This is a genomic window from Mucilaginibacter sp. (genome assembly GCF_035492695.1).
Taxonomy (GTDB): domain Bacteria; phylum Bacteroidota; class Bacteroidia; order Sphingobacteriales; family Sphingobacteriaceae; genus Mucilaginibacter.
In genome coordinates, this window is sequence record NZ_DATJJC010000022.1 from 115,344 (window position 1) to 173,014 (window position 57,671).

Annotated in this window: 56 protein-coding genes and 1 tRNA gene (2 of these 57 cut by a window edge); 34 read left to right on the plus strand and 23 right to left on the minus strand. The window is 45.3% G+C overall.

The window, feature by feature from the left end; translation table 11 throughout:
* Window positions 1-336: the 3' portion of a hypothetical protein gene (locus VL525_RS14480; protein ID WP_325387746.1), read on the plus strand. Its footprint begins 915 nt before the window's first position; the window shows 336 of its 1,251 coding nt (coding positions 916-1,251); its start codon lies off the left edge, out of view; it ends in the stop codon at window positions 334-336.
* A gap of 7 nt (window positions 337-343) precedes the next feature.
* On the opposite strand, the gene VL525_RS14485 is transcribed toward VL525_RS14480, so the two are convergent.
* Window positions 344-1,108 (minus strand): hypothetical protein, encoded by a 765-nt coding sequence (locus tag VL525_RS14485; protein WP_325387747.1) that lies wholly within the window; start codon window positions 1,106-1,108, stop codon window positions 344-346.
* 158 nt (window positions 1,109-1,266) lie between these two features.
* On the opposite strand from VL525_RS14485, the gene VL525_RS14490 reads away from it, so the two are divergent.
* The 9 genes from VL525_RS14490 to VL525_RS14530 all read left to right on the plus strand — a co-directional run bounded on the left by VL525_RS14490 (window position 1,267) and on the right by VL525_RS14530 (window position 12,228).
* Window positions 1,267-2,487, plus strand: coding sequence for a hypothetical protein (locus tag VL525_RS14490; RefSeq protein ID WP_325387748.1), 1,221 nt, complete (start codon window positions 1,267-1,269; stop codon window positions 2,485-2,487).
* A gap of 130 nt (window positions 2,488-2,617) precedes the next feature.
* Complete coding sequence (locus tag VL525_RS14495) at window positions 2,618-3,424, plus strand: hypothetical protein (protein WP_325387749.1); 807 nt, start codon at window positions 2,618-2,620, stop codon at window positions 3,422-3,424.
* 1,367 nt (window positions 3,425-4,791) lie between these two features.
* The gene (locus VL525_RS14500; RefSeq protein ID WP_325387750.1) at window positions 4,792-5,748 is read left to right on the plus strand and encodes an HAD family hydrolase; all 957 of its coding nucleotides are present in this window, start codon (window positions 4,792-4,794) and stop codon (window positions 5,746-5,748) included.
* Window positions 5,742-6,422 carry a hypothetical protein gene (locus VL525_RS14505; protein WP_325387751.1) on the plus strand — a complete coding sequence of 227 codons (681 nt, stop codon included), beginning with the start codon at window positions 5,742-5,744 and terminating at the stop codon, window positions 6,420-6,422. The genes VL525_RS14500 and VL525_RS14505 overlap by 7 nt, the downstream gene beginning before the upstream one ends.
* A 509-nt stretch (window positions 6,423-6,931) precedes the next feature.
* Complete coding sequence (locus tag VL525_RS14510; protein WP_325387752.1) at window positions 6,932-7,600, plus strand: BON domain-containing protein; 669 nt, start codon at window positions 6,932-6,934, stop codon at window positions 7,598-7,600.
* A gap of 215 nt (window positions 7,601-7,815) precedes the next feature.
* Window positions 7,816-8,898, plus strand: a complete 1,083-nt coding sequence (locus tag VL525_RS14515; protein ID WP_325387753.1) for a hypothetical protein — start codon at window positions 7,816-7,818, stop codon at window positions 8,896-8,898.
* A 331-nt stretch (window positions 8,899-9,229) separates the two neighbouring features.
* Window positions 9,230-11,191 carry an ATP-dependent zinc metalloprotease FtsH gene (gene ftsH / locus VL525_RS14520; protein ID WP_325387754.1) on the plus strand — a complete coding sequence of 654 codons (1,962 nt, stop codon included), beginning with the start codon at window positions 9,230-9,232 and terminating at the stop codon, window positions 11,189-11,191.
* 123 nt (window positions 11,192-11,314) lie between these two features.
* Window positions 11,315-11,749, plus strand: a complete 435-nt coding sequence (locus tag VL525_RS14525) for an Hsp20/alpha crystallin family protein (RefSeq protein ID WP_325387755.1) — start codon at window positions 11,315-11,317, stop codon at window positions 11,747-11,749.
* 59 nt (window positions 11,750-11,808) lie between these two features.
* Window positions 11,809-12,228, plus strand: a complete 420-nt coding sequence (locus VL525_RS14530) for a hypothetical protein (RefSeq protein WP_325387756.1) — start codon at window positions 11,809-11,811, stop codon at window positions 12,226-12,228.
* A 20-nt stretch (window positions 12,229-12,248) separates the two neighbouring features.
* Here the strand turns inward: VL525_RS14530 and VL525_RS14535 are convergent, their stop codons facing one another.
* The 5 genes from VL525_RS14535 to VL525_RS14555 form a co-directional block, all read right to left on the minus strand.
* Window positions 12,249-12,875 (minus strand): nitroreductase, encoded by a 627-nt coding sequence (locus tag VL525_RS14535; RefSeq protein ID WP_325387757.1) that lies wholly within the window; start codon window positions 12,873-12,875, stop codon window positions 12,249-12,251.
* 60 nt (window positions 12,876-12,935) lie between these two features.
* On the minus strand, window positions 12,936-13,781 hold the full coding sequence (locus VL525_RS14540) for a universal stress protein (RefSeq protein WP_325387758.1): 846 nt from the start codon (window positions 13,779-13,781) through the stop codon (window positions 12,936-12,938).
* Between the two features lie 121 nt (window positions 13,782-13,902).
* Window positions 13,903-14,901: an MlaD family protein gene (locus VL525_RS14545; RefSeq protein WP_325387759.1), complete on the minus strand. Its 999-nt coding sequence runs from the start codon at window positions 14,899-14,901 to the stop codon at window positions 13,903-13,905.
* Between the two features lie 5 nt (window positions 14,902-14,906).
* On the minus strand, window positions 14,907-15,671 hold the full coding sequence (locus VL525_RS14550) for an ABC transporter ATP-binding protein (RefSeq protein ID WP_325387760.1): 765 nt from the start codon (window positions 15,669-15,671) through the stop codon (window positions 14,907-14,909).
* A gap of 5 nt (window positions 15,672-15,676) precedes the next feature.
* Window positions 15,677-16,399, minus strand: coding sequence for an ABC transporter permease (locus tag VL525_RS14555; RefSeq protein WP_325387761.1), 723 nt, complete (start codon window positions 16,397-16,399; stop codon window positions 15,677-15,679).
* 274 nt (window positions 16,400-16,673) lie between these two features.
* Here VL525_RS14555 and VL525_RS14560 point away from each other — a divergent pair, with 274 nt between their 5' ends.
* Together VL525_RS14560 and VL525_RS14565 are read left to right on the plus strand one after the other, a co-directional pair.
* The gene (locus tag VL525_RS14560) at window positions 16,674-17,687 is read left to right on the plus strand and encodes a metal-dependent hydrolase (RefSeq protein WP_325387762.1); all 1,014 of its coding nucleotides are present in this window, start codon (window positions 16,674-16,676) and stop codon (window positions 17,685-17,687) included.
* Between the two features lie 8 nt (window positions 17,688-17,695).
* Window positions 17,696-18,277, plus strand: a complete 582-nt coding sequence (locus tag VL525_RS14565; protein WP_325387763.1) for a CDP-alcohol phosphatidyltransferase family protein — start codon at window positions 17,696-17,698, stop codon at window positions 18,275-18,277.
* A 75-nt stretch (window positions 18,278-18,352) separates the two neighbouring features.
* On the opposite strand, the gene VL525_RS14570 is transcribed toward VL525_RS14565, so the two are convergent.
* A complete protein-coding gene (locus VL525_RS14570; protein ID WP_325387764.1) occupies window positions 18,353-18,592 on the minus strand; it encodes a sensor histidine kinase in 240 nt (79 codons plus the stop codon).
* Window positions 18,593-18,715: 123 nt separating this feature from the next.
* Here VL525_RS14570 and VL525_RS14575 point away from each other — a divergent pair, with 123 nt between their 5' ends.
* Complete coding sequence (locus tag VL525_RS14575) at window positions 18,716-19,483, plus strand: porin family protein (RefSeq protein ID WP_325387765.1); 768 nt, start codon at window positions 18,716-18,718, stop codon at window positions 19,481-19,483.
* Window positions 19,484-19,510: 27 nt separating this feature from the next.
* Window positions 19,511-20,032 (plus strand): DUF3943 domain-containing protein, encoded by a 522-nt coding sequence (locus tag VL525_RS14580; RefSeq protein ID WP_325387766.1) that lies wholly within the window; start codon window positions 19,511-19,513, stop codon window positions 20,030-20,032.
* Between the two features lie 269 nt (window positions 20,033-20,301).
* Here VL525_RS14580 and VL525_RS14585 read toward each other — a convergent pair whose 3' ends face one another.
* From VL525_RS14585 to VL525_RS14615, 8 genes are all read right to left on the minus strand, one after another.
* Window positions 20,302-21,444, minus strand: coding sequence for a VWA domain-containing protein (locus tag VL525_RS14585; RefSeq protein WP_325387767.1), 1,143 nt, complete (start codon window positions 21,442-21,444; stop codon window positions 20,302-20,304).
* Window positions 21,434-23,701 carry a DUF5682 family protein gene (locus tag VL525_RS14590; protein ID WP_325387768.1) on the minus strand — a complete coding sequence of 756 codons (2,268 nt, stop codon included), beginning with the start codon at window positions 23,699-23,701 and terminating at the stop codon, window positions 21,434-21,436. Before VL525_RS14590 ends, VL525_RS14585 begins: the two co-directional genes overlap by 11 nt.
* Before the next feature lie 17 nt (window positions 23,702-23,718).
* Window positions 23,719-24,795: an AAA family ATPase gene (locus VL525_RS14595; RefSeq protein ID WP_325387769.1), complete on the minus strand. Its 1,077-nt coding sequence runs from the start codon at window positions 24,793-24,795 to the stop codon at window positions 23,719-23,721.
* A 9-nt stretch (window positions 24,796-24,804) separates the two neighbouring features.
* Complete coding sequence (locus tag VL525_RS14600) at window positions 24,805-26,286, minus strand: DUF5691 domain-containing protein (RefSeq protein WP_325387770.1); 1,482 nt, start codon at window positions 26,284-26,286, stop codon at window positions 24,805-24,807.
* Window positions 26,286-27,593: an SWIM zinc finger family protein gene (locus VL525_RS14605; RefSeq protein WP_325387771.1), complete on the minus strand. Its 1,308-nt coding sequence runs from the start codon at window positions 27,591-27,593 to the stop codon at window positions 26,286-26,288. The genes VL525_RS14600 and VL525_RS14605 overlap by 1 nt, the downstream gene beginning before the upstream one ends.
* 101 nt (window positions 27,594-27,694) lie before the next feature.
* Window positions 27,695-28,063 carry an ORF6N domain-containing protein gene (locus tag VL525_RS14610; RefSeq protein WP_325387772.1) on the minus strand — a complete coding sequence of 123 codons (369 nt, stop codon included), beginning with the start codon at window positions 28,061-28,063 and terminating at the stop codon, window positions 27,695-27,697.
* A 7-nt stretch (window positions 28,064-28,070) separates the two neighbouring features.
* On the minus strand, window positions 28,071-28,232 hold the full coding sequence (locus tag VL525_RS22780; protein ID WP_349255464.1) for an ORF6N domain-containing protein: 162 nt from the start codon (window positions 28,230-28,232) through the stop codon (window positions 28,071-28,073).
* 461 nt (window positions 28,233-28,693) lie between these two features.
* Window positions 28,694-28,765: transfer RNA gene (locus VL525_RS14615), tRNA-Glu, on the minus strand.
* A 227-nt stretch (window positions 28,766-28,992) separates the two neighbouring features.
* Between VL525_RS14615 and VL525_RS14620 the strand changes: the two genes are divergently transcribed.
* From VL525_RS14620 to egtD, 5 genes are read left to right on the plus strand one after another with little or no spacing between them, the layout of a single operon-like run.
* Window positions 28,993-30,378 carry a mercuric reductase gene (locus tag VL525_RS14620; protein WP_325387773.1) on the plus strand — a complete coding sequence of 462 codons (1,386 nt, stop codon included), beginning with the start codon at window positions 28,993-28,995 and terminating at the stop codon, window positions 30,376-30,378.
* An 8-nt stretch (window positions 30,379-30,386) separates the two neighbouring features.
* Window positions 30,387-31,346 (plus strand): ABC transporter ATP-binding protein, encoded by a 960-nt coding sequence (locus VL525_RS14625; RefSeq protein WP_325387774.1) that lies wholly within the window; start codon window positions 30,387-30,389, stop codon window positions 31,344-31,346.
* The gene (locus VL525_RS14630) at window positions 31,339-32,910 is read left to right on the plus strand and encodes an ABC transporter permease/substrate-binding protein (protein ID WP_325387775.1); all 1,572 of its coding nucleotides are present in this window, start codon (window positions 31,339-31,341) and stop codon (window positions 32,908-32,910) included. Before VL525_RS14625 ends, VL525_RS14630 begins: the two co-directional genes overlap by 8 nt.
* A 3-nt stretch (window positions 32,911-32,913) precedes the next feature.
* Entirely contained in the window at window positions 32,914-34,065 is a 1,152-nt protein-coding gene (egtB, locus tag VL525_RS14635) for an ergothioneine biosynthesis protein EgtB (protein ID WP_325387776.1), read from the plus strand.
* Between the two features lie 17 nt (window positions 34,066-34,082).
* Window positions 34,083-35,072 (plus strand): L-histidine N(alpha)-methyltransferase, encoded by a 990-nt coding sequence (gene egtD / locus VL525_RS14640; protein ID WP_325387777.1) that lies wholly within the window; start codon window positions 34,083-34,085, stop codon window positions 35,070-35,072.
* 39 nt (window positions 35,073-35,111) lie between these two features.
* Here the strand turns inward: egtD and VL525_RS14645 are convergent, their stop codons facing one another.
* Together VL525_RS14645 and VL525_RS14650 are read right to left on the minus strand one after the other, a co-directional pair.
* Window positions 35,112-35,789 (minus strand): response regulator transcription factor, encoded by a 678-nt coding sequence (locus tag VL525_RS14645; protein WP_325387778.1) that lies wholly within the window; start codon window positions 35,787-35,789, stop codon window positions 35,112-35,114.
* A gap of 55 nt (window positions 35,790-35,844) precedes the next feature.
* Window positions 35,845-37,818 carry a sensor histidine kinase gene (locus tag VL525_RS14650; RefSeq protein WP_325387779.1) on the minus strand — a complete coding sequence of 658 codons (1,974 nt, stop codon included), beginning with the start codon at window positions 37,816-37,818 and terminating at the stop codon, window positions 35,845-35,847.
* Window positions 37,819-37,986: 168 nt separating this feature from the next.
* Here VL525_RS14650 and VL525_RS14655 point away from each other — a divergent pair, with 168 nt between their 5' ends.
* Window positions 37,987-38,724 (plus strand): hypothetical protein, encoded by a 738-nt coding sequence (locus tag VL525_RS14655; RefSeq protein ID WP_325387780.1) that lies wholly within the window; start codon window positions 37,987-37,989, stop codon window positions 38,722-38,724.
* A 51-nt stretch (window positions 38,725-38,775) separates the two neighbouring features.
* Here the strand turns inward: VL525_RS14655 and VL525_RS14660 are convergent, their stop codons facing one another.
* Window positions 38,776-39,597 (minus strand): phytanoyl-CoA dioxygenase family protein, encoded by an 822-nt coding sequence (locus VL525_RS14660; protein ID WP_325387781.1) that lies wholly within the window; start codon window positions 39,595-39,597, stop codon window positions 38,776-38,778.
* Window positions 39,598-39,722: 125 nt separating this feature from the next.
* On the opposite strand from VL525_RS14660, the gene VL525_RS14665 reads away from it, so the two are divergent.
* Window positions 39,723-40,619 (plus strand): AraC family transcriptional regulator, encoded by an 897-nt coding sequence (locus VL525_RS14665; RefSeq protein WP_325387782.1) that lies wholly within the window; start codon window positions 39,723-39,725, stop codon window positions 40,617-40,619.
* Window positions 40,620-41,315: 696 nt separating this feature from the next.
* On the opposite strand, the gene VL525_RS14670 is transcribed toward VL525_RS14665, so the two are convergent.
* Window positions 41,316-42,914 (minus strand): alpha-amylase family glycosyl hydrolase, encoded by a 1,599-nt coding sequence (locus VL525_RS14670; RefSeq protein WP_325387783.1) that lies wholly within the window; start codon window positions 42,912-42,914, stop codon window positions 41,316-41,318.
* Window positions 42,915-43,160: 246 nt separating this feature from the next.
* On the opposite strand from VL525_RS14670, the gene VL525_RS14675 reads away from it, so the two are divergent.
* From VL525_RS14675 to VL525_RS14690, 4 genes are all read left to right on the plus strand, one after another.
* Window positions 43,161-44,279 carry a zinc-binding dehydrogenase gene (locus VL525_RS14675; protein WP_325387784.1) on the plus strand — a complete coding sequence of 373 codons (1,119 nt, stop codon included), beginning with the start codon at window positions 43,161-43,163 and terminating at the stop codon, window positions 44,277-44,279.
* Window positions 44,230-45,087 (plus strand): alpha/beta hydrolase, encoded by an 858-nt coding sequence (locus VL525_RS14680; protein ID WP_325387785.1) that lies wholly within the window; start codon window positions 44,230-44,232, stop codon window positions 45,085-45,087. The genes VL525_RS14675 and VL525_RS14680 overlap by 50 nt, the downstream gene beginning before the upstream one ends.
* A gap of 183 nt (window positions 45,088-45,270) precedes the next feature.
* Window positions 45,271-45,459 (plus strand): hypothetical protein, encoded by a 189-nt coding sequence (locus VL525_RS14685; protein WP_325387786.1) that lies wholly within the window; start codon window positions 45,271-45,273, stop codon window positions 45,457-45,459.
* A 99-nt stretch (window positions 45,460-45,558) separates the two neighbouring features.
* Complete coding sequence (locus tag VL525_RS14690; RefSeq protein WP_325387787.1) at window positions 45,559-45,696, plus strand: hypothetical protein; 138 nt, start codon at window positions 45,559-45,561, stop codon at window positions 45,694-45,696.
* Here VL525_RS14690 and VL525_RS14695 read toward each other — a convergent pair.
* The 3 genes from VL525_RS14695 to VL525_RS14705 all read right to left on the minus strand — a co-directional run bounded on the left by VL525_RS14695 (window position 45,693) and on the right by VL525_RS14705 (window position 48,020).
* Window positions 45,693-46,835: a GAF domain-containing protein gene (locus tag VL525_RS14695; RefSeq protein WP_325387788.1), complete on the minus strand. Its 1,143-nt coding sequence runs from the start codon at window positions 46,833-46,835 to the stop codon at window positions 45,693-45,695. The genes VL525_RS14690 and VL525_RS14695 overlap by 4 nt on opposite strands.
* A gap of 153 nt (window positions 46,836-46,988) precedes the next feature.
* On the minus strand, window positions 46,989-47,360 hold the full coding sequence (locus VL525_RS14700; protein WP_325387789.1) for a DUF2809 domain-containing protein: 372 nt from the start codon (window positions 47,358-47,360) through the stop codon (window positions 46,989-46,991).
* A gap of 3 nt (window positions 47,361-47,363) precedes the next feature.
* Window positions 47,364-48,020, minus strand: a complete 657-nt coding sequence (locus VL525_RS14705) for a hypothetical protein (RefSeq protein WP_325387790.1) — start codon at window positions 48,018-48,020, stop codon at window positions 47,364-47,366.
* Window positions 48,021-48,271: 251 nt separating this feature from the next.
* Here VL525_RS14705 and VL525_RS14710 point away from each other — a divergent pair, with 251 nt between their 5' ends.
* The 8 genes from VL525_RS14710 to VL525_RS14745 all read left to right on the plus strand — a co-directional run bounded on the left by VL525_RS14710 (window position 48,272) and on the right by VL525_RS14745 (window position 56,080).
* A complete protein-coding gene (locus tag VL525_RS14710) occupies window positions 48,272-48,766 on the plus strand; it encodes a hypothetical protein (protein WP_325387791.1) in 495 nt (164 codons plus the stop codon).
* Between the two features lie 106 nt (window positions 48,767-48,872).
* Window positions 48,873-49,196, plus strand: a complete 324-nt coding sequence (locus VL525_RS14715; protein ID WP_325387792.1) for a hypothetical protein — start codon at window positions 48,873-48,875, stop codon at window positions 49,194-49,196.
* 21 nt (window positions 49,197-49,217) lie between these two features.
* Window positions 49,218-50,357 carry a fused response regulator/phosphatase gene (locus tag VL525_RS14720; protein ID WP_325387793.1) on the plus strand — a complete coding sequence of 380 codons (1,140 nt, stop codon included), beginning with the start codon at window positions 49,218-49,220 and terminating at the stop codon, window positions 50,355-50,357.
* 6 nt (window positions 50,358-50,363) lie between these two features.
* Window positions 50,364-50,708: an STAS domain-containing protein gene (locus VL525_RS14725; RefSeq protein WP_325387794.1), complete on the plus strand. Its 345-nt coding sequence runs from the start codon at window positions 50,364-50,366 to the stop codon at window positions 50,706-50,708.
* Entirely contained in the window at window positions 50,708-51,235 is a 528-nt protein-coding gene (locus VL525_RS14730) for a hypothetical protein (protein WP_325387795.1), read from the plus strand. Before VL525_RS14725 ends, VL525_RS14730 begins: the two co-directional genes overlap by 1 nt.
* A gap of 157 nt (window positions 51,236-51,392) precedes the next feature.
* Window positions 51,393-53,561, plus strand: coding sequence for a glycoside hydrolase family 3 C-terminal domain-containing protein (locus VL525_RS14735; protein ID WP_325387796.1), 2,169 nt, complete (start codon window positions 51,393-51,395; stop codon window positions 53,559-53,561).
* Window positions 53,562-53,570: 9 nt separating this feature from the next.
* The gene (locus VL525_RS14740; RefSeq protein WP_325387797.1) at window positions 53,571-55,529 is read left to right on the plus strand and encodes a hypothetical protein; all 1,959 of its coding nucleotides are present in this window, start codon (window positions 53,571-53,573) and stop codon (window positions 55,527-55,529) included.
* A 116-nt stretch (window positions 55,530-55,645) separates the two neighbouring features.
* Complete coding sequence (locus VL525_RS14745) at window positions 55,646-56,080, plus strand: hypothetical protein (RefSeq protein WP_325387798.1); 435 nt, start codon at window positions 55,646-55,648, stop codon at window positions 56,078-56,080.
* Window positions 56,081-56,083: 3 nt separating this feature from the next.
* Here the strand turns inward: VL525_RS14745 and VL525_RS14750 are convergent, their stop codons facing one another.
* Window positions 56,084-56,998: a hypothetical protein gene (locus tag VL525_RS14750; protein WP_325387799.1), complete on the minus strand. Its 915-nt coding sequence runs from the start codon at window positions 56,996-56,998 to the stop codon at window positions 56,084-56,086.
* A 64-nt stretch (window positions 56,999-57,062) separates the two neighbouring features.
* On the opposite strand from VL525_RS14750, the gene VL525_RS14755 reads away from it, so the two are divergent.
* A protein-coding gene (locus tag VL525_RS14755) for a hypothetical protein (protein ID WP_325387800.1) crosses the window boundary here: on the plus strand, window positions 57,063-57,671 show its 5' portion. The gene runs 180 nt beyond the window's last position; only the first 609 of its 789 coding nucleotides appear in the window; it begins with the start codon at window positions 57,063-57,065; the stop codon falls past the right edge of the window.

Below are 57,671 nucleotides of genomic sequence, written 5' to 3' on the forward strand. Positions count from 1 at the left end.
GTCGACCGATTAAAGCACTATAATGCATTGCGGCTCGCCATGTTTTATAATCAGCATAATAATTTTTTTTACCGGCTGGTTAACGGCGATAAGGAAACCTTTCATATGGCCTGGAGGCGGCTGGGTATTGATTATACCATCGTTCCGAAGCCGATTTTACACCTGCATTGTACCATGGTACAGCATGATATGTCGGGCAAACCGCTTTTTCAGCACCGGTATGGCGATAAGTGGCTGAAAGACGATCAAAATTTGACCATCGACGGCTTTATTCACGAGCGCGAATGCAAACAATTTATAAAACTCGCCGAAGAAAAGCTTTATAACAACCGTTGAACGATGGTCATTCTCTTAAATGCCTGATCTCCAAATTGGGCAGGCCCCAGCAGGTTAGTCCCATATCATTGGCAAGAATCCCGAATCCTTCTGTTTCCAATTCACCAAGCCAGTGATTGTCGCGCCTGATGAGCGGATTTCCAAGGCCATAAGGGAATGACGGAAAAATGAGTCCGTCGCGATGTACATCGGCCTTTACCCAAAGCATAGTACCTCCGACGCTATCGAGCCTAACCAGGTTGCCCTCGCCTCTCAGATCGTGCATGTGCCGGCGCCCATGATCGCGCCAGGCGTTCAGATCGAAAGTGGGGCCGCCGTACTCATACACGCAATGAGGGTGCAGGATATCTTTTTCAAAACTCAACAGGGTTTCAATAATATCAGCAGGGTAGTCAAGCAAATCCGAGTCAAGCCACATCACCCATTCCTCTTCCTTCAATGCCCGGAAAAGTAACTGGTTGCGGCTGCGCGCCAAAATGCTTCGGCGTGTTTGCTGAATAGGGGTCCAATAGCGGGGTTGCCCATGTGGAATTTGAAAGCCAAAATCCTTTTTCCAAAGATTAACATCGTTAAAAATTTCTCTCAAATGAGTAAGACGCTCCTTTACATCATTGTACGTCGTATCCTGGCTATCACTTTCAAGAAAGCCCAGCGATATCAATTTTTTTGGATAAGTAAGGTTATTCAACAATCCAAAATATCTTTCCAGATTTTTTGAGGCGTCTTTAAAAGGCGTAAGTATAAGTACCGTTGGGTTGTTCATTATTTCCATAAGAGCCGGATAATTCGACCGGTTCAAAAATTAGCAATTTTTTTTAATAGATTACCCCTGATATGAAATTGGCACTATACAATTGAACGAAGCCAAAACCAGGTCATCGTAAAAATATTGTTGTTGAATACCAGCAATCAAATAACAAAGAAAAACGGATGAACGAAGCAGAAGATCGGGCTTACTACCGGAGTATGCTGGACTCGATAGCGGAACAGGAGGTGAACTTTCCTGCAGATACCTTTAGCGGTAAAGGCATAGTGCTATGCGGGGGTGGCAACTACTTTACGTGTACATGGGTATGTATTAACTTGTTAAGATACCTGGGGTGTACCCTTTCTATAGAAGTTTGGTATAGAGGACCGTCTGAGATGAATGTGAATATGATCAATTGGCTGGAACCCTTAAACGTTAAATGTATAGACGCATACGGGCATGTTGGAATATATGGGGGACACAGGTTAAACGGATGGGAGTTAAAAGCCTATGCAATAGTACATAGCACGTTTGAAGAGGTTTTGTATTTAGATGTCGACAACATACCTGTTAAAGATCCATCGTTTTTGTTTGACAGTATTCAATACTTGTTATCCGGAGCGGTTTTCTGGCCCGATCGCTACTTTGGCAGTGGAACAGGGATACAATGGCTAAAACCCGCCGCATGGTCTGTTTGCGGCGTGGAATACCGTGATGAACCCGAATTTGAGGCAGGCCAACTATTAGTTAATAAAAGAGTCTGCTGGAAACCGCTGCTGTTATCCCTTCATCTAAATGAGCATTCCGGCTTTTACTATCGATGGTTTTACGGCGATAAAGATACCTTCCATATTTCCTGGCATAAGGCCAAACAGCAATATGCCCTTGTGCCCTTCCGCCCGGCCGAAATGGAAAATGGCTGCGGCATTTTTCAACACTATTTCGACGGAAGAATTCTCTTTCAGCACCGCAACAGGGCCAAGTGGAACATTTTTGAAAAGCCTGTTCATGTCAACGGATTTGAGCACGAGGCCGTGTGCGTGTCATTCGTAGAAAAATTGCAAAGTTTATGGAGCGGGGTGGTCAGACACCTGCCTTTTGAATTTACAACATCAGAAAAAGCTGTATATGAAGACATTGTTAAAATAAGAAACTTCAGTTACTTCCTGGAAGGACATGGCACACGCCTGCTTGAGTTAAAACCCGATTTCAGTATAGGACAGGGGCGCGGAGAGATGGAAACGGGATGGATGGTTGAGCAAGACAAAACCGGTAACATAGTACTTATCATTACTAATAACGGCGGCCCTACTTGTTACCTTTATTTAAGCACTAACAATTGTTGGAAAGGAAGGTGGCTTTCATACGACCGTATGGCGGTAAAATTATCTTCTTTTAAATAAAGCACAATATTCTCAAAGTATTTTTCGTGCTTGAATACCAGAGGTTAATTCAACTTTACGCTATTTTTCGCTGATGCCGGCGTACAAATTATTTTTATATATTTAGATTCAAAATCCTGAATCTTAATTTATGCGCTACTTTAAACAGTACGGCTGCAAAAGAACTGGTACAAATTATTTGAGAGCACTATTGCAGCAAAACTTTGAGGACGTTATTGTCTTAATGCATACCCTTGGCGGAAAACATGAATATCCCGTCGATCTGCAAAAATATTTAGAAGAATACCATAACGATCCTGAAGGTTTTGTGATAGCGGCCACTTCAGCTCACCCGGCTGAAACATCGCTTCCGTTTAGCGCAGAACAAACAGCATTTATGAAAGTTCACGCGGCCGGATTGTCAAACGCTGTATCGAACCACCAGATCCATTACCTGGTATCCATAAAAAATCCCTATGCATGGATCAATAGTAACAAAGACCCTGAATCGTGGGTGAATAATAACTACCGCGATATTTTGCTTGCCAATGGAGCATATTCGCATAAGGCAAGGATTAACTTATTGATCAAGCTAAAGTCGCGGGAGTTCAACTCATTATATAGTTCATATTTTGATCTTTCAAAACAATTTCCCGCGCAAACTACGATTGTGCGGTACGAAGATATACTTGCCGATACAGCTGGTTTTCTCAGCGGTCTTAGTCAACGGCTTCGATTAAAAAGCAGCCGGCCCTTTTTTGTCGACATAAAAGGTAGTACGGTGCCCACTGTTTGGGACCAGGAATTTACTGCAGACAAAAACAACGATGAATTTACACGGGATTATTACCTGAAGGAGAATTACCTTAACGACCTGTCTTCCGACATAATAACGATCCTTGAAGCAGAAATAGATTGGGATCTAATGAAAAACTATGGTTATTATAAGCTTAATTAACAGGCGTTTCACAATAAACCCTGCTATTTAGTATGTACACACCCAGTCCATATAAAGAGTGGTCATAGTAATTATATAAGCGTACAAAATATAAATGAAAGAGCGATGGTCAGTGAGTGGCTTTCAGGATTCGAACCTGCCCGCTTACGCGGTTTCACCAGCGAAGTATCACACACTTACGGCATCTTTCATTATGTTTTTAAAAAAGGGCAAAAAGCAACCGGTGAGGTTTTTTAGATTTAGACCACTGCAATTGCTTGCAGGCAGAACTCGAATCTGCAGCTTCCGCCAGTTGGCGGACGTCATACCGAAGTATCACCAGTTTACGGCACCTTTTCAGGTTTAGGTATATATTTTTATAAAATAAGAAGAGCTACAGGCGGCAAACGACTATGTATTCAAACGTGACAGGTTTCGAAGTAACGCTTGCCTAACGGCATCTTCTTTTTCTTAAGGGCAATCATCAACATGCGCTTTTTACTGCTCTACCAACTGAGCTACAATGGATCGCTCCAAAAACCGGGATCGAACCGGCGACACGAAGTAGCGCACATTTACGGCACCTTAATATTCTAAATTAAAAAGGGTAAAAAGCAACAAGTGACTATCCTGCTCTAACCAACTGAGCTACATTAGTTTTCACTAAAGGCCGGGCTCGAACCGGCGACCTGGGAGTTAAAAGCTCGAAGTAACACTTGTTTACGACACCTTTTTATTTTCAATTTCTTTTAAAAGAAGGGCAAAAAGCAATAAGTCAATCGTACCGCACGTAGCATATCGCCCGACAACGGTTCTGGTCGAAGTAAGACTTATTTACGGCACCTTCCTTTTTATTTAATAAGGAGCGACAGGCGAACGCGGGCCGGGGGAACGCTTAGGGACTCTAACCCTCAGCATAGCTTCGCCACACTGCCCACCCCCTTAATGGAGCGAAGTATCCCGTTTCAACGGCATCCTTATATTTTAATATCTTTTTAAAAGTATGGGGTGTTAGCTTCCCCATACTTGTTTTATAATTCAACCTGATTGATAGCATCTAAAGCCGTTGGGTTTTATAACATCCGATTTGGGCAATAGCATGTTACCTGAAATATATAGAGCCGGGCAGCTCAACGCGCGATTAAAAAAGTGGTCTGCTCTATTTATCGCATTTACGACTGCTGTCCATGCAAATGCCCGCTCAAGAGCCTGACCGCTGATTTTAAAACTTGATTAACGTCATGGTTTGTAATGATTACCGTCATTGCCACTTTGATGTTCCTTATGCATTTTTGTCGCTATTACTGATAGATCATGCCGTGAGATACCACGCCTTTATAACAGATTATGACGGGACACTGGCCGAAAATAACCAGGTTCCGGCCGCTGTGCTACAGGCATTAAAAGATCTTAAAGCAACGGGCAGGAGGCTAATACTTGTAACAGGCAGGCAGTTGAATGATTTGAAAAACGCTTTTCCGGAGTTCGGAGTTTTTGACGCGATCGTAGCGGAAAATGGCGCCCTCGTTTTTAACCCTGCTACCTTGGAACAAGAAATTATCGGCAGCCCTCCTCCGGCTGGTTTTTTCGATTTGCTTGCAAAAAGTAAAATACCTTACGAAAAAGGGCAAGTCATCGTTTCGACATGGATGCCGTATGAGCGTATTCTTCTTGATGCAATTCAACGAAGTGGATTGGAGCACCAGGTTATATTTAACAAAAACGCGGTAATGGTATTGCCTCCGGCAGTTAACAAAGCTACCGGACTGCACAAGGCACTATTCGCTTTAAATATTTCAGAACACAATGCGGTCGCCGTCGGTGATGCCGAAAATGATAATGCCATGCTTTCAGCGGTTGAGTGTTCAATTGCCGTTCAAAATGCTTTGCCGCATGTTAAGCAGGCGGCCGATTGGACGACAACCCACCCGGCAAGTGATGGCGTGCTTGAACTCATCGGCGATTTGTTACATGACGACCTTGTTCAAATCGACAGACAGTTATTCCGGCATTTTTTGCAACTGGGTACGGAAATAGATGGGCTGCCTTTTAAGGTTAGTCCCTTCGGCACAAATATCCTTATTGCCGGCAGCTCCGGTTCAGGTAAAACAACAATGACTGCAGCTTTTCTGGAAAAACTGTGCGGAAATAATTATCAATTTTGCTTAATCGATCCGGAGGGTGACTATCTCGATCTGGACGGCGCACTTACAATAGGCGATAGTAAACAAGCCCCGTCTATTGATGAGATTATTCAGGTTTTGACCTTGCCTAATGAAAACGTTGTCGTTTGTGCGCTCGCTATTCCATTTAAGGACCGGCCGGTTTTCTTTAAAACTTGTTAGCTGAATTGATAAGCCTGCGCGAAAGAACCGGTCATCCGCATTTTATCTTAATAGATGAAGCTAATCATCTTCTGCCGGCAGAAAATACAGGTGTCTTTTATGGTATGCCTGAAGACTTTAATAACTTCGTTTTAATAACCACCCGCCCCGAACTTTTATGTCGTGATTTTTTGCGGAAAATAAATCTTGTTATGATGACCGGCGAAGCACCGGTTGAGCTTGCCAGTTCGTTTTCTGCGCTTACAGGCAAGCCTATACGCTTAACCGACCACCTGGTTTTTCAAAAGGGAAATGTCATGGTTTGGCACGAAGAAAGAAAAAGCCCGTTTTTTATCGATGGCTGCATGCCCCAGCAAATTTTGCTGCGGCATAAACGCAAATATGCGTGCGGCGATATGACGGTCAACAGTTTCTTTTTCAGGGGTCCTTTTCTCAAGCTAAACCTCAAAGCGAGCAACCTGATGAATTTTATTCAAATAGGGCAGGGCGTTGATGACGAGACCTGGCTCTTTCATCTGCGTAATCACGATTATTCAAACTGGTTTAAAAATTCCGTTAAGGATGAAGAACTGGCTGCCGCCACAGAAAAAATTGAGAGGAACGGAAAGACTGCCGGCATGACACGCAAAGATATTTTCGACGCTATTCTTGAGCGGTATACTGTTCCGGGGTGAATTTAAGAACGGCTGCTGCATTTGCCATCCACCGGATTAATAAACGTCTAACATCTTAGCCAGGTACGCTTGAACAAAAATGGAAGCGGGCGGAATTTTATGGAGTTGGAGCCTTACGAAAACTTCAATGAGGCTGTTGATGAAGAGGTGATATTTTACCTAGATAAACTTAGAAAACCGGGAATAGCGAGCTGACGCCGGGCGTGGACTTTTTAAAACGTCCGCTTCTAATAGCTATGGGAATTTTTGCCGGGCACCCAGGGAAAAGAACTGATGTCTATCATAATTAACAGTGACAGCCGTCATTGCGCTCATCAGTTTGAAAGATCAACTTTAAGTTTTTCAAACAGCCTATTTAAAAATCAAGAAGCAAATGAAAAAGGTGAATTAAACTAATCCGGTATCAATCATAGAAAAACGGAACAGCAACACCGTGACCGGGTTCTGCCTCCGCCTGTTCTAATCATATAAAATATTAATGGATCTATTTAACTGTAAAAACTAAAATCATGAAAACCGACATTCAAATTCAAGAAGACGTCATGAATGAATTAAAATGGCAGCCATTTTTAACTTCATCCGAAATCGGGGTTGCCGTAAAAAACGGTATAGTTACCCTTACCGGCATTGTAGATACCTATTCAAAAAAGTTATATGCTGAAAAGGCTGTAAAACGGGTAGCCGGCGTCAAAGCCGTCGCTGAAGATATCCAGGTGGGGTTCTCACCATCCTACCGTAAGACGGATACCGAAATAGCGGATGCGGTGTTCAACGCTTTAAAATGGCATGCCGCGGTACAGGAAGATAAGATCAGGATCAAAGTTGACGACGGCATGGTGACACTGGAGGGCGAAGTAGAGTGGGATTATCAGCGTGTAGCAGCAAAAATCGCCATCCAAAATTTGACTGGGGTTCGTTCAGTACTTAACCTGATCACCTTAAGGCCGAGAATTTCACCTGTTGAAATTGAAAAAAAGATCAAGTCGGCGTTTCAGCGGCATGCATCCATTGATTCCTCAAAAATATGGGCCGATGTGCTCGGCAACAAGGTCACCCTTCGTGGGAAAGTCCGTTCATTTACTGAAAAGGAAGATGCAGAAAATGCCGCCTGGGCAGCACCAGGGGTGGCACATATCGAGAGCAAACTTGAAGTGGAAGAACCTGAATACGTTTATTAAAACGGCTGTTCAAAGTTTAAGTGAAAGCCGTCTTAACAAGGCGGCTTTCTTTAGCGCCTGCACATCTGAAGCCAATCAGTTCGATTGATGACGGGAATCGTTCCCGTGCGGCAATAAAAGTCGAGCCTTGTAAAAGCGGTTAATGTTTTACCGTGTAAATCAAGCGCTTTCTTTCTACTAATTGGCAGTATCCCAGCTTATTAAAAAGAATGATAATGAACCCAGAAATTGATAACCAAATACATGACTTGCTGAACGTCAAATTTTCAGGACCCGTCCTCTCGATCATTTTGCCTCTTCAGCCTGAGATTAGCCTGAAAACCAAAACAGCCCACGCCTTGAAGATTGCTGCCGATAAAGCTGAAAACCAATTGTCTGAAATTTGCGCTGGCGAATCGGGCCGGTTGATCATACAAAAGCTTCATAGTGTTATCGGCAACCTGGTTATTCCGCCAAGGAAAAAGGGATTGGCAATCTTTATTTCGCCGGAATGTGAAAAGAGATTTTTCCTGGATGTGCCGGTTGAAGAAAAGGTGATCGTTAATGATTTCTTTGAGATCAGGGATGTTGTTTACGATTCAAAGCAATCCATACCATTGTTATTGATAGTCATGAGCAGCAAAGCATGCCGCGTATTCAAAGGCGATCAATATCACCTAAACCCCGTGCACCTGGATGTGCCCGAATCATACTATGCGTATGTCGATGATGTACCGGAGAGAGTCGGCAATTTTTCTGATATGACGGAACGTAAACACGCGATAACAGAAAAGTTCCTTCGTCATATCGACGATGGTGTGGATAAGCTGCAGCACGAGAACCCTCTGCCGATCATCATATGCGGAGCCGAAAAGGTATTGGGTCATTTTAAAAAATTAAGCAAACATAGTGAGGCTGTTATAGCGTGCGTGCCGGGCAACTATGACGATGCGGATGTCAATCACTTGTTAAAACTTATCGCCGGAGACCTTGCCCAGGTGAAACAGTCCCGGCAAAAGGAATTGATAGACAAATTGCAGGATGCTGCCGGCAAAAAAAGATTGTCTTACGGTATTAGCGATGTTTGGAAAAATGCATCCGCGGGAAAAGGCAGTTTATTAATAGCAGAAATGAACTATCATTATGCGTTCGCGCTTGCGCCGGAATCGTATGCAGTACCGGACGGGCATCATACCCGGACGCACGACCTGGTCAGCGGTGCAGTCGAATATACTTTGAAATACGGCGGGGATGTGGAGTTTGTAGAGGATGGCAGCCTTGAAAATTACGGGCGTATTGCGCTTATCCATTATTATTGATGGTCCGGAACATCGATACGGGGCATGTAATGAAATGAACACGCTTGAACTATATAATACTAAAATATATATTCCTTAACTGCAATAGTTTGTTTAACGGGGTGCTATTTTTTAAATAAAAAACGGGAGCCGGATTACCGCTCCCGTATGAGTAGCTTCATTTCTTATCCAGAAATTCTATCTACCTCCTTTTACCGATGTTGGAATTGTATTCCATCGACCGGATGATATAAATGTATCCTGATTTTATGATCTAATAAATGAGGCAGGTCATTTTATGAAATGAGCATTATCATTTGGTTAACGCACTGCGCTTGCAAACTTTATAACCGTGAAATACTTCAGGCATAAAACAAAAAGCGCCTTGCCGCAGGGATCCCGGAAAATTAAATGGGGCGGAATCTGGATATACCTGCTGGTACTTGCAGTTCTTCTGGCTCCTCAATTTGCGGGCAGATCTGTCACTGAGATAACATGGCAGCAGTTTCAAAAGGATATATTGAACCGCAAGGCTGTTGCACGGCTTGCCGTTATCAACGGCGAAACCGTAGAGGTTTACCTAAAACCTTCCTTTGCCAATGACAAGCAATTCAAAGACGTTTTTAAATCGATATGGGGCGTTAACAATGGGCCGCATTATTCTTTCAGCATTGGCTCGTCAGATTCATTTGACAAAGAAATGGACGATGCGGAGAAAAATATTCCGCTGAACGATAAGATACCTGTAGCATATGTGAAAAAGACGAATTGGGTGATCAATGTGCTCAGTTGGATCATACCGTTTGCCCTGTTGTTCCTTGTCTGGACTTACCTAATCAGGCGGACAGGAACAGGGGGACTTGCTGGCAGCGGCGGTACTTCGATCTTTAATTTCGGAAAGTCAACTGCTACGCTCGTCGAAAAGCGCAAAAGTGATGTCACTTTTAAAGATGTGGCCGGCCTGACGGAAGCGCAGATCGAAGTTCGCGAAATTGTAGATTTCCTAAAGAACCCTAATGCTTTCACCAGGCTAGGTGCCAAAATACCGAAAGGCGTTATCCTGGTTGGGCCGCCCGGAACCGGCAAAACACTTTTAGCGAAAGCGGTAGCCGGTGAAGCAAAAGTGCCTTTTTTTTCTATCTCTGGCTCAGAGTTCGTTGAAATGTTTGTTGGCGTCGGTGCTTCGCGCGTTCGGGACCTTTTTCGGCAGGCCAAAGAAAAGGCGCCGTGCATCATTTTTATTGATGAAATAGATGCTATCGGCCGGTCAAGGGGCAAGGGAGCCTTTCTCTCGGGCGGGAACGATGAACGTGAAAGCACACTTAATCAGCTACTAACGGAAATGGATGGTTTTGGTACCAACAACGGCGTTATCGTTTTGGCGGCATCTAACCGAGCAGATATGCTGGATACGGCCCTGTTGCGTCCCGGTCGTTTTGACAGGCATATCTATCTTGAACTGCCCAATATGAATGAACGGGAAGCCATATTTAAAGTGCACATGCGGCCACTGATTACCGACACTTCGATTGATACCCGTTTCCTTGCGGCACAGACACCCGGTTTTTCCGGCGCTGATATAGCCAATATATGCAATGAAGCGGCTTTGTTTGCTGCCCGGAAGAAAGAAAATAAGGTCAACAACGTCGATTTTATGGATGCGATCGATCGTGTTGTCGCCGGTCTTGAAAAGAAGAGTAAGATCATTACACCTGAGGAAAAAAAGAGAATAGCTTTTCATGAGGCTGGGCATGCCGTGGTCAGCTGGCTGTTGAAAAATGTCGACCCGCTGGTAAAGGTATCGATCATTCCGAGGGGAAAATCGTTGGGTGCGGCCTGGTACTTGCCGGAAGAGAAGCAATTGCGCACGGAGTCAGCATTTAGTGAGCATTTATGCGCCACTCTGGGTGGCCGCGCCGCGGAAGAGGTTGTTTTTGGTGAGATTTCGTCCGGAGCGCTTGATGATCTGGAAAAGGTGACAAATGAGGCCTACATGATGGTAGCGTATTTCGGCTTTAATAAAAGGCTTGGCAATACCAGCTATTATGATTCGACAGGGCAGCGTGACATGGCCATACAAAAACCTTATAGCGAAGAAACGGGCCGGCTGATCGACGAGGAGGTGCGTAAATTGGTTAATGCTGCGTATGCACAGGCAAAGGAAATATTGGTGCAAAACAGGTCATTACTTGAACGATTGGCCGGGGCACTCGAAGCTAAAGAAATAATTTACAAAGAGGATTTAGAGGAGATACTGGGAAAAAGGGGACAAAGAGGGACTATCCGGCCCTTTCCGGAGGTACATGTTTCCTGAAAGGCTGTTGCTTTAATTATCGGCCCTGCAAGATGACAAAGGCCATGAATTGTAGTGAGTAGCGTCATGGCTTGCTAGCTATTATCTGGAGAAATTTAGGGTATAAAATTAATCATTAACACCATGTCAGCTTTAGTAAAAAAATCAAATGGATTTCCAGCATTGAGGTCAATGATGGAAGATTTCTGGAACGGCGACAAATTTTTTAATACGCCATTCTTTGCCAGCGAAGTTATGCCTTCGGTAAACGTTCACGACAGGAAAAATCATTACGAACTGGAGGTAGCTGCTCCCGGTTACAAGAAAGATGATTTCAAGATCAACACCGAAAACGGCCTGATCACGATCAGCGCCAAAACCAGCAACTCAAAAAAGGAAGAAAAGGAAAATTATGTGCGCCAGGAATTTTCATGTTCATCATTCACCCGCACCTTTAGTCTGCCTGAAGATGTAGAAGATGATAAGATCAATGCGCACTATGATAATGGTGTACTTACCGTCGAACTGAAAAAAACAGCAAAGGCGATCGCCGCCAAAAAAGAGATCAAAGTTGATTAACAGATCACCAGGCAATTCCATCGTTTATGTCGGTGGGGTTATTACTAAAAGAAAACATTATGGAAACTACATTAAGTTTATCCGCCCGTTCGCAGCAATCGTATGTGCTGTGCAGGCATTGGCAAAAGGACCTGGAGTTTTTCAGGATCGAAACAGCTTTTTTGCACCGGCTACTCGACGATTATTTTGTTCAATTACTGAGCCCGGAGTTTTTTGAAAAGCTTAAACAAGCCAGTTCAAAATTATTTGAACTGGAAAGAGACGAAACCGGCGTTAGCGAGCAATTGGCGGCACAAATGAAGCAACTGGAACTTGCAGCAGAGAATGTTATTCCGGAAGATGCCGAAATGCTCGCCGATACACAGGCCACGATCGAATCGCAGCTTTTAAAGCTCATCAATGAATATCGTGAAGTGAAAAAGGAGATGTTTGCATTGGTTGAAAATGCAAGGCATCACAAAAAAATCATCACGACATAAAGACACCAACTGCACGAATCTTATTCGATAAAGAAGGCATTGTTCCGGATCCTTTTATGTATCTCCGGCGCTTCGTCGCCGTAACCTAATATCACCGCCATATGCACCTGTTCGGAAAGCGGAACCTGCAGGCGCGAGAATATCTTGGTTTGCTCGACATATTTGGCCAAACCAACAGGACAACTGTCAAGGCCAAGCGCCCTGGCAGCCAGCATCATATTTTGCGCACACATGCCGATGTCTATTGGCGCCCACTCATTCTCTCTTGGCGCCGCTATAAAGATCACAACCGGTGCCTTGTGAAAAATAGGATCTGTTCGTTTGAAAAGGTCGCCGTCTTTTAGCATGTGTAAAAAATTGAACGCCGTCCTGATTACGTCGCCGGGATGATCCTTGACGTAGGTACGGGCTGTTACTTTGGCTATTTCCCCTGAAAAAGCTTTTATCGTTTCTTTATTGGTAAGAATATAAAATTTCCAGGGCTGCTTATTGATAGCAGAAGGTGCCATACGCCCGGCGTCCAATACTTTAGTAACCATTTCATGGTCGACTGGAATATCCTTAAATTTTCTGACCGCCCGGCGGGTATATATCGTTTTTAGCGTTTCGGAGCATGCTACATCTTCGCTCATGATATCTGTTTCCATTTTTTTGGGGATTAATTTTTTGGACTTTCATTATCTTTAAATCACCGTATGCCAGTATAATTATTCGTTGGCCGGGAAGATTAAAACAGGTATTTTTTTGTATTTGAGCAAATCTTTGCTATCACTGTGACTGAATAGTCCGCCAAGGAATGAATGCTGGTGGTGTAGCATGGCAAGCAGGGAAGCATGTTCTGTTTTTGTTAGCCTCAGTAAACGGTTTGCCAAGTCCTTGCCATTGATCACATCATAGGTAACGTGGGCACTGTGAAATTTCTCAAGATAGGCTTCGAATGCGGCCTTGTCTGTTTCTCTGTTGTTCGATTTGCTTCCGGTCACATGCACCACTTTGATCGCGAGGTCGAAGGCTTTGGCGATTTTTACCAGGAAGCTGATAGCATCAATATCCTCCAAATCGTAGTCCGTGGCGTAAATCACTTCTGTTGCCTGTTTAAGATTTGTTCCGGCAGGAACGACGAGCACGGGAGTTTTTACGGTGCCGATGACGCTATTCGCATGATTGGCTTTGAAAGCACCCTCGTCGTGGCTTCCCATCACGATGAGTTCAATATGATTTTTTTCTAAAATATCGATAACGCCGGATTTCAGTCCGAATGCCTCAACATCGGTATGGATAATTGGCTGCCTGTCACCCGGGCCAAGCGTTTTAGGGCTAAGTTCTTCAAGCTTCCCTTTTAGAGCGTAAAGCCGCTCCTGACTTGCTTCTTCAGTTTCCCTGAACATTTCCGGGTACCATTGGCTGCCGACATAATTCTCCGCGGTCGGATAAAAAGTAAAAGCGTTTAACAGCAAAAGATTGGTATGCAGTTTCTGACTGAGGGCGAGAGCCGTCTCGGATGCCGCTTTGGAATTCTCCGAAAAGTCGGTCAGCAATAAAATATTTTTCATATCCTAAATGTTGGGGTTTATAAAAAAGATTAACTATCTGTCATCCGTTTATTTAGATCAAATTTGCTGTTACACTGCTTCAAAACAAATGATGCTGGTCATTAAATAACATGACACTTACCTATTTCCTGCGGGTTGTGTCCGTCTTCCTTTGTTGCTGTTTTTCCAGATTCTTAAAATAACCGCGTAATAGGAAATTGTGCTTCAGTGCTTCCATATTTTGATTAAAACCATCTGTTCCCTTCCTGATATTTTCCATGCTCACACTCAGATTTTTCGCTGTTACCGAGTCGTTCAATAATAGCTTCACGACGCCTTTACCTTTATGCAGGTCGCTATTGAGATCGGTGATCATCTTATTCAATTGGATCGTAACCTGGTTGACGTTGTCACTGGCAAGCCTAATCTTATTTACCGCTTCATTCAGGTTGCCGGCGAGCGTACTGTCTTTGAGCAGCACGCCGGCATTGCCTTTGCCTTGTTTTACCCTTGCGACAAGGTCATCTAGACCCTGCGTCATTTCGCGGGCATTAATACTCGTTTGCTCGATGTTTTTTAATGTCGATCTGATGCTTTGCTTCAGCGCCTTATCGTTGATCATGGTCCATGCTGCGCTTTTATCAAGCTGCGAAACGGTATTCCTCAGTGATTCGGATATATCAGCAATATTATTGTTGGTTTTCGATAGCGTTTCCAGCATATCATCGGTACTGGCCATCTTTCTCGTCCCGATAAGGTCGTGATCTTCAATAACCGCGCTGGCGCCTTTGCCTGGTGTTATATTGATAACCTTGTCGCCCATCAGGCCCTGGGTTCCAATAGAGCCACGCGCATTTTTCAGAATGAATGGCTTTATTTTACTGTCAACACGCATCAACACCTCAATGCACGTATCATTCAGGATACTAATAGTTTTTACAGTGCCTGCCTGTATTCCCGAAAAAAGTACGTTGTCACCCTCGATCAGGCCGTTGACGTTCGAAAAACGTGCCCTGAGCTCAAAATTTGAACCAAAGAGACTCCGGTTTTGACCGACCATGTAAAGTGTGAAGATCAGCGCCAGTAATCCTGTTAATACAAATGCGCCTAATTTGATGTTGTTTGCTCCCTGGTTTGCCATGTTGCTTATTCAAAGAATTGTTTTATGTTTTTGTCCGCTGAATTTTTCAGCTCGTCAAATTTCCCTTCTGTATAGCTTTTTCCGTCCAACAGCAACACCACCCGGTCAGCCGTGCGACTTACGCACTTCATATCATGCGAAATAATGATCGACGACGTTTTGTACTTATTATGCAGCTTTAGGATCAGGTCTTCTATTTCCCCTGCCGTTATCGGGTCGAGCCCGGTTGTTGGTTCGTCATAAAGTATGATCTTTGGCCGCAGGATCATGGTACGGGCAAGAGCGATCCGTTTGGCCATTCCTCCCGATAGCTCCGCAGGCATCATTTCGGCGGTATGTCCCAGATTTACATTATTCAGGGCTTCCATAACCATATCGTCCACTTCGTGCTGCGAGAGTTCAAACCAGTGCCTGCGCAAAGGAAATTCGAGGTTTTCGCGGACCGTCATCGAATCATACAAGGCGTTACTCTGGAAAAGAAAACCGATCTGTGTGCGCAGCATATCCAGCTCGTGATGGCTGAGTTGTGCGATGTCGCTGCCCAGGACAACGATCTTACCATCATCAGGCTGCAGTAAACCAATGATACATTTGATAAGCACCGATTTTCCTGATCCTGAACGTCCCAGCACAACGAGGTTTTCCTGAGCATTCAGCTCGATGTTAAAATCCTTCAAAACATGGTTATTGCCAAAAGACTTGCACAGGCCACTGATAGCGATTATTGCGCCACTTTTGCTTTCTTTGGTCTTGATCGGTCCCTGCTTCATGGCCTTTAGTTTAAGCCTAAAATTGATGTAACCTGGACCGCAAGCAGGTCGATGATGAAGATGAATACAGATGAAAGCACTACCGCGGTATTAGCTGAATTTCCGACACCGCGCGTACCACGGCTGGAATTGTAGCCTTTGTAACAACCGATGATACTTACTGCAAAGCCAAAAAAGAATGTTTTGATAAATGCGGGCAGCACATCGCCGAATTCCAACGTATGGAATATTTGTATGAAGAATAGCTTAAAACTTGTAACGGCGCTGATATTGATACCTATATATGCGCCAAAAAGCGATATGGCATCGGCCAGTAAAGTGAGTACAGGCAGCATCAACGTGCCGGCAACTACCCTGGTAGCTACCAAATATTTGTAGGGGTTGGTGCCACTTACCTCCATCGCGTCTATCTGCTCAGTAACCTTCATCGAGCCCAGTTCAGCGCCGATGCTGCTGCCAATTTTGCCTGCAAATATCAGCGCCGTTATTACCGGACCAATCTCCCGGACGATGGCAATTCCAACCATCACAGGCAATTGTGATTGAACACCGTAATAAACCAGAGAAGGCCGCAACTGCATCGTCAGCACCAAACCCATAATGAAGCCTGTGAGGCCCACTAACGGAAGCGACCGATAGCCAATAAAATAGCATTGCCCCAGGAACTCTTTGAGCTCATAGGGCGGCTTGGTCCCAAGCGAGAACAAATGGCCGGTGAAACGCGCCATATCGCCTGCTTGATCCAGAAAGTTCCTTGTTCTATAGATAACACCCATCTGTATAAAAACTGTAAATATTTAATAATCAAGTTTTTGACTAAGTTAGAGGACCTTGTTGCTCAAAAAAATGATACGAATTGCGCGCAATAGTGATTTTGGTCAGTAATTGATCGGAGGGGGACATGCATATTGCATTCAAATTCAGGCGCCGGCACTATGCGATTAAGGAATGAAAAATCGGCTTGATGTAACTCGGCTTCTGCATTAACTCGGCAGGAAAGTTATGGATATCGTTACGCATTTCGCATTGGGGGCCTGTATTGCTGAATTTGCCCGGAAGAAGAATGAAAATAAAAAAATTCTTTTCCTGGGTGGGTTTGTTCAGTGCCTGCCCGATATAGATACGATCGAAGGATTATTTTTGCCTGCCGATCGTTCGCTGATGATCCACCGCGGAATTACACATTCGTTCTTTTTTGCGGTAGTTGCAGGGGTGATTCTGTCGCTATTCGCTTACCGGATTTTTAAAGCCGCAGGCAGACCTTTTCTTTCGATATCTCTGTTTGTCGTATTCCAATTGATTTTGCATGACCTGCTGGATGTTTGTAACGCGTATGGTACGGCTTTGCTTGAGCCCTTCAATCACAGGCGTTTTTCCCTGAACCTGCTTTTCGTAGCTGATCCCCTGTTTAGCCTTGGGCTTATCATTGCAGCAATGGTGCTGCTGTTCAGCAATGGCAATTATAACCGCAGGCTCAAATGGGTCAGGGCAGCTTTGCTGTTTTCCTGCTGTTACCTGGCATATGCAGGCATCAACAAGACGATTATTGACAGTCGTGTATCGGCCGCCCTTCACAACAGGAAAATTGGGTTTAAAGATTATTTTGCTACTCCGGCACCGTTCAACAGCGTGCTGTGGTATATCATTGTCGATACAGATAGCTATTATTACACAGCGTATAGTTCGGTATACGACAGCAAGTCACGAAATATTGAATTTGAAACACATCCTAAAAATTACGGTTTGCTGAATTTGACGCGGGGCCGGCATTCGGTTCAAAACTTTCGCGAATTTGCAGCCGGCTACTATACTATTTCAGGCTCAGCTAATAAGCCATACATCAATATTCTCAGGTTTGGACAGATCCAGGGATGGAGAATAAGAAATGCTCCTTTTGTTTTAAGCTGCCCGCTGATCAGTAATGGGCCCCACATCGTCCCCCTGCAACAGGCAAGGCTTACAGGCTGGGATATGAATAGCATCACAGTTTATTTTAGACGGATAACCGGTAATTAACATTTACTATGAGAAACAATGCTTTTTACGTTATCAATGGAATTACGCTTTATCGGCTCGTTGCGGCTCCGTTCCTTATTTTTTTGGTGGTTACGGGTTGGTTTGAACTGTTCAAATGGCTATTGCTCCTTAGCTTTTTCAGCGATGCAGTCGATGGATATCTTGCCAGGAAATATAAGGTTTCGAGTTCTTTTGGCGCACGCCTCGATTCGATCGCTGACGATTGTACAATCCTAGCAGCAATCGTAGCTATGTGTGTACAGCATGCGCTTTTTTTATTGTATGAGATTATCCCGGTTGCCATGCTTTTCGTTTTGTATCTGGCAGAGATCATTTGTGCTGTTTACAGGTACAAACGTCCAACAAGTTTTCACACCTATGCCGCCAAGTTGGCGGCCGTAAGTCAGGCCATTTTTCTGCTGGCATTTTTCTTTCTGCCGCAACCGGTTTACTGGTTATTTTACGTGATGGTATTTTTGACAATTCTCGACCTGGCGGAAGAGATCGTCCTGATCTTTTTGCTACGCGAATACCTAACCGATGTAAAAGGCATATACTGGATATTGAAGGCCAGAAAAAAGGGTAGCTAATGGGCTGTGCGTGAAAAGTCAAAATGAAGCTGGGTTCGGCATTATCCTTACTTTGGAACTCAATTTTGCCATGCTTTACTTGATATAACGGGCGACGATGTTCAAACCCAATGCTGTGCCCGGTATGGTTCCCTTATTATGTGCCCTGCAGGACGGTTCGAACAAATGTTTTTGTTCAGTTTCAGGAATGCCTATACCACTGTCTTTGGCGATTACCTCATATTCATTGCCGACAGTTTCTGTTTCAAATGCAATTATCGTTGCTTCGCCCGAATATTTTATAGTATTCGATATGAGGTTGATGACGCGATGCAAAGTATATTTCAGATATCTTTAATCAGATTGTACAAATAATCTGTTCGATATCAATTGTTTAGATGACATGCATCAAGTTTTCTATGACTTAAAACCAGAACCTTCGATTAGATGTTCAATGTTATGAAAAAGACAATATACTCATTACTCGTTTTGGGTTTTTACTGCGTTAGTTGCCAAGCTCAAAATATAACCCTCGGCGTACGCGGTGGTATCAGTATACCCGATCTTTCTGCAGGGAGGGGTAATCAGAACCCGCTCAATACCGGTTACAACTCAAGACTCGGACCGGACGCAGCGGTATATGCAGAATTTAAATTCTCAGACTTGTTTTCCCTGCAGCCTATGATCGAATATTCTTCGCAAGGTGGTAAAAAGGATGGATTGCAGGCCTTTACCACGCCCGATCAGCTTGCGGACATGTTTCCTCCTGGCCAGGCGCCGCAGTATTTGTATGCCAACTACAATAGCGAAGCTAAATTGAATTACCTGCTTATACCGGTTTTAGCTAAAGTGGGGTGGAATGTTAAACACTCACCATTCAGGATATATATCGATGCGGGACCATTCCTCGGCCTGCTGATTTCGGCGCACCAGGTAACCAGCGGTCAAAGCCAATTATATACCGATCCCGGCGGGCGGCAGCCTTTGCCAGGCGGCGCCCAATCATTTGATGATAACATCAACGTTCGCAATTCACTCCACCGGGTTAACGCCGGGATCGAGGGCAACCTTGGAGTAAGTTATAAAATCGGAAGAGGCAGTGTATTCCTCGAAGGAGGCGCCAACTATGGGTTTTTCAACATCCAGAGAAATTCGGTGGATGGAAAAAACGAGACTGGTGCTGCAGTGGCGACCATTGGATATAGCTACTGGTTGGGGAAGTATTGAAGCATCTTACGGGCCATTTTCAGAATCATGCCTGCATATATACCGCTTCTAAAGCCTGGTATCATTTTTTTATGTTCTGTACTGAGCTTCTCGGTTTTGGTTGAGGGGCAGGCTACAAATCCCAGAAAAAAAACGGACAGTTTATTTAAGGCGCCGCAAAAAAGATTTGGCCGGGCGGTCATAGAGTTAGGTCTCGGAGAAGTTGTTCCCTTATTTATCGACGACTATTTTTCACAACAAGATTGGGCGAATATATCTTTTAAATCAATAGGTCATAACCTACGCCCTTCAACCTGGACATGGGATTATGATGAGTTTCAAACAAACGAGATAGGGCATCCTTTTCACGGCAGTATTTTTTTCAATGTTTTTCGGTCAAACGGCTACAGTTTCTGGCCATCGGCGCCCACCACTTTTGCTGGAAGTTACCTTTGGGAGACGCAAGCGCCCTCAATAAATGACTTTATAACAACCGGTTTGGTTTATCCGGATGTGAATGGCCAGAAATTGGTCAAAGAGGTAAACAGCTTGCCCTACACGCAACAATGACGTTTTTCCCTTAACGATTTTAGCAGAGTTTGCGGCAATCATGTTTCAAAAGGAAAACAAACATCAATTTTCAGAATATAAAATTGCATGAATACGTATCTTTGACGTCAGTCAATTAGTTGCAAAAAATTGGTGAGCATCTGGAGAGCACCAAGACAAAACCATTAAAATTAGCCTGGAAAGGGCATAGTTCATATCCCGTCCATGAATTTCATAAGGCCTGATTTTTAACCTTTGCTTTATTTGATCAAGCATAGATTTATCTAACCTCATTTTTTTACAATCAGATCTTCTTTAGCCGCCCATAAGCTGATATCCTGCTTAGTGAGTGCAGCGGCCATCAGGTCTGGAAATTTATCGGGCGTACATGCAAAAACAGGCACGCCTAAATCAGCAAGGAATTGGGCGTTATGGTGATCATAAGATGGTGCGCCATCATCGTTTAATGCTAAAAGAACAACAAGCTGTACACCTGCGGCAACAAGTTCGACAGCACGTTTGCGCATATCGTTAACATTGCCACCTTCGTACAAGTCGGTGATCAGTACCAAAACAGTATCAGCAGGCTTGGTCACTATTTGCTGGCAGTAAGTTAGGGCCGCATTAATATCCGTCCCGCCTCCGAGCTGTACACCGAACAACAATTCAACCGGGTCGGTCAGTTCTTCCGTCAAATCGGCAATAGCAGTGTCAAATACCACCATCTTTGTTTCAATAGCTGGAATGGAAGCCATCACGCTGCCAAATATGCCTGAGTAAACTACAGATGAACCCATTGAACCGCTTTGATCCAGACAGAGTATTACATCTTTTAGTGACGACCGCTTTCGTCCATAACCGACTCTGTTCTCGGGAATGATAGTTTGATATTCGGGCTGGTAGTGCTTTAGATTCTTTAGAATGGTAGCGCCCCAGTTAATTTCCTGGTGACGAGGCCGTGTGTTTCTTATGCTTCTGTTCAGACTGCCGGTTATAGCCTGCCGGGTAGGTTCCGCCAGTTTTTTGATGAGTTCATTAACAACTTTACGCACAACCTGGCGGGCGGTATCTTTGGTTTTATCAGGGATTACTCTGCTCAAGGTCATTAGCGTGGCTACCAAATGTACATCAGGCTCCATGTTTTCCAGCATCTCTTTTTCAAACAACATTTGCGTTAAATTCAGGCGCTTCAGAGCATCCTGCTGCATTACCTGTACAACGCTGGAAGGAAAAAACGTACGGATATCGCCAAGCCAACGACTTACATTTGGCGAGGAAGCACCCAGGCCACCGCTTTTATCACTATCATATAATGCTTCAAGTGTATGGTCAACTTTCAGGTCGGATTCGTTTAAATCAAACTGGGTTCCTTCCTGTTGATGCCCGCCCAGGATCAACCGCCATTTACGCAGGTGCTGCGGCTCAATTTCCATTTTGTTCAGTTTGATTAATGTTTAAACCCAATAACTCTATGATTACCGGCAGGCCCTGTTCGGCCCTTACCGCATCAAAGTTTGTAATTGAAATTGTATGCTGGTGCCCGGCACTCCCACCTGTACGTACTTTTTCGCCCAATTTCCTTCGCTCCGGAATCGAAAAGTTGGCAAATGTGCGGCGCAGCAGCGGCAACACCTGCATAAAAGTTTCATCTGTTAAACCGGATACCCAATTATCAATTACTTGCCACAGATCCTGATCAAGTAACAATAATGTACCGCTTCCTTTCAAAAAACCTTCAAGCCAAGCTGCCGAAACAAGAGGCGCGGTGGCTGCGGACATGGCATAGCCAAAGTACTGTATTAATTGGTCTATGGCTAATAATTTGCTATCATTTAACAACCGGGTACTATAGCCGCCAAGTACCGGAGATGTATTTTTATTACCCGCAATCAGCTGCAAGGTTTGTTGCCAGCCGGAAGATGTTTCGGATTCCTGTAGTAAGTTGATACCATCATTCAACTCATAAAACAAGCCCAACAATTGCTGTGCAGCGTCATCATCAATAGCTACACAGGCATTGGGCAGGCTGATACAAATACGGGTAATGATACTGCTAATAATACTTAACACCACCGAGGCGTCCGTTTTACGCACGTTGCCATAACGGGCAACGGTAATTAATCCGGGCACAACCTCCATTAATTCAATTACATCAGCGGATGCCGCAGCTAAGTTATTCAACCGATAGATCAATACCTCTATAGCCTGAGGTAGTTCCGCCGGAATACTTTTTTCAAGCAGGTCACTGATTACTTTCAGGTCCTTTGCTTCTTTTGCCCGGTTCAACACGCTATTGGCAGCGGCTTCCACAACTGTATTGCCTAAATTACCGCGCTCAATAATCTCAACAGAGTACCCAGGGTCCCATTGCAGGCGCCATTGCTCTTTAAAAGTACCTTTACCGGCTACATATTGTTGCCTGCCCCATTCTATTCCCAGCAAAGTCAGCCGATGCAGGAAAACGCTGCGTTCCAGGTCGGTATCTTTACGCAGATCGAGCGTATAGTCTTTAAAATCAGCAGTGGGAGGTAGTCTTAATTTCTTTTGCAGTTTTTCAATATCCAGCTGCAGTGGCGGTTTAGGTATCTCGACAGGTACCTCACCTATCTGATGGCCGACGATCAGCTCATCATGAACCAATTTCAATAAGATACTTTCCCCGTTACAAAGCACACTGAGTGTCGCTTCGTTCAATTCTTCCAAACCCGCTTTTGACAGGTCGCGCAACGAAGCGAGTGACCCCGCTAAGCGAACTGCCTCTATAATATGCGCAACTGAAGTATCCATTTGCTGTTTGCGGAACAGTTGAGCGACATGCGCCATCCACAAGGTGCCATCATCATTGGGGTAATGCCAAACATGATTATACCATCCCGGCGAGTTAATCCCGGCACCATAGCCGCTATAAAAGCTTAAACGATTAAATGTCCAGGGTATCCATGTACATTCGGTTTTTACCTTTGGCAGACCTTTCAGTAATTCATTATCATCTTTTTGTGATGATTTATTTTGGAGCGCTGGCACGTGCCAGGCACCGCAAATAACTGCGATGTTATAGAACATCTCTTTTTCGGCCTGGCGTATGGAACGGCGCATGTACGCCTCGCGTAATTGCTCCAGTCCTTTATCTTTTTGTGGGATGTTTTCCCGCAGGACCTGCATAGCCTCAGCGACCGCATCAAATACGTCGTTATTATTCAGACGATATTCAAACGTATGCTCCCACCATTTTTCATCGTCAGCAAAACCAGCAGCGTCTGACAGATAACTGATCGGCCTTTTATAGAATGTTTCATAAGATTGTGCATCCAGGTTGACGGGATCGGGATTTGCGGGAGTATGTTTTTCTTTTTGTTCACGCTGTTCTTTTTCTACAAGCATTTGGTTACCTGCCGGCAAATCCATAAAGCGCACATGTATGTTTTGCTTACGGGCATAAAGAATTGCCTGCCACTCGGGCGAAAAATCGGCAAAAGGATAAAATACAGATGCCTGCGGATCGTCTGGCTGATAGCAAAGCAAAGCCACCGGGGGTTTTAAATCCTGATGACCAACCCATTTCAATATAGTATCGGCTTCCGGCGGCCCTTCTACCAGTACAATATCCGGCTTAACCGATTCCAGGAAAGCTTTCACATTGTTTGCAGACCCAGGGCCGTGATGGCGTATGCCTAATATATTTATTGCCATGTACTGATCAGCTTTTATTATAAGTCGCGGCAGGCACGGTAAATGTCGCTCCAGTCGTTTCGTGTTTTCACAACCGTTTCCAAATATTCCTGCCATACCAGTTTATCCTGAACCGGATCCTTGATCACTGTGCCAATAATACTTGCGGCAAGGTCAGCAGCTTTTACTTGCCCATCGCCAAAATAAGCCGCCATGGATAAACCGCTGTTCACTACCGAAATAGCTTCGGCGGTGCTTAGCGTACCTGTAGGTATTTTGATCTTGGTTTTACCATCCAAAGTGACACCGCTGCGCAGCTCCCGGAAGATGGTTACAATTCTGCGGATCTCCTGTAATGCAGGTGGTTCGGCGGGGAGTTCCATTACCTTTTCAAAGCTTTCCACCCGGCGGCGAACAATATCTATCTCTTCTTCAATCGAACCAGGCAATGGCAGGATCACCGTATTGAAACGGCGTTTCAAAGCGCTGGACAATTCGTTCACACCCTTATCACGGTTATTGGCGGTAGCAATTACATTGAATCCTTTAATGGCCTGCACCTCCATATCCAGTTCAGGGACGGGCAATGTTTTTTCGGACAGAATGGTGATCAGCGTATCCTGCACATCGGCACCTATGCGGGTCAGTTCTTCTAACCGAACGATCTTACCATCCTTCATGGCCCGCATTACCGGGGTTTCTACCAGTGCCCCGGCCGAAGGGCCTTCCGCTATCAGTCGCGCATAATTCCACCCATAACGTACCGATTCTTCACTAGTACCTGCTGTTCCTTGAATAATCAGGGTTGAATCCCCGCTTACACCGGCTGCCAAATGCTCGCTCACCCAACTTTTAGCCGTTCCCGGTAAACCGTACAACAGCAAAGCACGATCGGTAGTGAGCGTTGCCACAGCTATTTCTATCAGGCGGCGGTTACCGATATATTTAGGCGATACCTCAAACCCGTTTTTGAGTTTACCGCCTACCAGGTAGGTAACTACAGATTGGGGTGAAAGCATCCAGTTGCCCGGGCGCTTGTCATTATCCTGTTTTTTAAGTTCTTCCAGTTCGTGTGCAAATAATTGTTCTGCATGCTGACGTAGTAGCTGTGACATGTTGGTATTTTATGTGTTAAAAGCTTTGATCATTTGTTGCTTTAAGCCAAGCAATTTAATTAAGTGGTGGCTGTTTTTTTCCCATGTATTTTGAAGATTGGCGTCTTTGGGCCCGATTTTTTTGAGCTCGTTTAGAATGCCAGCCGGAATGAGTTTTATATTTTTGCTAAAAAATCCCCGGTTATATTCATAAGGATGATTAGCCATCTCCCGCAGTACGGTTGATGCAAAATCAAGTCCCCATTCGTGCTTTAGCGTTAATGCAAAGTGTATCGTATTCAGCGCATCAACCTTTAAAAAGCGGCTTAGATATTTTTCCTGCTCGCTCGTAGTCATCATTTCGAGAAAATCCGGGTAAAAACCAGGCTGGTCAAGAAAATAAGGAATCCAATCTGTTTGCTTAAAGCGCGACACTGCCAGCCCTAAAGCAGGGATTTTATCACTAGCATATTTATCAAAATAGGCTACTACCTGTCCTGGCGTACATTCAAACTGCTTTTCCCAAAAAGTCGGCGGTACACTACCAATTAGCTGGTATAAAATAAAACTTTCATCCGTAATAGATGCTTTCTGCCCGGCTAACTTTTCTATCCCCGATTTAAAAATGCTTTCATCTACCACCGCAGGCAACGTTTGCTGAATAGAGACTTTATTCAGCATCCCTAATAAAGCTTTCTCTTTTTTAAGGGTAACGGACTGCTTTAACAAACCTTCGTATTGATTAACTATAGACGAGCCCGGTATCAGCTTAAGCAAAGCCATAGCCCCATCTTTAACTTTCTGCCCTTTTTCATCGAGCAGGTTTTCCAGCCATTCCAAATCGCCGGTGCCGACATTAATTCGCAATGTTTTAAGGAGTTCCACCTTACTTGCTGCAGTTTCCTGCTCCCAGGTTTGCCGTAGCCATTCTCTCGCCCGCCCTGGATCATCCTGCCTAATCTTTTTTAATAATGCCGCCCTTTCTTCGGGCTTGCCGGTTTGCCATATTTCCTCATCGGGGAATATTCTAAAATAATCCCACACCGGGTTGAGCTTACTTAGCCATTCGCCCCGATTGCCACTGCAAGCAATAACCATTAATCGTAACGAAGCGTATTTTGCTGCTTTGTCCAATACGGCAGGCAAAACATCGGGCAAAAACAATTGCTCATTTTCATCACATCGGCTCATCCATAGTTCCAGAAGGGCTGTGTTGTCCTCATAAAGGATATCATTTAAAATGCTTGCCGCTGCAAGCGAACAATAGGGCTTAATTTCCCCCTCTGTCATAGTAACCGGCAAATCCTGTTTCTGAAATGGTGTAAACCCGCATTGCCGGTAATTATAAATCACTGCAGCTTTTTGCAGAAATTTTGCTTCTCTATCTATTGAATCAATAGCATCAATCTTTATCGCAATTTCAGTTATGGAATCCGGCAAATCCTGATTACCGGGCATCGGTTTATCCGTTCCCAGCATCGCCGTATTTATTACGTATTCCCAAGCTTTCATCAGATTGTTTTATAATTATTTTGATGCCATACACCTAATGGCCTGTACGCGTTTTCTTTACCAATTACGCTCATGGTTAAAGGTTCGCCGCCGCTTAAGGCCATCAATTGCCATATGTTTTTAAAACCCAAGGCGATCCTGCATAAATAGCCTTCCTGATCTTGAAGCCACCATTGTTTTTGATATTGTACCGGTCTTAAAGCCTCTACCATGAACGGCATTTCATTTCTGAAAGGTAACCTGCTGTTCAACGAGGTTTCCTGTGCAGATACCTGGTGCCAACCTTTAAAACTTTGAATATCGTTTGGAGAGCCAGGCTTTGCAGCAGCATGGTTTTTAATAATAGCCCTGTAAGGAATAACTGACGGGAAATAACTCAGTTCTGCATCCAGGTACATGCCCGCGCTCAGGGATATCTGGGCAACCTGTCCTCGTACAACAAAGTGCAGAACCAGCGCGTATTGGTTACTTTTCAAGCCATAGAGCCAGTTTTGCTCAATAGTGATCTGCTCTTCGTCCCGGCTTTCTTTACCTATTACCAGCCAGGTATCGGTAAGACCGCTTTGCTGTCTAAGCTCGTCCTGGTTAACAGTAAAACCGATGGCCGAGCGTATATCCTGTTGCAATAATGGATTAATACTGGGCAAATGCTGGTAGCCTTCAGCAACCAGGTATAACTGTAATAACTTATCCATAAAATTGTCTTGCCAGCCTTCGTTCCAGAAATTAGTTGCCCCAAGATTTTTAACCATTGCGGCCATTCCGGATGCCTGGGCGTCAACCATCCGGCGGGCCATATTATCCCAATAGGCCGCTCCCTTTTCGGGTACAGTTAAAATACCATTTCGAACAATATCTTTTACCCAAATCAATAACTCGTTTATCCCCGCACTGACTTTTTGTTCGCGCGATTGCAAACGCTTAGCCTGAGCCGCTTCATCAATCGGTTTTTCTGCCTTTTCAATTTGTTTCTCTTCTTTTTCAGATCGCTTGCTTATCCAGTCGCTTACCCAGGCAGGAATATTTGCATTAGTAAACAAGCCCGGCTGGCGAGCACATAACAACAGCAGGCCAAGCCCGTGTTTACACGGGAATTTACGGCTTGGACACGAGCATTTGAAAGCTATTACAGTAAGATCGACCTGTGTTTGATAAGGTTTGCTACCGCTGCCCTGACACTCACCCCACAAGGCCTGATCGTTAATTCCTTTGGCAACCCATTTGGCAGGTGTGGCCAAATCACGCCCGGCTTTTTTTGAAGCTTCATCAGGCGCAAGGGCATATATCTGGTCTTCTGTTAGCTGCAAAATGATTTAATCGGTTATAAATAAGGTTAAGTTACTCCGGCTTTAAAAATAGGATAAATTTAAAATAAATAGAGGCAATTTCCATACAATAACAATTTCGCCTATAAATTATCCGGCTTATATCCAATTCTTTTACGTGGGTTTAAATTATCCTTCTTATTCAGCAATTCATCCAAGTACTGAAATACCAGTTCGATGTTTTTGTCCTGATTGGTCAGTCTCTTCTTTATGTGTTCTATCTCAATTCTCAATTCAGAATGATCATAAAGAAATAGTCTAATACGAGTGAAAACCCGGATAATTTGGATATTTACGATTATCGCTCTATCACTATTCAATATGCTGGATAACATAGCCACACCTTGTTCAGTAAAGGCATACGGGGTTGTAGGACTGAATTTAACGTTTTGAGGAAGATTATCACAATTTGTGATAACCTCAGACCATTCACTTTTAGTTAATTGGAACATGAAATCTTCAGGAAAAACGAATCGAGTTTCTTTTAATAGACTGTTTTAATGCTCTTGTTTCAACCTCATATAGTGCGGCCAGGTCAAAATCAAGCATTACTTTTTGGTTTCTGATTAAGAATATTTTATTCTGTATGTTATTATCGGATATTAAAATTTGTTCAAGCATAGCTATTGATTTTATCGTTTATTGATAACATTGATTTAATGGAGAGATTATTAACTAGCGTTAACTGAATAATACTTCTTTTTAAGTAAAGCCATGTCTTGACTCACTTTTATATCCAGTATTTTAGCATAATGCTGTGTGGATAGTCATGGGCCCGCCTTTGTAGTTTTTTTGCTTTCTGAGGTAAAAAAACAGATGGAAATTACTTTTCATAATTGCAGGATTAAAAGTGAAACAAAATTAGATTTGCTGCCTGCCTTTATCAATATGTTTACTCGCTGAACATGTTGACAATCAAATGATTATGAATAATTCGGTGCATAGTATTTCCCATTTCCTTACGCACCGAATTACGCTCAATTTTGTTGCGATTTGATGCATAAAATGGTGTTTTGACACAAACAAAAACCCTGCAAACTTTTGATTTGCAGGGTTTTAGCATCTTTTAATACTGCTTTTTGTAGCCCGTAGGGGAATCGAACCCCTGTTTCAAGAATGAAAATCTTGCGTCCTAACCCCTAGACGAACGGGCCAAAATTTATAACGTTCCACAAGCCGGAACTCCCCTTTTCGGGACGGCAAAGATATAGCTTTATCGCAATTTTTAAAAACTAAATTCAAAAAAGTTCTTTCGCCTGTAAGGAACGTGTGTGATTGCAGCGTCAAAAAAACAAACCCCGGTTTCATTTATTATAATACAAGTAGTTTAATTTTTACATTTATATCATACCGCAATCATCTATTCTATATACCTGACCATATGAAAACTTACGACGCAATCGTGATCGGCGCGGGCCAGGCCGGTGGCCCCCTTGCTAAAAAATTATCCCTGGCCGGGAAAAAAACTGCATTGATCGAAAAACGGTATATAGGCGGTACCTGCGTAAACGATGGCTGCACCCCCACAAAAACCATGATCGGTTCGGCAAAAATGGCTTACCTGGCTTCCAAAAGTAAGGACTTGGGTGTCGATATAAAAGGTTACAGGGTGAATTTAAAGCGGATCAAAAAGCGTAAGGATGATGTAGTGATGCAGTTCCGCAACGGCAGTCAGCAGGGGTTGGAGAAAACGAAAGGGCTTGACCTGCTGTTTGGGGAAGCCAGTTTTACCAGCGAGAAAACTATTTCTGTTAAGCTAAACAATGGTAAAACAAGTGAATTGAAAGCCGATCTTATCTTTATGAATACGGGTTGTAAGCCAATCATTCCCGGAATTGATGGTATTAATGATATTGATTATCTGACTTCAACTTCGATACTGGAATTGGATAAAGTGCCGGACCATTTACTGATTATCGGCGGTAATTATATAGGACTGGAATTCGGACAGATGTTCAGGCGGTTTGGCAGCAAGGTGACGGTAGTTGAGAAGTCTGAAAGGATAGTGTCGCGCGAAGATGAGGACGTATCGGAAGAACTGACCAAGATACTGGAAGCCGAAAAGATCAAAATACTCACCAATGCACAAACCTTGAAATTTAAGAAAACAGCAAAAGGCAATGTTTCGGCAACCGTGTCGGTTAACGGGAAGGAGCAAAATATTAAATGCTCGCACATATTAGTTGCAGTTGGCCGTGCTCCGCAAACAGCGGCGTTAAATTTAGATAAAGCCGGTGTCAAAACGGATGAGCGCGGCTTTATTAAAGTGAATGATAAGCTGGAAACTAATGTAAAGGGCATTTATGCTTTAGGCGATGTAAAAGGGGGGCCGGCATTTACGCATGTATCTTATAACGATTACACTATTGTTTACCGCAATTTGATTGAGGGCACAAATTATTCAACCAAAGACCGGCCAATACCTTATTGTATGTTCACCGACCCGCAATTGGGCAGGATCGGCCTGGATGAAACCGAAGCAAAAAAACAGGGATTGAAGGTAAAAGTTGCCAAATTGCCGATGGCCTATGTGGCAAGGGCCATAGAAACCGGGGATACGCGCGGTTTTATAAAGGCGGTAGTCGACCCAAAAACAAAGAAGATATTGGGAGCAACGGTACTAGGTCCGGAAGGGGGCGAAATAATGACCGTACTGCAAATGGCAATGGAAGGCAGTATTACCTATGACAGGATACGTTATTGCGTGTTCGCCCACCCGCTGTATTCCGAATCGCTGAACAACCTGTTTATGGCGCTCGAAGATTAAAATCTTTCATGATCAAAGTCGAACATCTGAGTAAATACTTTAACAGCATCAAAGCAGTTGATGACATCTCTTTTGAAGTAAAAGAGCATGAGAATCTCATTCTGCTTGGCACCAGCGGCTGCGGAAAAACGACGACGTTAAAAATGCTGAACCGGCTGATAGAACCGACGGCAGGAAGTATCCTCATTAACGGTGAAAATATACTGGATCAAAAACCGGAAGAGTTGCGGCGGGGGATAGGCTATGTGCTGCAAAACAATGGATTATTTCCGCATTATACAGTCGCGGACAATATTACGATAGTTCCACAGCTGCTGAAATGGGATAATAAACGTATTAAAAGCCGCGTAGCCGAACTGATCGAAAAACTGCATCTTTCCAATGACCAACTTAAATTATATCCCAATGAATTGAGTGGCGGGCAACAGCAGCGCGTTGGCCTGGCGCGGGCGTTGGTTGCCGATCCGCCGGTTTTGCTGATGGACGAGCCCTTTGGTGCATTGGACAATATCACCCGTTCAAAAATACAGGCTGAATTTAAAGAACTGGACGAACTGAAGCGGAAAACCATTATCATGGTTACGCACGATGTCCAGGAAGCCTTTGAACTCGGCGACAGGATATGCCTGATGGACAAAGGGAGGATAGTGCAGATCGGCACGCCGTCGGAATTGCTTTTCAATCCGGCTAATAACTTTGTGGCTGATTTTTTGCAGGACCAGCGATTACAGCTGGAGTTTAAGTCAGTCAAAATAAAAGACATTTGGGACTGGCTGCCTTTGGTAAAAGAAAAACCGGCCGGTCACAGTTTGCCGTTCGACGCGAATGTGTGGACGGGTTTGCAAAAACTAAGTTCGGATAGATCCGGCAATCTCAACATAACACACGGGCATGAGACCAGGTCGGTTGGGTTTGAGGAATTGACCGCCGCTTTTTACAAATATCAAAGCAAGCGTTTCCATGAATGAGCATCAACAGACCTTATGGGAGTTTATGCACCAGCAGAGCGATAAACTGCTGATGCAAACTTTGCAGCACATTGGGCTAACATTTATTTCGCTGCTTATTGCCGTCATTATCGGATTGCCCTTAGGTATTTGGATAACCCGGCAAAAGAGATTCTCAGGGATTGTATTAGGCATAGCAGGTGTTCTGCAAACCATACCCAGCATTGCCCTTTTGGGTTTTATGATACCACTATTGGGCATAGGCGCCAAGCCTGCTATTGTAGCCTTATTACTGTACGCTTTGTTGCCGATCATCAGGAACACCTTTACAGGAATTGAAGGCGTCGATCCGTCAGTAAAAGAAGCTGCCCAGGCCATGGGGATGAGTAAATGGCAGGTACTATCCAAAGTGGAGCTTCCTTTGGCTATGCCCGTTATTTTAGCAGGGATACGTACCGCTACGGTAATCAATGTCGGCGTGGCTACGTTGGCATCCTACATAGCGGCCGGGGGTTTGGGCGAATTCATTTTTGGCGGGATATCGCTTAACAATACCAACATGATACTGGCCGGGGCAATCCCCGCCGCACTATTGGCCATTCTTTTTGATTTCTTGCTATCGCGACTGCAGCATTTCAACTTCAGGAAAATCAAAACGGCTACTGCCTCCCTGCCACTGGTGCTGATCATACTGGCCTCGTTCTACCTTATTCCATCCGCCTATGGCGGAAAATTGACCGCCGGTTTCACCCCCGAATTTATGGGCCGGCAGGATGGCAACCTCGGTCTGCAAAGCAAGTATGGTTTGAAGGTGAACCCCATTGTTATCAGTGATGCGGTGATGTATAAGGCTGCTTATGAAAAACGATTGGACGTTATCAGCGGCTACTCAACCGATGGACGACTGAAGGCTTATGACCTGGTTGTGCTGGACGATGATAAGAAAATATTTCCGCCTTATTATGCTGCGCCGATAGTGCGGGACGAAACCCTGAAGCAATTTCCTGACCTTGAAAAGACATTAAACCTGTTATCCGGCAAAATAAACGACGCTGTGATGACCGAATTAAACTACCGCACCGACTATCTTCACCAAAGCCCGGAGAAGGTGGCAGAAGACTTTCTGCGGGCGCAATCATTGTTAAAACCTGCCCGCAACGGCAACGCTGGCATTATACGTATCGGCTCAAAAATTTTTGGTGAACAATACATCCTGGCAAATATGTACAGTATGCTGATCAAAGGCTATACAGATTATGACGTGTCGACAAAAACCGGTTTGGGCGGCACCAAAATATGTTTTGATGCGCTGAATAATGGCCAGATCGATTTTTACCCGGAATATACCGGAACGGGGCTGTTAGCGATATTACAGCCGTCAACAAAAACGGTTGACTCGCTGACGGTTGATAAGGATAAAACTTACAATTATGTTAAAGGGGAGTTCGAAAAAAAATACAACATCAGTTGGCTTAAGCCTATTGGCTTTAATAACGCTTACGCACTGATGATGCGTCAAAAGCAGGCCAAACAGTTGCATATCAAAACAATTTCGGACCTAAAACGCTATTTAGAGAGCAAATAACCAATGAGCCTGCCCGATTGTTATAAGGAAGTAAGAAAGCTAACGGAGCAAATCTGCGCTCCGCTGCATACCGAGGATTATGTGGTACAACCTGTTGCCGATGTAAGTCCGCCTAAATGGCATTTGGGGCATACATCGTGGTTTTTCGAAACATTTATCCTGAAGCCTTATTTTATGGGCTACCAGGAATTTGATCCGCAGTATAATTTCGTATTCAACAGCTATTATGAAACCGTGGGCACACGCGTTATCCGTACGGACAGGGGTAACCTTAGCCGCCCTACCGTAGCTGATATTTATAAGTACCGCGAATACGTGGACGAGGCGATGGACAAATTTCTTTGTTCAGAACCTGCTGCCGATTTTAACGAGTTGCTCATTCTCGGCCTTAACCACGAACAGCAGCACCAGGAACTTTTATATACCGACATCAAATACATTTTAGGACACAACCCTTTGTTCCCGGCCTATTCGAATGAATACCGGTCGCCAAAAATTGAAAAGCGCGGCGCTAATCAATTCATCAAAATGAAAGAAGGCATATATGAGATAGGCTTTGATGGCGACGGTTTTTGTTTTGACAACGAATTGAACAGGCATAAGGTTTATTTACAGAATTTTGAGATAAGCCCCTTATTGGTTACTAACCGCGAATACCTGGAGTATATTGATGCAGGAGGTTACCAAGATTTCCGCCATTGGCATGCCGAAGGCTGGGACTGGGTGAATAAAAACCACATAACAGCACCGTTATACTGGCATAACATAAACGACACATGGCATAATTATACTTACACCGGCCTGCAATTGATTGATTGGGATGATACACTTTGCCATGTCAGTTACTTTGAAGCATCGGCTTATGCGACGTGGAAAGGCATGCGCCTGCCTACCGAATTTGAGTGGGAAGCATCGGCTGCGCAATTTAAATGGGGCAAGCGTTGGGAATGGACGGAGAGCGCCTATTTGCCCTATCCCGGTTTTGCAAAGGCGCCCGGCGCCATTGGCGAATACAACGGTAAGTTCATGGTGAACCAGCAGGTTTTAAGAGGGGCATCCGAGGTAACGTCGCCGGGTCATAGCCGGGTTACTTATCGAAATTTTTTTCAAACACATTTACAATGGCAATTTACTGGCATACGTCTTGCTAAGTAATTATTAACAAACACATTATGGGATCACCAGCTATAGTTTTTGGAGCATATCATCTAAAAAAGGACAAAACAGATACCTTTTATAAGGACGTTATATCAGGTTTAAGGTCGACGCCGAAGCGCCTAAGCTCGAAATATTTTTACGACGCCAAAGGCGACAAGATATTCCAGGAAATAATGAATTGCCAGGAATACTATCCTACCCGGTGCGAAATGGAGATATTCTCTGAAAAGACCGCTGAACTTGCTGAGGCGATCATTGGTGAAGGCGATGCATTCGACCTGATAGAGCTTGGCGCGGGTGATGCTACAAAATCGTCGCACCTGCTCAAATATCTTCTGCAAAAAAAAGCTGATTTCACGTACCTGCCGATAGACATATCAGGTAATGTTATCAATTATTTGACCGGCAATTTGCCCGCAACCTTGCCCGGACTGAAAATACACGGATTGAACGGCGAGTACTTTGAAATGCTGAAAGAGGCTGCCGCAATGTCCCAAAGGCGCAAAGTAGTGATGTTCCTGGGGTCCAATATCGGCAACATGACAGCGGGCGATGCCGCCGCGTTTTGCAAAACATTAAGGGAACACCTTGCCGAAGGCGATATGGTGTTAATGGGTTTTGATCTTAAGAAAAATCCTAAAACGGTTTTAGCTGCTTACAACGATTCGGAGGGGATTACCAAACGGTTTAACCTGAATTTGCTGGAAAGGATAAACCGCGAACTTCATGCTGATTTCCATCTAAGCAAATTCGACCATTATGCAACTTATGATCCCGAAACAGGCGCATGCAAAAGTTATCTCATCAGCCTTGAAGACCAGGAAGTAACCATCGGAAAAGAACATATCCGTTTCCGGAAAGATGAATACATTTACATGGAAATATCACAGAAATTCACTGTGTTACAAACCGAGCAGATAGCAGATAATGCCGGGTTCAAAGCCGTAGATTGTTTTTTCGACAACAGGAAATGGTTTTTGGATGCTATTTGGGTAGCAGAATAATACTGTGGGAGATGCAAGCGTCTCTACCTGTTTCGTTTTTTAACTATTAAACCACTTGCTTTGCAACGCCAGGTTTATCACCTGGGCTTTAGAGCTAACGTGAAGTTTCTCGTAAATATTAGCAATATGCTTTCTTATAGTATGGGTGCTTAAGAAGAGCTTTTCGGCTATGGCTTTATAATCCTTGCCTTCAACAACCAGTTTTAATACATCACATTCCCTTTCAGATAATCTTTCAGCCACATTATCCTTGCTGCCGGTATCGGTTTCGTTAAGCCGCGACCGGGATAAAAGGGAAAGTGCTTTCCGGGCGATCGACGGGCTCATGGGTGCGCCGCCTATCTCTATCAGCTGCTGAATATGATCGATTATGGTGCTTGTTTTTTCGTCTTTCAGCAAATAGCCATTCGCGCCGTTTTTAATCGCTTCAAAAATTTTATCGTCATCGTCGAAAACCGTCAGCATCAAAAATTTCAAGTCGGGGTATATCTGGTGCGCATACCTAACTACTTCGGTTCCTTTCATTTCGGGCATTTCAATATCCATCAATACTACCGACGGGTGCATATCCGCAGGCGTAGTCTTCATCTGCTCTAAAAAGTCAATGCCATTTTTGGAGGTAAAACGAACAGTCACTTCATCAGAGTAGCCTAACTGTTCGGCCAGCGAACGCCTGTTCTGGGTATTATCATCAACTATGGCTACAGGTATTTTCATCAGCTAAAAGTAATGTGTTAAGTACTATTTTAAAATAACTCAAATGCGCTATTATCTATTCTTTGATCAGCACTATCCGTGTCCCCTGGTTACCGGCACTTTCAATAACCAGGCTGGCGGATATATCTTTTGAGCGTCTTTCAATATTTTCAAGTCCATAATGCCCGTCATATTTATTGTTCACATCAAATCCCACACCGTTATCGGTTATTTCCAGGGTATAAGCGCGGTCACGCTTACTTACCAGCTTTATGTCGATCCTGTTTGCGCCTGAATGCTTGATAATGTTGCTCACCACCTCCTGCACTATCCTGAAAATGTGCATCACCTCGCCAGAAGATAATTTCCAGTTGCCGTGCAGATTTTCCTGGAAATCCCATGCTATCACTTCCTTCCCTGCCAATTGCTGCCGCAGGTACGATTTCAGCTTATCTGCAAACTCCTGTATGCTTACTTCATCTTTATTGAGCACCCAAATGGTTTCGCGCAGATCGATCATGGCATTTTGGGCGATATCATTTACGTTGGTCAAATATTTTTTGCCTTCCTCATAGCTTAACGCAGTCGGCCGGTCCATCATAAAATTCACGTTGCGTTTGATATAACTCAATTGTGCGCCGAGATTATCGTGCAGGTCGGCGGCTATTCTCTTGCGTTCCTGTTCTTCCGCATCGGCCACTGCCTTTGCCGAAAGGCGCTTTTCCTCATCCTGCAATTGCTGTAACCGCAATTTTTGCTTACGCCTTAACTCCTTGTAGATCAGCCAGCCGATAGCGCCCAATAATAACGTAACCAGTACCGATCCATAAAAGAGATAATTTTTTTGAACGAGGGCAAGTTGTTGCTGCGCGATGGTGGCTTCCTTTTTTTCAAATTGGTATTTAGTTTCCAGCTCGGCAATAGCCTGGGCCGAATTCGCTTTATAAAAGGCTTCTTCCCCATCGACAACTTTTTCTAAAAATTCTTCATAGTGTTTTGAGTCGCCTTTAAGCTGGTAACACTTGGCCAGTTCTTTATAGTAAAATAGTTTTTGGAGGCCGCCGGTGTTGACTGTATTTCCGGCATGCGGCGAGACCTGTTTATACGTGCTGTCCTGCGCAAGGCCGTCCTGTAATACTTTTATGGCCTTATCAAACTGCGACTGGTGTTCATATATAGAAGCCAGCACCATCAACTTGTCTTGCGGAGACATGTTCCCATCAACTTTCCCAATGATACTGATGCTTTCGGTTATGGCCTTCTCCGCCCCGGCATATTCTTTTTTTTCTATCAGTATACTTGCTTTTACCCGCAGTGCTGTTGATAAATAATAAAGATTTTCGATGCGTTTACTTAGTGCAATCGATCTGTTTATGCAGTAAACCGCCGAATCCTGCTTCCCGATCCACCAATAGCACTGTGCAAGGTTCAGGTTTAATGCGGCCGTTACTTTATAAAATCGGGGATCGCCGGAAGTCAGCGCCAGGCCCTTGTAGGCCCACGAACGCGCAGCGGGCAAAAAATCCATGTCATAGTTGAAAGCAGAAAGCGTATTCATGCTCTCGGCCATGATAACCGGCTCGTTATATTTTTCCGCATCGCGCATCACGTTATATACCTCGGCAATGGCATCTTTATAGTTGGATGTATTACCAGTAAAATCGATCTTAAGCTGCGCAAGCTTAAAATAAACATCGCGCGAAGCGGCATCTTCAACGCTGTACTCTGGCAATTCGCGCTGCACCAGCATTTTTGCGCTGTCGGTATTTTTCCATCTTAAATAAGCCTGGGCCTGCGCATAAACCGCTAACCCGGCGCTATGTACGTCGTGCAGGTTTTGAGCCACTGCCCTGGCCTTGGTGGCATAGTTCCAAAGGGTATCCTTTGGCAGCGTTTCATACTCGTCGCACAAAGCGAGTATAGCTTTTAGCTTACCATGAGGATTTTTTAATGAACCGAGCCGATTCTTCAGACTATCGATCCTATGGGTTTGCCCGAATGAAAAGGCTGTAGCGAAAACCAGGAAAACCAACGGAAATATCCTCTTCATTGTGATCTGCATCAGGTGAACAATGTTAAAGCTAAACAGAAATTATTGCAGCGCCTAAAAATGCCGTCAAAATACATCATATGCGTTATTGCCCCCGTTTTTCAACTTCCTCAACTTTACATTGGTAATATCAAATGCTATTAATCAAACACATAAAACTCCGGGATCATGAAAAAATTAAACTTACTCTTTATCGCTGCAGCGCTTGTTGTGCTTGCAGTTTCATCGTGCGGCAAAGGCGAAAAAGTAAAACCCAAAACCGAGCCGAAACTGGGTGATAATTATCCGACGGTACTAAACAGTATCGTAACGCCTGATATGATAGACACCCTCAAAAAGCACGGGCTTGTTATTAATGCCGGCACAACCCCGCCTGTAGTTGACGGCGTATTTTTGCAGGCACCTGATATTTGTATTTACGATAATGCAACACCGGCCAATGCAGGCAAGCTTTTCACGAACTACGAATACCAATTTTTAAACCAGGATAATTCAAAATATACAGTTACAGTAAATTACAGCAATGCTATAGTAGGTGCCGACGATAGCGGTACAGACGGTTCGGCTACTTACATTGCTGGCCAGGGTAACTTTTTTACCGTATTTGCCGAAGTAACAGGCACGCTTAATGGTGTAACCTATAAGGAATTACAGGTACTAACCGGCGAACTGGCGCCTACCGGCCTTAAAAATTTTCAATGGGCATTTTTGATGAAATCAAAAACCGACGACCCCGGCGATCATAAAGTTGCCAAGGTAGGTACCATACGTATTTTTAACGATAAGGATGGTTTCTCTGAAAAACAAGCCACTTTTACTACAAACTCGTTTACCCAAAATCTTATGCAAAACGCGATCCGGCAGGATGGCAAACCGATACTGGCTGCCTCAACAGGTCAGAATTAATAGTTAATGTGAAAATGAAAGACCGCCGGGTGATCCGGCGGTCTTTTATATTTAGAGTACTTTAGGGTTCAGTTCCGAATCGATCAGTTCGCCTACGGGTCTACTCATCATCCATTTGGCAAGGTCATTTTTCTGCCATTCGTTTTTTGGTTCCGAAACACGCGCGCCGTCCGCCAGGTAAATGATAGTCATTACCTCGCGCATCTTATCCGAGTTATTGCCCGGAGCATTGTGTATCGTAAATCCGCGGTGGAAGGTAGCATCGCCGGCTTTCATCGTCGTTGCCCGGCTTATAGGGAATTTGTTATCCCTCACATAATCATCAAACGCGGTTTCGGATTCATCGGATATTTCAAAATCAAATATCGATCCCTTATTATAGGAACCCGAAGCAAAAGTAAGCATACCCATATCCACGTCAATATCCACCAAGGGCATCCACATGGTAATGGTGTTATCGGTGTCGATTGGCCAGTAATATTGGTCCTGGTGCCATGGCGTAGGGCCACCGCCCGGTTCTTTAAACAAAGCCTGATCGTGATAGATGCGCACATTGTCGACACCCATCAGGTCGGCGGCAATTTTTGCCAGGCGCTTTGCCAGCACAAATTTTTTCACACCTTCATCCACGCGCCAAAGGTTCATGATCTGCAAAAATGCCTTGCCGTAAGTATCGCGGTCCTGCATTTTACGCCTTTCGGTATTGTATCGCTCTGCCGCATCTGCAATTACCGGGCGATACGCGGCCATCTCTTCGGCAGATAATATGTCCCTTACCAGGGTATGCCCTTTTTCGGTAAACTCCTTTATGTTTTCTGCAGGTATCCCTTTCAGATCGTCTAATCCGGGAAGGTTTGCAACAGTACTCGTCATGTCAAATTGGTTTATACTCAAAAATAGTTTAACAGCACAACGAAAAAAAATGAAGAAAGTGGTGTAATAATGGATTATTTTATCCGTACCTTGCTTTAAGGGTTTGAATTTATTAAAATAAGCAAATGATAAAGGCATCCTACGAAATCCTTCAGCCTGCTAGCGGCCACTCTTTCCTTGTCCGGACATTCGAGATATCGGCTTTCGATGCCCCCTACCATTTCCACGAGGAATTTGAGCTTACCTATATCATTCGCGGCAGGGGCAAGCGCTATGTTGGCAGCCACATGGAAGATTTTACCAGCGGCGACCTGGTATTCCTCGGCTCCAACCTGCCGCATTGCTGGAAACTGGCTCCGGACGAGCCTGACAACGAGGGGGCGAGCGCAGTAGTGATACAGTTTGGCGCTAACTTTATGGGGGAGGAATTTTTCAATAAGCCCGAATTACAGGTTATCAAAAAAATGTTCCAGAAAAGCGGCAGCGGCATAAGTTTTAATGGCGCCACCCGCAATGCAGTTAACCAAAGCATGGAATTGCTTGCCGACGAAAAAGGTAATTTTAAAATGCTGATGGGCCTGCTGGAAATATTACAGCGGCTGGCCGTATCAAACGAATACGCCCTGCTCGACCAGCAAAGGAACATCGCCGAGCAATCGCGGGCCGAGCAGGAACGCATAAACCCGGTATTTGCGTACCTGGTTGATAATTTCAGGAGCCATGTTTCGCTGGATGAGGCCTCGGGTATTGCGCACATGACGCCAAATGCCTTTTGCAAGTACTTCAAAAAGATAACCCGCAAAACGTTTATGGAAACCGTTATCGAATACCGCCTTAACTATGCTACCCAGCAATTGGTGCAAACGGATAAACCCATATCGGATATTTCCTTCGAAAGCGGCTTTGGCGACGTTTCCCACTTTTATAAGATGTTCAAAAACAAAATGCACCAGAGCCCGCTCAACTACCGCAAAAACTTTATGCGCGAATTTGACGGCACAGAGATCAAGGCTTCAGCCTGAAATTTTGCGTACACTAAGTGTTCACGCCGCCGCCGCTTGCCAGGTGTATTTAAAATTAACTATTTAATAATCAGATAATTACATTTATCATAACACCAAAAAGTGCCCCATTTTTGCATTTTTCGTGAACACCTCTTTTAGGATATAGTTGATTATCAGCACAGTAAAGCATACACGCGACGGCCCTTTTTAATGCATTTTTCCGTCAAAAATTCCACAAAAGTCAAAAAAACGCAAGATCAGGCTACTTCAAGCCAATTTGCGCCAAATGGCGCCCCCCGCCGCGATAGCGGTCAATGCCAAAACAATACTGCATCGCGCACACTTTTTTCAAATTCGGTACACTAAGTGATCCCGGGAGCTGCCAGGAATGGGCGTTTGGCTATTATCGTGCCGGTATGTTCCCATCCCCGGAGTTTAATTTGACCTATAGAATTTCAACAGGTAATAAAAGCATTGGGGAACCCCTGGGCTATCATCAAACGTTCCTACGGAACGAAAAATGGGTTATTGTGTCGTTTTCTACCGACCATGCGTCCTTACGGGACGCTCTTTATTCTCCGCCCCATAGGGGCGGTTGGTTGGTAGAAAAATGAATATTCGGAAATACGTTCCATAGGAACGCCTGATGAAATTTCGATTTGTCTCCGCAGGGTCCCCGGAACGGGACCCTGCGGAATGTCTAATTACCTCACCTTACTCCCACCCCCAAACCTCAATACCGTTTGGCGCCATATTCAATTTAATGGTATTCGGGTCGCCGGGTTTTGTCGGGGGGACTATGGCCGCTTTTACAATGCCGTGCAGTTGGTTAAGTTTGGTCTCTTTTCCGGCAAATTGTATGGCCACATCCTGGTTCCTTTCCGACAGGTTTACCGCTATCACTATTCTTTTCCCGTTTTCTGTGCGCTGAAACGAGAACACCTGGTCGTTGTTATTGGTCAGTGTTTTATAGGCGCCCCCTATCAGTACCGGGTTGGCTTTGCGCAGGTTCAGCATTTCGCGGTAAAAGTTCCATAAAGAGTTGGGGTCATCCGCCTGCTCTTCCAGCGATATGCCGTCGTTGGGCTTGTCCGTTTCAAACTTGTCTTTCCATGGCCCTTTTTGCTTGTACCAATAGGCCATGCCCTTGCCTTTGCCACTTTTGTACCAGTCAAATGCCGACCGGTTGGGAATATCGTTCGCATCGGTGGCGCCCAGGCTTGCGTTGGTACCCGACATGCCAATTTCCTGCCCGTAATAAATAGAAGGAATACCCCCCAGCAGCAAATTAAGCGCAGCGCCAATTTTTAGCCGGGCTATATCGCCCTTTACGCCATAGCTAAACCTCGGCATGTCATGATTCTCAATAAAAACTATCTGCTGTTTGCCGTTCTTAACCATTTGGAATGTCGAATCGGCAGCTTTTGCCAGCTGCGATTTATCGAAAGACCGTATGGCCATAGCCAGCCGGAAGCCGAACACGCGGTCGGCACCGCCCGGTGTCAGGTAATCCTTGCCAAATGTGGCCCAATTGGCCTGCTCGGCCACAAAGCTGATCTTTGGGTTCACCTTCCGTAATTTGGCAAACAGCGGGTTCCAGAAGGTATTGAACAGGTGCGGCAGCGCAGGCTTGTTATCCAGGTTATCCATCATGTGGTCCAGGCGGAAACCATCTACACCATCCTCAAAACGGCCGTCGCCATTCGGGTCCATCCAAAATTTGAACAGGTGGTAATTATACTCCTGTACCTTGGGGCTGTTCAGGTTTACGGTGGTTATCTTTTTGTAAACGCCATCGTAGCCCTTTAACCCTTTCAGGTCGAATATGATGGTGCTTGGTTGTGTATGGGCCGAATCATCGTACAAAATGTAATCGCTGTATTTCGATTGCGGATCGCCCACGCCGTCCACCCACCAGTCATGCCCCTGTGTCACATATTGGGTTTCCATATCCATGTAAAACTTCATGCCGCGCTTATGCAGGTCCCTGATAAGGGCCAGGTAATCCTGCATGGTGCCGTATTTAGGGTCTATCGCTTTAAAATCATCGGCAAAATAATTGTGGTAAAACGGCGAATCGTATAGCGGCGTCAGCAATATGGCGGTAACGCCCAGGTTTTGCAGGTAGCCGAGTTTTTCGCGTATGCCGTTCAGGTCGCCATGATTGTCGCCGTTGCTGTCATAAAAGCTTCGCTGAAAAATATGATAGATCACCTCGTCTTTTCCCATAACCTTTGGTGTTATTTTCTTTTTTTGAGCCGAAACATGAATGCCTGAAATTAAGCACAATAGCAATAAGATTTTACTTTTCATTTCAATGGTTTAAGAGCATACAAAGTAAGGTAAGCAACGTTTGAAAAAAATGAAGAAATTATTCTAAAAGTGTAAAAAATTATCTGAAAGTTGCGTTTTTATTCCAACTAACGTAAATATAAAAAACAGCGAATAATATATGCCAATAATTGACCATTATTGTTGTTTTTTTAGCGGCAGCAACGTGGTTACTTTGCAGCCTCTTTTGCGGTACCCCCGGGTACTGTTATTAAGTGAAAAAAGCCGATGGGAATTCAGTGCAAAGCCGCGATAACAAACGGGGCCGGACATTTTGAGACAGGCGATATAGTGGTGGGTGATCCGAAAGACGATGAGGTGCTTGTAAAACTCAAAGCGGCCGGGCTTTGCCATACCGACTATGATTCATTGAGCTGGGGCAAACAACTGATTATCGGGCACGAAGGGACCGGTATAGTTGTTAAAACAGGCAGGGATGTAAAGGGACTATTGCCTGGCGATAAGGTGATACTCAACTGGGCCATGCACTGCGGGCATTGTTTTCAATGCCTTGCAGGCAATCAGCACCTGTGCGAAGTGGCCTCGCCGGTAGCAGCCGGCGGCAATGGTTACACCCCCGGCCATGCCGACCCATCCGGCACTTTATATAAGGACCAACCGCTGCTTCGCTCCTTCAATATCGGCACACTTTCCGAATATACCCTCGTCAAACAATCGGCTGTAGTAAAAAATCATTCCGAAAAAATGAGTTTCCCGGCAGCCAGCATTATCAGCTGCGGGGTAATGACGGGTTATGGTTCGGTGGTTAATGCCGCCAAAGTAAAACCCGGCTCTTCGGTGGTGGTGCTCGGCGCAGGCGGCGTAGGGCTGAATGTTATACAAGGCGCTAAGGTGGCAGGCGCTGGAACGATCATCGCTATCGACATTAACCCAAATAAACTGACCATGGCGCGTGCATTTGGCGCCACTTACAGTTTGCGCGCCGATAAAAATGACAAGGGCCTGCTAAAAGCTGCCGAACAGGTTAAAAAACTAACCGAAGGCCGCGGTGCCGATTACGCTTTTGAATGCACTGCCATTCCCGAACTGGGTGCCGCGCCGCTGGCCATGGTGCGCAACGCCGGCATGGCCGTGCAGGTGAGCGGCATTGAGCAGGAAATAACCATTGATATGAACCTGTTTGAGTGGGATAAAACCTACATTAACCCTTTATATGGCCAATGCAGGCCACAAATTGATTTTCCAAAAATTATAGATCTATATGAGCGCGGTGAACTGTTGCTTGAGGAGATGATTACCCGTACTTATAAATTAGATGAACTTGATAAAGCCTTTGATGACTTACTTAGCGGACGAAACGCCAAAGGAGTCGTCGTATTTGAATGAATATAAAATGTCCCGGTTTAGAACAGTTGAAGTTTCGAATCCGAGGTTTGAGGCTGGCGGCCTGCGTTTTATAACCGTAAAGTCGCCTAACCTTAAAGGTCGTGGGGATATTTGCGTTTACGCGCCCCCGGTGGCCGAAAAAAACGATGTTTTACCGGTTGTGATCCTGCTGCACGGCGTATACGGCAGTGCCTGGAGCTGGGCCTTCAGCTCGGGTGTGCACCTGAAAGTGGCCGAGCTGATCAAAACCGGCGAATTGCCGCCGATGATACTCGCTATGCCCTCGGATGGTTTATGGGGCGATGGTTCGGCCTACCTGCCGCACAACGGGTTGAATTTTGAGAAATGGATAGCCGAAGATGTAATAGATGCCGTAACCGGCGTTATCGATGGTGCGCATAAAAGTTCGCCGCTGTTTATTTCGGGCCTGTCTATGGGTGGTTTCGGCGCGCTGCGCATCGGGGCCAGGTATGGTTATAAGTTCAAAGGCATGTCGGGCCTTTCATCTATCACCAGCCTTCCGCAGGTGCGGCTGTTCGTACAGGAAAGCCTGAAAAATTATATGCAGCAGGACATAGTGAACGAAGATCTGCTGGCTACTTTTAAACAATACCGCAACCAGTTGCCACCCATGCGGTTTGATTGCGGTAAAGACGATATGCTGCTCAAATATAACCGCGACCTGCACCAGAAAATGGAAAAGGAAGGCATCCCGCATACTTACGAAGAATACCCCGGCGGCCACGAATGGACCTATTGGGCCGAGCATATTATCACTTCGCTGAAATTTTTTGCGGAACAGTTGTAAACATAACCGAATTCATATAAATCAAATCGACACCGATGACCGAATAGCTACGCGGCTAATTGTGCCTGCTTGTTATTTCATCCTCCCCCAATAAGTTTCAGCATCCACTAAAACCATAACTTCTAACAACTGTTAATCTTCAAAGGCCTTATTGCAATTGGTTATTTATTAAAGATCAATATCATGACACTACCATTTGCTTTTGTATTTATCGGCTTATTTATGCTTGGAGCCATTATTCTGATCATCAGGCAATCTAAAGGGAAAAAAGAAGTTGACGATAGCGCAACCAAACGTAAGGATTCGCCGCAGGGCCCCGTTGATACATCGGCAGCCGAACGCCGCGCTAAAGCTCCTTTGAAAAGCAATTAACGCCTTTGTTTCAGGCTGTACCATCCCGAAGTTGGGGTTTGCTGAATGGTCCTCCTTTGGCGCCCGGCCAAAAACGGCACTAATTGACTACCTTTAGGCATGAGAAGACGTTTTTACTTTTTACCTATGGGTATTGCCATTGGCGCCGGCATAGGGGTAGCTATGAAGAATATAGCCATGGGTGTGGCAATTGGGGCAGCTTTGGGGATCGCTTTTTCAGTTATGCGGCGCGATTAAGCTTTGTAAACTTCCGTGCCTTCCAGCACGATGTTATCTACGTTATCAACCACTTCACGAATTTTTCCGTCCAGGTTTTTCACTGCATTTTCAAGCAGTTCAAAATATTCTTTAGGCGCCTGGTAGTCCTCGGCTTTTATCAGGTCCATCATCCCGGTTATGGTAGTAAGCGGCGCCCTGAACTCATGCGCCTGCATGTGCGCGATCTTTAACAACGAGTGGTTTTGGTCCACTATTTTATGTTCCCTGACTTTCCGGTCGGTCACATCGCGGATGATATAGGATATACCGATGATATCATTGTTCGTGTCACGCGCAGTTTCAAAAGATGCTTCCCAGTAAATAACACCGTGCGCCCCGTAGTCGGTGAAACCCTCCTCAAAAGCATGGTCGCCAACCAGGGCCATGTTAAAGCCCCGGATAAATTTGTCCGCAAAGTCCGGCGCAATATACCGCAGCATCATCACACCCCGGCGCAATTCGACCCCGTGAACCTTGCGTATAAAGTTGTAAGCTACTTTATTAAAGTCTATCACTTCGCCGCGTTTTCCTAAAAGCGCATGAAAATTCGGTGCGCTTTCGAAAAAAGACCGCTGTGTTATCTGCACCTCGCGAATGATCTTCTTTTGGCGCTCGAATTCGATCTTATTCTTTTCCAGCAGTTCCACGCTTATCCGGAAATCCATTACGCCGATGGCCTGTTTGCCCAGCATTTTTAGCATCATTTGCTGCTGTTCGTCCAGTACGTGCGGTTCAACGTCAATTACGCACAGGGTACCTATCCGTTCGCCATCATGGGTAATTAAAGGCGCCCCTGCGTAGAAGCGGACGTGCGGCGCACCGGCTACTATAGGGCTGCCGGCAAAGCGTTCGTCCTCGCGCGCGTCCGGCACTACCATAACCTCGTCCTGCAATATGGTGTACCTGCAGAAAGAGGTTTCCGTGGGCATTTGTTCCACGTCGGTACCTTTTCTCACCTTTAACCATTGCACCTCCTCCTCCACAAGCGTGAGCAGCGCAATAGGGGTATTGCAAACAGACGATGCCATTTGCACAAATTCCTGGAATTCGCTGTCAGTTGCCAGGTCGAGCGACTTAAACCGCTCAACCGCCAGTAAACGAATGTCGTCGTTGATCATTGCTTTGTTCTGGGTTGCGTCACACTTTATAACTGTAACCGGAACGACTAGTACGAAATGGGATCAAAAAAGGTTCTGAAATAGCCGCCAGGGCATCTTTTACCTTATTCTTTGTGGTTGTAAATAAAGCCTAATACGGCTGTAATCAATAACTTAAGCGCGGCGGCGAAATGCCAGCCGGTCAATTACGACCCCTATCAGAATGCCGGCCGTGTACGATACCAGGTCGCCCCATAAAAAGGTTTCGCCCAGCACCATCCTGCCGAAAAAAGTGTGGCGCAGGCTATTGATCCATTCCGCTTTATATAACTGGCTGAACTCGATGGCATAACAAATGATGATGCTAACCACAGCAATATTGCGGATGGTTGACTGAACATAGAAAAAGCGGAGCATAAAATAGATCATTGTCGCCCAAAGCACATCGCCCACCCAAAGCGGCACAACGCTGTATTTTCGGGATAGCAGCCCCAGGATGATAATAAGGCCGGTAATTATAAAATATATGATGCGCCGCCGGGCCATGGGTCAGTTTTCGGGTTGCAGGTTTTTGAATTGCTCGGGACTTATCTTCTGATATCCTGCCGGCGTCGAAAACACCCCTGCCGGCACCGGTTCAAATTTGATCTCTTTTATTTTTGTCGTCACCGGCATGCCGTTTTGTTTGGTGGTAAAGGCCAGGGGCACCCCGTAAGCAGTATCAAATACCATGGTCAAATAATTGGGTACAACCTTTATTTCCTTAGTGAACCAGGCTTCGGAAGTTACGCCGGTTGCCTTATCGGTCAATTCATATTTTTTTGTTTTATGGCCTGCCATCGTCATGGTGTCCTTTGTTGCGGCGTAAGCATAGCCCGTGCTTGCGGGCAATAACTCGGCCTGTATGTTTTTCGGATAATCCATCACATATTTTTTGGCTGGCGAGCTCAAAAGTACCCTTACAAGATCTGTCGGCTTATGCGTTATTACGGTTGTCGCTTCCGGTCCGGCCTGCTGTATGCTCACGGTCGAATCGCCTTTGAAATATACAATGGCCGTTTTAGGCAGGTAAGCTTCATAACTGCGAAGGCTATCAGGCAACTGGTATCCTATCGTATAAGATATCATTCCCTGCTTTACTTCTTTTCTGGCGCATGAACTTAACATGAATAAAATGGCGGTGAGGGATACGAGTGTTTTACACATAATTATTGGGTAAGGATGCAAATTTATCAAAATCCGGCGTGGCAAGCGAGACGCCGCTAATGTAACAAGCTTTGTTACAAAAAATTTCAAACGACCCTCAACATTTTCAAAATCCCTTACGTACAACACATTTACAATCACAAGATACTGAACTGTATAAAACTGTTACTTAATATATAACCGGAGAGATGAGAGAGATGAATTTAAAAGTAATGAACAAAAAATTTCAAGACCCTAACTTGATGACGACCATGAAAAAAACAGTATTGACACTGATCACCTGCGTGATTGCCATGTCAGTAACTATGAATGCACGGGCCCAGAACCAGCATGTGCTTACCAAATTTGGTGACGATGTTGGCACCCTGGACGGTATTATCAAAGCCTATTATGATGTAGTAAGCATAAAAAAAGGCGAAAAGGTTAATTACGAGCGCGACAGCCTGCTGCATATCCCCGGTGTGCGGGTCGGTTCAGCGGGTATCGATGCCAAAGGAGCCCCGGTATTGCATTATACCTCATTGAAACAATACCACCGCGAGTCGGATGCTTATATGGAAAAGAACGGTTTTTATGAGCACGAAACCTCGCGCCAGGTGCAGAGCATACGAAATATTTACCACGTGTGGAGCGCTTATGAAGAGCGTTACACCCCCGATGGCAAAGTTATAGGGCAGGGTATCAATAGTATAGAATTATATTTTGATGGTAAAAGGTTCTGGATATTAGGGTGGTATTACGATTAATTAATTACAGACGTAACCTTGGCCGAAACCAGCCGTAAAAATACACCGTAGTTGTTATTAAAAACATTGATAAAAATTTATTGAAGTGAACACAAAAACTGAAAACATGCCAAAAAGCAAGGTCATCGAGAATGATCTTGAAGCATTTAAGAAAACGGATGAGAAGCCCGCGTCGTCGCGTGCCGAATTGCTCGAAGAGTTCGATATGCTGCTGGCTAATTCTCAGCTCGACAACAAAAAGACCCGCAGGTACCTGGGCCGCATTCGTTTGCCGCGCCTTATTGGCGGCATAGGCGGTGCTGCAATGTGTGTGCTTGCTGTAGTTTTGGTATTAACGCCACCGGCAACACACGATAATAGTTTGAGATATGCCATAGCTTCGGGTATGCTGATAGCAGGCGCTTATATTGCTGTCAGGTTCGCGCTATAATATCTGCACGAAAGGAATAATATGTCGAGCCCAAATGCAAAAAAGGTATTACTGGTTGATGACAATCCATTATTCCTCAAAATACTAACACACGCTTTTACAAAATCAGGTTTTGAATGCAAGTCCTGCCCGTCGGCAAGCGAGGCCATCGACTACCTGAACCTCAATATTCCCGACGCCATTCTTTCGGACTACGAAATGCCGGAAATGAACGGCATCGAGTTCAGGAAGGCGCTGATCAATCATTCCGATTTTAAGGACATTCCCTTTGTATTCCTGAGTTACATCACCGATAAGGACCTGATGTCCGAGGGCCTCGACCTGCAGGCTGTCGATTATGTGGTGAAAGAAACACCGGTAAACGTGATCGTATCCAAGATCACTAACCTGATCGATACCGTTCAGAAACAACGCGAATTATCCGTTCTTGAAATTAAGAAGGCGGCCCTGGCTTTAAATATCCGCACCGTACCCAAAGTGGCGCCGGTGGTGCAGGGTTTCGATGTCGATTTCTGGCACCAGGCCTACCAGGATGTCCCGGGTGGCGACTTTATCGATTTCATCGAGGTTGACGACCGTTACAGCTACATTGTGCTGGGCGATGTTATGGGCAAAAAATGGGTGGCATGGTTCTTTACCTTCAGTTTCCTGAGTTATATCCGGGCGGCTATCCGGTTCGGTATCATGAACCGCGACTTTTCGACCGCCGAAATATTACAAAAAGTGAACAGTGTTATTTGTTATGATGATGCGCTGAAGGATATTTTATCGACCATGTCGCTGGTTATGGTGGATAAGCAGGAACAGGTGATTACCTACTCCGGAGCGGGCGACCTGCCGGCTTTACATTATAAGGCAGAAACCAAAGAAATAATGCAGGTTGACTCCGACGGCTTGCTGTTGGGATTATTTCCCGATGGCGGCTATACCGAAAAACGGGTGCAGCTAAAACCCGGCGACCAATTTTTTATCTTTACGGATGGCCTGATAGATTATGAAGAGGACGGCGAGAAAAAAACCGACTACAATTTATTTAAAGATAAATTGCTGAACATGATAGGCGATAATATGACATTCAAACAGATAAGGCAGCATTTGCTCCAGAATCTGTCACCCGCCCTGGTAGACGATTGCAGTATAATAAGTATAAATAAACAATAACACACTATGATCCAAGTAAGTAACGAAGGCCCGAAATTTATCACTGCTGATGTAACCATCACCGAGGCCAACCTGAGCAATTCCGACCAGTTTAAAGCAGAATTGGTGAGCCTGCTTGATCAGCACAAAAAAATAATCATCCTCGACCTGCAGGAACTGAAATATGTGGACAGTGCATTTTTGGGCGCCCTGGTAAGTGCGCTAAAGTATGCCATCAGCCTTAAGCTGGATATTGTTTTGGTGGGCCTCAGGAACGACATCCGCGATCTGATCAAACTGATCCGCCTGGATAAGGTATTCAAGATATACAACTATGCCGAAGAGGCGCAATTTGCTGTAAACAAGTTCTGATGCAAACCAGCGCTGAAAGAATGGTATTCGATTTTGATAACAGCGCTGAAAAACTGGTCAGCTCGCTGGAATATATGCTCGGTTATATAGCCGGACGTATCCCTGCGCAGGCCGACCGGGAAGATATCCTGTTCAGGAGCAAAGTGATCATCACCGAGCTCCTGACCAATGGCATCAAACACGCGGGCGAACATCATACCCGCTTTGATGTTGAGGCGGATCAGGGTAGGCTCCTTATTTCCAAAACAGACAACGGCGCGCCGCTTTACCTGGTCAACGCCCGCCAAACCACCGATGACCGCAAGCTCATCAGCGCCGACCCCTTAAACTCGTTATATGCCGTTTGGGAAGGCGAAAACCAGATCCGTTTCGCAAGCGAAGAAGGTTCGCTCGATGATTTCCTTTCATTCGAACAGGTAATGGAACACTTCGGCATACTCATCATCACCCGCTCGGCCGATGAATTTACCTACACCTGGGATAAGGGCACTTCGTCCAATATCTTTAGGGTGCTGATAGGGTTTTAAAAACCGCAGCTTCCCCGGCTTTCACTCAGCGGTTATTTAACAAATATTTGTACTATCTTAACATAATCTCTTTTTTAGCTAAATTAGCGGTAAATTGTGTCCGCTTTACACTATCCGGCAGAATAACATAACCAATTTATTCTAAACCATAACCATCATGAAAACAAGGATATTACCCTGCTTAATGCTGATCGCGCTTTTGTCGGCCGCAACAAACATGCAGGCGCAAACCAAAACAAAAAGCGCACCGGCGCTGGATGCCAAAATAGATGCCATCGTCAAAAAACTTACGCTCGAAGAAAAGATCAGCATGCTGCATGCTAACGGCATATTCAGCACGGCTGGTGTCGAACGCTTAGGCATAAGCGGGCTAATGACCGACGACGGCCCGCTTGGTGTTCGCGAGGATGTGAAGGAAGGCTGGGGCTCGGCCAACCTGACCACCGATTCGGCTACCTTTTTCCCAAACGGTTCTGCCCTGGCCGCTACCTGGAACCCGGAACTGGCATACCGTTTTGGCCATGACATGGGCGAGGAAGCAAGGGCGCGCAAAAAATACATCATGCTTGCCCCGGCTTTCAACATAGCCCGCACGCCGCTGTGCGGCCGTACCTACGAGTATTATTCGGAGGACCCTTTCCTTAATTCGCGTTTAGCGGTGCAGGCCGTAAAGGGCATACAAAGTCAGAACATAGCTGCCTGCGTAAAGCATTTTGTGGTGAACAACCAGGAGGTTGAACGCGGCCGCGTGAACGTTAACGTGGACGAGCGTACTTTGCGCGAGATATACCTGCCGGCTTTTAAGGCATCCATCATGGAGGGTAATGCGTGGACCATCATGTCGGCTTATAACAAGTTACGGGGCGTTTACTGTTCGGAAAATGATTACCTGTTGAATAAAGTTTTAAAAGGCGAATGGAAATTTAAAGGTATCGTTATCAGCGATTGGGGCGGCACGCACAGCACGGTTGCGGCAGCCAATAATGGCCTCGACCTGGAGATGGGCTCGGGCCCGAAATATGACAAGTACTTTTTTGCCACTAAACTGCTCGACTCGGTAAAATCGGGCAAAGTGAGCATGAAAGTGATAGACGAAAAAGTGCATCGCATTTTATGGGTATTGTACCACACCGCTATGAGCGTTAACCCACCCGCTGGAAAAATGAATACGCCGGCACATAGCAAAACGGTGTATGACATAGCGGCCGAATCGATCGTGCTGCTGAAAAATGACAAAAACTTATTGCCGCTGAACACCTCGTCCATCAAAAGCCTGGCTGTGATTGGCGATAATGCTACGCATACCTTCCACCTTGGTGGTTTTGGGGCGGGTGTAAAGGCAAAATACGAGGTAACTCCCCTGGCTGGTTTACAAAGCAGGCTGGGCAAAACGGTAGATATTAAATTTGCGCAGGGATATTCGGGCATGTACAGGCAACATGGCGCCAATGTGAATGCGCCTACCAAACCTGCCGATTCGGCAATGGTAGCAGAAGCCGTGGCCCTTGCAAAAAGTACCGACATGGCCATCCTGTTCATAGGCGGCAACCGCGATTATGAAAGCGAGGGAAGCGACCGCAAGGACCTTAGCCTTCCTTTCGGCGAGCAAACCTTGGTGGATGCCGTAACCGCAGCAAACCAAAATACCATTGTGGTTGTTGTCGGCGGTGCACCTTATGATATTGGTAAGATCAAAGAGAACAATCACACCATTGTATGGTCGTGGTACAACGGTTCCGAAAATGGCAATGCACTGGCCGATATGCTGCTGGGTAAAATAAACCCATCCGGCCGGTTGCCTTTTACTTTCCCCGCTGAATTGAAAGACTCGCCGGCCCATGCATTGGATGCCTACCCTGGCGAAAACCTGCAGGTAGATTATAAAGAAGGGATTTTAGTGGGCTACCGCTGGTTCGATACCAAAAAGATAGAGCCGCTTTACTGCTTTGGTTACGGGCTCTCTTATACCGGCTATAAATATTCGGGCCTGAAAACAGCCAAAAAAACATATAATACCGGCGAAAACATCACCGCTACGGTTACTATCAAAAATACCGGGAAATATGCAGGTAAAGAAACCGTTCAATTGTATGTAAGTAAAGATGGTTCAGCAGTTGAACGCCCCGAAAAAGAATTGAAGGCCTTTAAGAAAGTATTGATACCAGCCGGGCAAACGGCTAACGTTACCGTAAGCATCCCGGTTAAAAACCTGGCCTATTATGATGTTAAAACCAGCAAATGGGTAGTAGAACCGGGTAAATACAAATTGCTGGCCGGGTCATCCTCAAGGGATATTAAGGAGACTGAAACGATCAATGTGAACTAATACCCGCTTATGTTTGTGAAGGGGAATATTGCCGTATATATCAAATCTGCGCTCGTTGGATTGCTGTTTTTATTGCCTGCGCAGCAACTTTTTGCCCAGACCGAACTGATGCCTTACGGTAATTTAACCGGGATACGCATTAAGGGGCAGTTGATGGCGTTTGATACCCGCATTGTGGTTGCCGGCGATAACTGGAAGAAGGTTTATTTTACCGGTAAGGAGTTGCAGCAGCCCAAGTTTATGCGCAACGGCGACGAGCAGGTGGTGACCACCAAAATTGACAGTATTCATTTTACGGAGACGGTAAAGGATATAGGCAGAGGAAAAGCCAGGATAACTATCAAATGCTTTTCGGCGCAGGATACAACGCTTGATGGTATCTATTTTAATGTAATGCTGCCGCCTGCTTACCGGGATGGGGTAGTAAAGTTAGGCAACCAGGCCGAACATCAATTCAGCCAGACCGGTTTGGGAGCGCCTGGCATGCATTTGCAACACAACCTGGAGGAAATAAGTTTTTCGTCCGCATCGGATGACATCGGGGTGAAACAGGACACGATATCCAATATTACTTTTCGGAACGACGAAAAACAAAAAAATATTGGCTTATACTTTCCGATCTGTTCGGGTAAGATCGGCAAAGGTGTCATGTTCGAAAGAACATACGAGATCAGGGTGTCCGGTTCTATAGACGACTCGCCAGCAGAAATGAAACTGGATGCTTCGGCCCCGGGAAGAGTATTCGACGGACTGGGTGGCAACTTCCGCATCCAGAACCCGAAACTCGACCCTGAAGTGATCGATTATTGCCTCAAAAATCTGCGGGTAGCCTGGGGCAGGGTCGAAATGCCCTGGATAAGCTGGCAGCCCGATTCAACTGTCGATCCAGCCGCCACCGATACAGCAATGCTAAACGTCCGCGTTAAGCGCGCCATGGAAATGGCGCAAAGGCTCAGTCGTATGAATATCCCGGTTATTGTTACCGCCTGGTTCCCGCCGGCGTGGGCTGTCGAAGGTAAACTAAGCATGGGCCGTTCGCCCGAAGGTATCTGGGGAAATCCCCTCAAGGCATCGAGTATGAACAAAATATACCAGTCGATAACTGATTATATTATTTATCTCAAAGCGCATTACGGCGTCGAAGCCGCCGATTTCTCCTTTAATGAGTCTGACCTGGGTATCAACGTGCGTCAAACTGCCGAAGAACATGACGAACTGATCAAAGGTCTGGGCGCTTATTTCGCGTCGCATGGATTAACAACTAAGTTGCTGCTCGGCGATAATTCCGATGCCACCACCTACAATTTTATTTACCCGGCTATGAACGACCCGCGAGCCCGGCCCTACATGGGCATGGTTTCCTTTCATTCGTGGCGCGGCTGGGATACGCCAACCCTGCAAAAATGGGCCGACGCAGCCAAACAAACCAACTTACCTTTGCTGGTAGGCGAAGGCAGTATCGACGCGGCGGCGTGGGGCTACCCGCAATATTTTCTGGAACAATCCTATGCGCTCGAGGAGATCAACCTGTATACCCGGCTGCTCGCCATCTGCCAGCCTATATCTATCCTGCAATGGCAACTTACATCAGATTATTCGCCGCTTAAAGGCGGCGGCATTTTCGGCGATAACGGTCCGCTTGAGCCTACGCAACGCTTCTGGAACCTGAAACAGTTGGCATCAACGCCAAAGGACCTGAGATTCATGCCCGTTACCAGCAATGTCGCCGATATTTCATGCGCGGCTTTGGGCGATAACGCGAAGCATATCTATACCATTCACATTGTCAACAACGGAACGGGCCGCAAAGTGCATTTGTCGGGTATCCCGGCGGGCGTAAACAAGCTGAACATTTACGTAACTAACATCAAGTCAGACATGAAGGAAAAAGGCTCGGTGAAGATATCCAATGGCGAGGGCGAGTTTAAGGCCGGCGAGCGTTCTTTCATCACGCTTACTACGCAATAGCTTAACGGTGAAAACACCCGCGAGAACCCGTGTAAATACGCAGCCGATTCCGTAGTATCCCTGATGTCCGGCTTACCCGGCTTATATACTTTTGGGTATACCAAACACCTATTAGTATGAACAAGCTAACCTACATTGACGACTGCCAGCTGGACCACTTTATTTTAAGGAAGCTGCTCTCGCGTTTCGGGTCGCCGGTCGAAATACGATGCACGGGATCGGGTTCAAGGATAATGGACCAGCTATCCCAAAACTATGCGGACGAAGGCAGCCTGCCCGATATCATCTTGCTGGATATTGCCTATCAGCAAGGGTTTGATGCCTGGGAATTTTTGGACCAGCTCCGGTCGCTTTATCCGCGTTTGGCTAAGCCGATAGATGTGTATATCCTGTCGGCCACAAAATACCCGGCCGACCTGCTACACCTGGAGAAATATGATTTTGTAAAAGCCTTCATCATGAAACCGATCACGAAGGAAGCATTGCAAAAAATTATACGCCACCGGGAAATGTCGGTGGACCGCTTTGCCTTCATCGAGGCGTACAATTAACGCCTATTGCTTTTTACCTGTCAGGTTGATGAGGACGACGCTGGTATGCGGTATGCCCAAAGTGCTGCCCGGCGTTACATTAACGTACCGCGCCACATAGCCGCTGAGTATAGCCTTGATGGTTTGCATAGTAGATTTTTCAAACTCAGGATGAGAAAAAATAGTCGATTTTCGGAAGTGTATCACCCCCTGCGCGTCCACGAAGGCGGAGCAGGCATATGCAAAATCTTCATAAGCATGATGCACGGTGATATTATACTCGGGATACAAATAATCTATCGACGGGTCCATATCGCTCAGCGGGTCGTCAGGCTTTATCACCCGCTCTGCCGTCACGTATGGGCTATTGCTTTTCAGCGCCACCGGCTCACGGGCAGAGAAAGCGCTATCCAAAATCGTATTCGCCAGTTTTGACCGCGCCCGGATAAAGGCTGTATCTTTGCGGGTCGGCAGGCCCATTTGCTTAATGGCTTGCGCGGATTTTGTCTTCAGGTATTTATCCGAATAAAAGGTCATAAGTACTTTCGATCCTTCGTCATCCAGCAATATTTCCCTTTTTTCATTCACCCGCAACGACCGGAACACGATACTGTCGGGCGTCATTTTCAACAGTTGCAGCCACGAGTCGATCATATTAAATATCAGGTCGTGATCATAATATACATGGAAGCCATAATACCGTTGTTTTTTTGGACTGAACACCTGTACCGAATCATCAGAGATAAAATGGAACTTCCACACCGGTTCCAGTTGGTAACCCTGCTTGTCGAACACCTGGCCGTTGTCGAATATCCGGCGCACCTCGGTGTATTCAATACCCTTAACATCGCCGAAAAGAAGACCGTGGCGGGTATATCTTTTGCATGAAATATGAAGTACCAGGACAAGGATCAGCAACAGGAATGGCGTTCTTTTCATAAGACGGCTCAAAATAAATAAAAAAACGTTCATCTTTGGATAAATTGCCCTTCAACATCCAACCATGAAAAAAATATTTAGCGCTGCGCTGGGCCTGATCTTACTTTTGGCATCCCTGCCCGGATATAGCCAGGTGCGGGTTTTGCTCGATTCTTATTTTAACAATGAGCATATTAACGATCCTTCTGGTAAACTAATATCCACCCACTATAAATGGGAGGAAACGGACAACGGCGGCTTTTCTATTTTCGGCGACGCCTTTAAAAAAGCCGGCGCGCAGTTAAATACTTTATACGATGAACCAACTGCCGAAAATCTGAAGCGGGCCGATATCTATATCATCGTAGACCCTGACACCAAAAAGGAAAGCCCCAAACCAAAATATATTGAGCCAAGGGATGTGAAAGTGATAGCGGAATGGGTAAAGCAGGGCGGTGTATTGCTGATGATGGCGAACGACAGCGCCAATGTCGAACTCAAACACTTCAACACGCTGGCAGCAAAATTCGGCATCCATTTTAACGACGATCTGATCAATCACGTGACGGACGATAAGCATTTTCTGAACGGCACATTCCTCATCATCGACAACCCCATCCTCAAGACCGCCAGGAAGATATACATGAAAGATATTTGCTCGCTTGCACTTACCGGTCCTGCTGAAACGATGTTG

Bases quoted from the DNA above. Each gene is read 5' to 3' on its own strand.
- VL525_RS14485 (WP_325387747.1), bottom strand. From the start codon at position 1,108: ATGGAAATAATGAACAACCCAACGGTACTTATACTTACGCCTTTTAAA.
- VL525_RS14490 (WP_325387748.1), top strand. From the start codon at position 1,267: ATGAACGAAGCAGAAGATCGGGCTTACTACCGGAGTATGCTGGACTCG.
- VL525_RS14495 (WP_325387749.1), top strand. From the start codon at position 2,618: ATGCGCTACTTTAAACAGTACGGCTGCAAAAGAACTGGTACAAATTAT.
- VL525_RS14510 (WP_325387752.1), top strand. From the start codon at position 6,932: ATGAAAACCGACATTCAAATTCAAGAAGACGTCATGAATGAATTAAAA.
- VL525_RS14515 (WP_325387753.1), top strand. From the start codon at position 7,816: ATGAACCCAGAAATTGATAACCAAATACATGACTTGCTGAACGTCAAA.
- VL525_RS14525 (WP_325387755.1), top strand. From the start codon at position 11,315: ATGTCAGCTTTAGTAAAAAAATCAAATGGATTTCCAGCATTGAGGTCA.
- VL525_RS14530 (WP_325387756.1), top strand. From the start codon at position 11,809: ATGGAAACTACATTAAGTTTATCCGCCCGTTCGCAGCAATCGTATGTG.
- VL525_RS14535 (WP_325387757.1), bottom strand. From the start codon at position 12,875: ATGGAAACAGATATCATGAGCGAAGATGTAGCATGCTCCGAAACGCTA.
- VL525_RS14540 (WP_325387758.1), bottom strand. From the start codon at position 13,781: ATGAAAAATATTTTATTGCTGACCGACTTTTCGGAGAATTCCAAAGCG.
- VL525_RS14545 (WP_325387759.1), bottom strand. From the start codon at position 14,901: ATGGCAAACCAGGGAGCAAACAACATCAAATTAGGCGCATTTGTATTA.
- VL525_RS14550 (WP_325387760.1), bottom strand. From the start codon at position 15,671: ATGAAGCAGGGACCGATCAAGACCAAAGAAAGCAAAAGTGGCGCAATA.
- VL525_RS14555 (WP_325387761.1), bottom strand. From the start codon at position 16,399: ATGGCGCGTTTCACCGGCCATTTGTTCTCGCTTGGGACCAAGCCGCCC.
- VL525_RS14560 (WP_325387762.1), top strand. From the start codon at position 16,674: ATGGATATCGTTACGCATTTCGCATTGGGGGCCTGTATTGCTGAATTT.
- VL525_RS14565 (WP_325387763.1), top strand. From the start codon at position 17,696: ATGAGAAACAATGCTTTTTACGTTATCAATGGAATTACGCTTTATCGG.
- VL525_RS14575 (WP_325387765.1), top strand. From the start codon at position 18,716: ATGAAAAAGACAATATACTCATTACTCGTTTTGGGTTTTTACTGCGTT.
- VL525_RS14580 (WP_325387766.1), top strand. From the start codon at position 19,511: ATGCCTGCATATATACCGCTTCTAAAGCCTGGTATCATTTTTTTATGT.
- VL525_RS14585 (WP_325387767.1), bottom strand. From the start codon at position 21,444: ATGGAAATTGAGCCGCAGCACCTGCGTAAATGGCGGTTGATCCTGGGC.
- VL525_RS14590 (WP_325387768.1), bottom strand. From the start codon at position 23,701: ATGGCAATAAATATATTAGGCATACGCCATCACGGCCCTGGGTCTGCA.
- VL525_RS14595 (WP_325387769.1), bottom strand. From the start codon at position 24,795: ATGTCACAGCTACTACGTCAGCATGCAGAACAATTATTTGCACACGAA.
- VL525_RS14600 (WP_325387770.1), bottom strand. From the start codon at position 26,286: ATGAAAGCTTGGGAATACGTAATAAATACGGCGATGCTGGGAACGGAT.
- VL525_RS14610 (WP_325387772.1), bottom strand. From the start codon at position 28,063: ATGTTCCAATTAACTAAAAGTGAATGGTCTGAGGTTATCACAAATTGT.
- VL525_RS22780 (WP_349255464.1), bottom strand. From the start codon at position 28,232: ATGCTTGAACAAATTTTAATATCCGATAATAACATACAGAATAAAATA.
- VL525_RS14620 (WP_325387773.1), top strand. From the start codon at position 28,993: ATGAAAACTTACGACGCAATCGTGATCGGCGCGGGCCAGGCCGGTGGC.
- VL525_RS14625 (WP_325387774.1), top strand. From the start codon at position 30,387: ATGATCAAAGTCGAACATCTGAGTAAATACTTTAACAGCATCAAAGCA.
- VL525_RS14630 (WP_325387775.1), top strand. From the start codon at position 31,339: ATGAATGAGCATCAACAGACCTTATGGGAGTTTATGCACCAGCAGAGC.
- egtB (WP_325387776.1), top strand. From the start codon at position 32,914: ATGAGCCTGCCCGATTGTTATAAGGAAGTAAGAAAGCTAACGGAGCAA.
- egtD (WP_325387777.1), top strand. From the start codon at position 34,083: ATGGGATCACCAGCTATAGTTTTTGGAGCATATCATCTAAAAAAGGAC.
- VL525_RS14645 (WP_325387778.1), bottom strand. From the start codon at position 35,789: ATGAAAATACCTGTAGCCATAGTTGATGATAATACCCAGAACAGGCGT.
- VL525_RS14650 (WP_325387779.1), bottom strand. From the start codon at position 37,818: ATGAAGAGGATATTTCCGTTGGTTTTCCTGGTTTTCGCTACAGCCTTT.
- VL525_RS14655 (WP_325387780.1), top strand. From the start codon at position 37,987: ATGAAAAAATTAAACTTACTCTTTATCGCTGCAGCGCTTGTTGTGCTT.
- VL525_RS14660 (WP_325387781.1), bottom strand. From the start codon at position 39,597: ATGACGAGTACTGTTGCAAACCTTCCCGGATTAGACGATCTGAAAGGG.
- VL525_RS14665 (WP_325387782.1), top strand. From the start codon at position 39,723: ATGATAAAGGCATCCTACGAAATCCTTCAGCCTGCTAGCGGCCACTCT.
- VL525_RS14670 (WP_325387783.1), bottom strand. From the start codon at position 42,914: ATGAAAAGTAAAATCTTATTGCTATTGTGCTTAATTTCAGGCATTCAT.
- VL525_RS14675 (WP_325387784.1), top strand. From the start codon at position 43,161: ATGGGAATTCAGTGCAAAGCCGCGATAACAAACGGGGCCGGACATTTT.
- VL525_RS14680 (WP_325387785.1), top strand. From the start codon at position 44,230: ATGACTTACTTAGCGGACGAAACGCCAAAGGAGTCGTCGTATTTGAAT.
- VL525_RS14685 (WP_325387786.1), top strand. From the start codon at position 45,271: ATGACACTACCATTTGCTTTTGTATTTATCGGCTTATTTATGCTTGGA.
- VL525_RS14690 (WP_325387787.1), top strand. From the start codon at position 45,559: ATGAGAAGACGTTTTTACTTTTTACCTATGGGTATTGCCATTGGCGCC.
- VL525_RS14695 (WP_325387788.1), bottom strand. From the start codon at position 46,835: ATGATCAACGACGACATTCGTTTACTGGCGGTTGAGCGGTTTAAGTCG.
- VL525_RS14700 (WP_325387789.1), bottom strand. From the start codon at position 47,360: ATGGCCCGGCGGCGCATCATATATTTTATAATTACCGGCCTTATTATC.
- VL525_RS14705 (WP_325387790.1), bottom strand. From the start codon at position 48,020: ATGTGTAAAACACTCGTATCCCTCACCGCCATTTTATTCATGTTAAGT.
- VL525_RS14710 (WP_325387791.1), top strand. From the start codon at position 48,272: ATGAAAAAAACAGTATTGACACTGATCACCTGCGTGATTGCCATGTCA.
- VL525_RS14715 (WP_325387792.1), top strand. From the start codon at position 48,873: ATGCCAAAAAGCAAGGTCATCGAGAATGATCTTGAAGCATTTAAGAAA.
- VL525_RS14720 (WP_325387793.1), top strand. From the start codon at position 49,218: ATGTCGAGCCCAAATGCAAAAAAGGTATTACTGGTTGATGACAATCCA.
- VL525_RS14725 (WP_325387794.1), top strand. From the start codon at position 50,364: ATGATCCAAGTAAGTAACGAAGGCCCGAAATTTATCACTGCTGATGTA.
- VL525_RS14730 (WP_325387795.1), top strand. From the start codon at position 50,708: ATGCAAACCAGCGCTGAAAGAATGGTATTCGATTTTGATAACAGCGCT.
- VL525_RS14735 (WP_325387796.1), top strand. From the start codon at position 51,393: ATGAAAACAAGGATATTACCCTGCTTAATGCTGATCGCGCTTTTGTCG.
- VL525_RS14740 (WP_325387797.1), top strand. From the start codon at position 53,571: ATGTTTGTGAAGGGGAATATTGCCGTATATATCAAATCTGCGCTCGTT.
- VL525_RS14745 (WP_325387798.1), top strand. From the start codon at position 55,646: ATGAACAAGCTAACCTACATTGACGACTGCCAGCTGGACCACTTTATT.
- VL525_RS14750 (WP_325387799.1), bottom strand. From the start codon at position 56,998: ATGAAAAGAACGCCATTCCTGTTGCTGATCCTTGTCCTGGTACTTCAT.